The organism is Dactylosporangium sp. NPDC049525 (assembly GCF_040676755.1).
Classification (GTDB): Bacteria; Actinomycetota; Actinomycetes; order Mycobacteriales; family Micromonosporaceae; genus Dactylosporangium.
In genome coordinates this window covers 1-56,737 of the sequence record NZ_JBFAPO010000057.1, presented here as the reverse complement: position 1 = coordinate 56,737, position 56,737 = coordinate 1, and the positions used below count along the sequence as shown (strand labels likewise).

53 protein-coding genes and 5 pseudogenes (1 of these 58 cut by a window edge) are annotated in these 56,737 nt (G+C 68.1%); 22 read left to right on the top strand and 36 right to left on the bottom strand.

Annotation, left to right across the window (positions count from 1 at the left end; all coding sequences use genetic code 11):
- Positions 1–735, top strand: partial view of a glycosyl hydrolase family 28-related protein gene (locus AB0K00_RS46310; protein ID WP_363535675.1) — the 3' portion only. Its footprint begins 669 nt before the window's first position; the window shows 735 of its 1,404 coding nt (coding positions 670–1,404); its start codon lies beyond the left edge, outside the window; it ends in the stop codon at positions 733–735.
- Positions 736–760: 25 nt separating this feature from the next.
- Complete coding sequence (locus tag AB0K00_RS46305) at positions 761–1,867, top strand: acyltransferase (RefSeq protein WP_363535672.1); 1,107 nt, start codon at positions 761–763, stop codon at positions 1,865–1,867.
- Here the strand turns inward: AB0K00_RS46305 and AB0K00_RS46300 are convergent.
- Positions 1,854–2,747: an LCP family protein gene (locus AB0K00_RS46300; protein ID WP_363535669.1), complete on the bottom strand. Its 894-nt coding sequence runs from the start codon at positions 2,745–2,747 to the stop codon at positions 1,854–1,856. The two genes, AB0K00_RS46305 and AB0K00_RS46300, sit on opposite strands and share 14 nt — an antisense overlap.
- A 547-nt stretch (positions 2,748–3,294) precedes the next feature.
- Between AB0K00_RS46300 and AB0K00_RS46295 the strand changes: the two genes are divergently transcribed.
- Positions 3,295–4,815, top strand: a complete 1,521-nt coding sequence (locus AB0K00_RS46295; protein ID WP_363535666.1) for a sugar transferase — start codon at positions 3,295–3,297, stop codon at positions 4,813–4,815.
- Positions 4,816–4,848: 33 nt separating this feature from the next.
- Positions 4,849–6,672, top strand: coding sequence for a hypothetical protein (locus tag AB0K00_RS46290; protein WP_363535664.1), 1,824 nt, complete (start codon positions 4,849–4,851; stop codon positions 6,670–6,672).
- A gap of 102 nt (positions 6,673–6,774) precedes the next feature.
- Here AB0K00_RS46290 and AB0K00_RS46285 read toward each other — a convergent pair.
- The 4 genes and pseudogenes from AB0K00_RS46285 to AB0K00_RS46270 form a co-directional block, all read right to left on the bottom strand.
- Positions 6,775–6,900: pseudogene (locus AB0K00_RS46285) on the bottom strand (RICIN domain-containing protein); the annotation flags it as partial.
- A gap of 362 nt (positions 6,901–7,262) precedes the next feature.
- The gene (locus AB0K00_RS46280) at positions 7,263–7,487 is read right to left on the bottom strand and encodes a hypothetical protein (protein WP_363535661.1); all 225 of its coding nucleotides are present in this window, start codon (positions 7,485–7,487) and stop codon (positions 7,263–7,265) included.
- 71 nt (positions 7,488–7,558) lie between these two features.
- A complete protein-coding gene (locus tag AB0K00_RS46275; protein WP_363535659.1) occupies positions 7,559–7,972 on the bottom strand; it encodes a hypothetical protein in 414 nt (137 codons plus the stop codon).
- On the bottom strand, positions 7,969–9,048 hold the full coding sequence (locus AB0K00_RS46270) for a hypothetical protein (RefSeq protein ID WP_363535656.1): 1,080 nt from the start codon (positions 9,046–9,048) through the stop codon (positions 7,969–7,971). The genes AB0K00_RS46275 and AB0K00_RS46270 overlap by 4 nt, the downstream gene beginning before the upstream one ends.
- Positions 9,049–10,035: 987 nt before the next feature.
- On the opposite strand from AB0K00_RS46270, the gene AB0K00_RS46265 reads away from it, so the two are divergent.
- Both AB0K00_RS46265 and AB0K00_RS46260 read left to right on the top strand, forming a co-directional pair.
- Positions 10,036–11,502, top strand: a complete 1,467-nt coding sequence (locus AB0K00_RS46265) for an FAD-dependent oxidoreductase (protein ID WP_363535653.1) — start codon at positions 10,036–10,038, stop codon at positions 11,500–11,502.
- Between the two features lie 304 nt (positions 11,503–11,806).
- Positions 11,807–12,361: a YetF domain-containing protein gene (locus tag AB0K00_RS46260; protein WP_363535650.1), complete on the top strand. Its 555-nt coding sequence runs from the start codon at positions 11,807–11,809 to the stop codon at positions 12,359–12,361.
- 83 nt (positions 12,362–12,444) lie between these two features.
- Here the strand turns inward: AB0K00_RS46260 and AB0K00_RS46255 are convergent.
- Together AB0K00_RS46255 and AB0K00_RS46250 are read right to left on the bottom strand one after the other, a co-directional pair.
- A pseudogene (locus tag AB0K00_RS46255) lies at positions 12,445–14,800 on the bottom strand (glycosyl hydrolase family 65 protein).
- A pseudogene (locus AB0K00_RS46250) lies at positions 14,742–15,104 on the bottom strand (HAD-IA family hydrolase); the annotation flags it as partial. The pseudogenes AB0K00_RS46250 and AB0K00_RS46255, both read right to left, overlap by 59 nt.
- Positions 15,105–15,319: 215 nt before the next feature.
- On the opposite strand from AB0K00_RS46250, the gene pgl reads away from it, so the two are divergent.
- The 5 genes and pseudogenes from pgl to AB0K00_RS46225 all read left to right on the top strand — a co-directional run bounded on the left by pgl (position 15,320) and on the right by AB0K00_RS46225 (position 18,458).
- Positions 15,320–15,979, top strand: a complete 660-nt coding sequence (pgl, locus tag AB0K00_RS46245; protein WP_363535647.1) for a 6-phosphogluconolactonase — start codon at positions 15,320–15,322, stop codon at positions 15,977–15,979.
- A 183-nt stretch (positions 15,980–16,162) separates the two neighbouring features.
- Positions 16,163–16,747, top strand: a pseudogene (locus AB0K00_RS46240) (hypothetical protein); the annotation flags it as partial.
- Positions 16,748–16,811: 64 nt separating this feature from the next.
- Positions 16,812–17,117, top strand: a pseudogene (locus tag AB0K00_RS46235) (glucose-6-phosphate dehydrogenase); the annotation flags it as partial.
- Between the two features lie 58 nt (positions 17,118–17,175).
- The gene (locus AB0K00_RS46230) at positions 17,176–17,652 is read left to right on the top strand and encodes a hypothetical protein (RefSeq protein ID WP_363535754.1); all 477 of its coding nucleotides are present in this window, start codon (positions 17,176–17,178) and stop codon (positions 17,650–17,652) included.
- A complete protein-coding gene (locus tag AB0K00_RS46225) occupies positions 17,649–18,458 on the top strand; it encodes a Cof-type HAD-IIB family hydrolase (protein WP_363535751.1) in 810 nt (269 codons plus the stop codon). Before AB0K00_RS46230 ends, AB0K00_RS46225 begins: the two co-directional genes overlap by 4 nt.
- Positions 18,459–18,574: 116 nt before the next feature.
- Here AB0K00_RS46225 and AB0K00_RS46220 read toward each other — a convergent pair whose 3' ends face one another.
- Both AB0K00_RS46220 and AB0K00_RS46215 read right to left on the bottom strand, forming a co-directional pair.
- The gene (locus AB0K00_RS46220; protein WP_363535644.1) at positions 18,575–18,862 is read right to left on the bottom strand and encodes a hypothetical protein; all 288 of its coding nucleotides are present in this window, start codon (positions 18,860–18,862) and stop codon (positions 18,575–18,577) included.
- 41 nt (positions 18,863–18,903) lie between these two features.
- A complete protein-coding gene (locus AB0K00_RS46215; protein ID WP_363535641.1) occupies positions 18,904–19,791 on the bottom strand; it encodes a fructose bisphosphate aldolase in 888 nt (295 codons plus the stop codon).
- Positions 19,792–20,539: 748 nt separating this feature from the next.
- Between AB0K00_RS46215 and AB0K00_RS46210 the strand changes: the two genes are divergently transcribed.
- Positions 20,540–22,360 (top strand): glycoside hydrolase family 15 protein, encoded by a 1,821-nt coding sequence (locus AB0K00_RS46210; protein WP_363535638.1) that lies wholly within the window; start codon positions 20,540–20,542, stop codon positions 22,358–22,360.
- A gap of 45 nt (positions 22,361–22,405) precedes the next feature.
- On the opposite strand, the gene AB0K00_RS46205 is transcribed toward AB0K00_RS46210, so the two are convergent.
- From AB0K00_RS46205 to tkt, 8 genes are all read right to left on the bottom strand, one after another.
- Positions 22,406–22,801 carry a DUF1622 domain-containing protein gene (locus tag AB0K00_RS46205; RefSeq protein WP_363535635.1) on the bottom strand — a complete coding sequence of 132 codons (396 nt, stop codon included), beginning with the start codon at positions 22,799–22,801 and terminating at the stop codon, positions 22,406–22,408.
- 39 nt (positions 22,802–22,840) lie between these two features.
- Positions 22,841–23,491 carry a ribose 5-phosphate isomerase A gene (gene rpiA, locus AB0K00_RS46200; protein ID WP_363535632.1) on the bottom strand — a complete coding sequence of 217 codons (651 nt, stop codon included), beginning with the start codon at positions 23,489–23,491 and terminating at the stop codon, positions 22,841–22,843.
- Positions 23,492–23,662: 171 nt separating this feature from the next.
- The gene (locus AB0K00_RS46195) at positions 23,663–24,277 is read right to left on the bottom strand and encodes a hypothetical protein (RefSeq protein WP_363535630.1); all 615 of its coding nucleotides are present in this window, start codon (positions 24,275–24,277) and stop codon (positions 23,663–23,665) included.
- Entirely contained in the window at positions 24,277–24,675 is a 399-nt protein-coding gene (locus AB0K00_RS46190) for an NAD(P)-binding domain-containing protein (protein WP_363535627.1), read from the bottom strand. The genes AB0K00_RS46195 and AB0K00_RS46190 overlap by 1 nt, the downstream gene beginning before the upstream one ends.
- Positions 24,676–24,761: 86 nt before the next feature.
- Complete coding sequence (gene pgi / locus AB0K00_RS46185) at positions 24,762–26,171, bottom strand: glucose-6-phosphate isomerase (RefSeq protein ID WP_363535748.1); 1,410 nt, start codon at positions 26,169–26,171, stop codon at positions 24,762–24,764.
- A 9-nt stretch (positions 26,172–26,180) separates the two neighbouring features.
- On the bottom strand, positions 26,181–26,390 hold the full coding sequence (locus tag AB0K00_RS46180; RefSeq protein WP_363535624.1) for a hypothetical protein: 210 nt from the start codon (positions 26,388–26,390) through the stop codon (positions 26,181–26,183).
- A 77-nt stretch (positions 26,391–26,467) separates the two neighbouring features.
- Positions 26,468–27,541 carry a transaldolase gene (tal, locus tag AB0K00_RS46175; protein ID WP_363535621.1) on the bottom strand — a complete coding sequence of 358 codons (1,074 nt, stop codon included), beginning with the start codon at positions 27,539–27,541 and terminating at the stop codon, positions 26,468–26,470.
- Positions 27,542–27,575: 34 nt separating this feature from the next.
- Complete coding sequence (gene tkt, locus AB0K00_RS46170; RefSeq protein ID WP_363535618.1) at positions 27,576–29,639, bottom strand: transketolase; 2,064 nt, start codon at positions 29,637–29,639, stop codon at positions 27,576–27,578.
- Between the two features lie 10 nt (positions 29,640–29,649).
- Here tkt and AB0K00_RS46165 point away from each other — a divergent pair, with 10 nt between their 5' ends.
- Positions 29,650–30,060 (top strand): hypothetical protein, encoded by a 411-nt coding sequence (locus tag AB0K00_RS46165; RefSeq protein WP_363535615.1) that lies wholly within the window; start codon positions 29,650–29,652, stop codon positions 30,058–30,060.
- A gap of 406 nt (positions 30,061–30,466) precedes the next feature.
- Complete coding sequence (locus tag AB0K00_RS46160) at positions 30,467–31,021, top strand: hypothetical protein (RefSeq protein WP_363535613.1); 555 nt, start codon at positions 30,467–30,469, stop codon at positions 31,019–31,021.
- On the opposite strand, the gene AB0K00_RS46155 is transcribed toward AB0K00_RS46160, so the two are convergent.
- The 4 genes from AB0K00_RS46155 to AB0K00_RS46140 form a co-directional block, all read right to left on the bottom strand.
- On the bottom strand, positions 31,015–31,458 hold the full coding sequence (locus tag AB0K00_RS46155) for a tyrosine-type recombinase/integrase (RefSeq protein ID WP_363535745.1): 444 nt from the start codon (positions 31,456–31,458) through the stop codon (positions 31,015–31,017). The two genes, AB0K00_RS46160 and AB0K00_RS46155, sit on opposite strands and share 7 nt — an antisense overlap.
- Before the next feature lie 48 nt (positions 31,459–31,506).
- Positions 31,507–32,151 (bottom strand): hypothetical protein, encoded by a 645-nt coding sequence (locus tag AB0K00_RS46150; RefSeq protein ID WP_363535610.1) that lies wholly within the window; start codon positions 32,149–32,151, stop codon positions 31,507–31,509.
- Between the two features lie 128 nt (positions 32,152–32,279).
- On the bottom strand, positions 32,280–32,510 hold the full coding sequence (locus AB0K00_RS46145) for a hypothetical protein (protein WP_363535607.1): 231 nt from the start codon (positions 32,508–32,510) through the stop codon (positions 32,280–32,282).
- Between the two features lie 134 nt (positions 32,511–32,644).
- Complete coding sequence (locus AB0K00_RS46140; RefSeq protein ID WP_363535604.1) at positions 32,645–33,073, bottom strand: MarR family transcriptional regulator; 429 nt, start codon at positions 33,071–33,073, stop codon at positions 32,645–32,647.
- A gap of 602 nt (positions 33,074–33,675) precedes the next feature.
- On the opposite strand from AB0K00_RS46140, the gene AB0K00_RS46135 reads away from it, so the two are divergent.
- The 4 genes from AB0K00_RS46135 to AB0K00_RS46120 all read left to right on the top strand — a co-directional run bounded on the left by AB0K00_RS46135 (position 33,676) and on the right by AB0K00_RS46120 (position 36,260).
- Positions 33,676–34,650 carry a zinc-binding alcohol dehydrogenase family protein gene (locus tag AB0K00_RS46135; RefSeq protein ID WP_363535601.1) on the top strand — a complete coding sequence of 325 codons (975 nt, stop codon included), beginning with the start codon at positions 33,676–33,678 and terminating at the stop codon, positions 34,648–34,650.
- Between the two features lie 130 nt (positions 34,651–34,780).
- On the top strand, positions 34,781–35,455 hold the full coding sequence (locus tag AB0K00_RS46130; RefSeq protein WP_363535598.1) for an aquaporin: 675 nt from the start codon (positions 34,781–34,783) through the stop codon (positions 35,453–35,455).
- Positions 35,452–35,832 (top strand): YciI family protein, encoded by a 381-nt coding sequence (locus AB0K00_RS46125; RefSeq protein WP_363535595.1) that lies wholly within the window; start codon positions 35,452–35,454, stop codon positions 35,830–35,832. Before AB0K00_RS46130 ends, AB0K00_RS46125 begins: the two co-directional genes overlap by 4 nt.
- A 29-nt stretch (positions 35,833–35,861) precedes the next feature.
- Positions 35,862–36,260 carry a hypothetical protein gene (locus tag AB0K00_RS46120; RefSeq protein ID WP_363535592.1) on the top strand — a complete coding sequence of 133 codons (399 nt, stop codon included), beginning with the start codon at positions 35,862–35,864 and terminating at the stop codon, positions 36,258–36,260.
- A gap of 2 nt (positions 36,261–36,262) precedes the next feature.
- Here AB0K00_RS46120 and AB0K00_RS46115 read toward each other — a convergent pair whose 3' ends face one another.
- Positions 36,263–36,646 (bottom strand): integrase core domain-containing protein, encoded by a 384-nt coding sequence (locus tag AB0K00_RS46115; protein WP_363535589.1) that lies wholly within the window; start codon positions 36,644–36,646, stop codon positions 36,263–36,265.
- 239 nt (positions 36,647–36,885) lie between these two features.
- On the opposite strand from AB0K00_RS46115, the gene cofC reads away from it, so the two are divergent.
- Both cofC and AB0K00_RS46105 read left to right on the top strand, forming a co-directional pair.
- Complete coding sequence (gene cofC / locus AB0K00_RS46110; RefSeq protein WP_363535581.1) at positions 36,886–37,503, top strand: 2-phospho-L-lactate guanylyltransferase; 618 nt, start codon at positions 36,886–36,888, stop codon at positions 37,501–37,503.
- 17 nt (positions 37,504–37,520) lie between these two features.
- Positions 37,521–40,004: a bifunctional FO biosynthesis protein CofGH gene (locus tag AB0K00_RS46105; protein WP_363535578.1), complete on the top strand. Its 2,484-nt coding sequence runs from the start codon at positions 37,521–37,523 to the stop codon at positions 40,002–40,004.
- A 56-nt stretch (positions 40,005–40,060) separates the two neighbouring features.
- On the opposite strand, the gene AB0K00_RS46100 is transcribed toward AB0K00_RS46105, so the two are convergent.
- The 6 genes from AB0K00_RS46100 to AB0K00_RS46075 all read right to left on the bottom strand — a co-directional run bounded on the left by AB0K00_RS46100 (position 40,061) and on the right by AB0K00_RS46075 (position 45,548).
- Positions 40,061–41,107 carry a pyridoxamine 5'-phosphate oxidase family protein gene (locus AB0K00_RS46100; protein WP_363535575.1) on the bottom strand — a complete coding sequence of 349 codons (1,047 nt, stop codon included), beginning with the start codon at positions 41,105–41,107 and terminating at the stop codon, positions 40,061–40,063.
- 164 nt (positions 41,108–41,271) lie between these two features.
- On the bottom strand, positions 41,272–42,147 hold the full coding sequence (locus AB0K00_RS46095) for a fumarylacetoacetate hydrolase family protein (protein ID WP_363535573.1): 876 nt from the start codon (positions 42,145–42,147) through the stop codon (positions 41,272–41,274).
- A gap of 174 nt (positions 42,148–42,321) precedes the next feature.
- Positions 42,322–43,113, bottom strand: a complete 792-nt coding sequence (locus AB0K00_RS46090) for an IclR family transcriptional regulator (RefSeq protein WP_363535570.1) — start codon at positions 43,111–43,113, stop codon at positions 42,322–42,324.
- A gap of 30 nt (positions 43,114–43,143) precedes the next feature.
- On the bottom strand, positions 43,144–44,127 hold the full coding sequence (locus AB0K00_RS46085) for a TAXI family TRAP transporter solute-binding subunit (protein WP_363535567.1): 984 nt from the start codon (positions 44,125–44,127) through the stop codon (positions 43,144–43,146).
- Between the two features lie 74 nt (positions 44,128–44,201).
- Complete coding sequence (locus AB0K00_RS46080; protein ID WP_363535564.1) at positions 44,202–45,005, bottom strand: IclR family transcriptional regulator; 804 nt, start codon at positions 45,003–45,005, stop codon at positions 44,202–44,204.
- Between the two features lie 57 nt (positions 45,006–45,062).
- On the bottom strand, positions 45,063–45,548 hold the full coding sequence (locus AB0K00_RS46075; protein ID WP_363535561.1) for a VOC family protein: 486 nt from the start codon (positions 45,546–45,548) through the stop codon (positions 45,063–45,065).
- 38 nt (positions 45,549–45,586) lie between these two features.
- On the opposite strand from AB0K00_RS46075, the gene AB0K00_RS46070 reads away from it, so the two are divergent.
- Positions 45,587–46,648 carry a VOC family protein gene (locus tag AB0K00_RS46070; RefSeq protein WP_363535558.1) on the top strand — a complete coding sequence of 354 codons (1,062 nt, stop codon included), beginning with the start codon at positions 45,587–45,589 and terminating at the stop codon, positions 46,646–46,648.
- Between the two features lie 51 nt (positions 46,649–46,699).
- Here AB0K00_RS46070 and AB0K00_RS46065 read toward each other — a convergent pair whose 3' ends face one another.
- From AB0K00_RS46065 to AB0K00_RS46030, 8 genes are all read right to left on the bottom strand, one after another.
- Entirely contained in the window at positions 46,700–47,515 is an 816-nt protein-coding gene (locus AB0K00_RS46065) for a fumarylacetoacetate hydrolase family protein (RefSeq protein WP_363535555.1), read from the bottom strand.
- A 96-nt stretch (positions 47,516–47,611) separates the two neighbouring features.
- Entirely contained in the window at positions 47,612–49,204 is a 1,593-nt protein-coding gene (locus AB0K00_RS46060) for a bifunctional 3-(3-hydroxy-phenyl)propionate/3-hydroxycinnamic acid hydroxylase (protein ID WP_363535552.1), read from the bottom strand.
- The gene (locus tag AB0K00_RS46055; protein ID WP_363535549.1) at positions 49,201–50,817 is read right to left on the bottom strand and encodes an FAD-dependent monooxygenase; all 1,617 of its coding nucleotides are present in this window, start codon (positions 50,815–50,817) and stop codon (positions 49,201–49,203) included. The genes AB0K00_RS46060 and AB0K00_RS46055 overlap by 4 nt, the downstream gene beginning before the upstream one ends.
- Complete coding sequence (locus AB0K00_RS46050; protein WP_363535546.1) at positions 50,814–51,914, bottom strand: alcohol dehydrogenase catalytic domain-containing protein; 1,101 nt, start codon at positions 51,912–51,914, stop codon at positions 50,814–50,816. The genes AB0K00_RS46055 and AB0K00_RS46050 overlap by 4 nt, the downstream gene beginning before the upstream one ends.
- Positions 51,911–52,903, bottom strand: coding sequence for a hypothetical protein (locus AB0K00_RS46045; RefSeq protein WP_363535543.1), 993 nt, complete (start codon positions 52,901–52,903; stop codon positions 51,911–51,913). Before AB0K00_RS46045 ends, AB0K00_RS46050 begins: the two co-directional genes overlap by 4 nt.
- Before the next feature lie 46 nt (positions 52,904–52,949).
- Positions 52,950–53,711, bottom strand: coding sequence for a dienelactone hydrolase family protein (locus tag AB0K00_RS46040; RefSeq protein WP_363535540.1), 762 nt, complete (start codon positions 53,709–53,711; stop codon positions 52,950–52,952).
- A gap of 95 nt (positions 53,712–53,806) precedes the next feature.
- Positions 53,807–54,541: a class II aldolase/adducin family protein gene (locus AB0K00_RS46035; RefSeq protein ID WP_363535536.1), complete on the bottom strand. Its 735-nt coding sequence runs from the start codon at positions 54,539–54,541 to the stop codon at positions 53,807–53,809.
- A gap of 93 nt (positions 54,542–54,634) precedes the next feature.
- Entirely contained in the window at positions 54,635–55,624 is a 990-nt protein-coding gene (locus AB0K00_RS46030; RefSeq protein WP_363535533.1) for a hypothetical protein, read from the bottom strand.
- A gap of 163 nt (positions 55,625–55,787) precedes the next feature.
- Between AB0K00_RS46030 and AB0K00_RS46025 the strand changes: the two genes are divergently transcribed.
- On the top strand, positions 55,788–56,444 hold the full coding sequence (locus tag AB0K00_RS46025; protein ID WP_363535530.1) for a TetR/AcrR family transcriptional regulator: 657 nt from the start codon (positions 55,788–55,790) through the stop codon (positions 56,442–56,444).
- Positions 56,445–56,737: the final 293 nt, after the last annotated feature.

Here is a 56,737-nt window from a genome sequence, read left to right as displayed (position 1 = left end):
ACCGCGCTGCGCACCCATGACAACGACGGGCACGGCGTCAACTTCAACGGCCCGCACGACTCGATGTTCCTCAACTGCGTGTCGTCGCAGAACAACGTGACCGGGTTCCGGCTCGCGGGCGAGAGCACCGGCACGTCGATGGTCAACTGCCACGCCTGGGGCATGGAGCAGAACGTCGCGTTCGAGCTCGCGGCCGGTGCGATCAACTGCATGAACTGCTACGCCGACTTCAACGGCGGCATCGGCGTGCGGGTCTCGCGCAGCGACTGCCGCTGGGTCGGCGGCCTGATCGCCGGCTACAACCATCCGCAGGAGGTCGGCCTGCAGCTGCTCGCCGGTCCGAAGCCGACCGAGCCCGCCGGCATCCTCGTTGACACGAAGATCATGAACTGCGGGACCGCCGCCGTCGACTTCGGCGCCGATCGGGGGCTGTCCAGCATCCGCGCCCTGCTCAGCCAGCCGGGCGCGGTGTCCGACGGCGGCGGCACCACTCCGGGCACCGGCCTGGGGTGGATCGGCAAGCCGGCCCCGTCGACCCAGGTGGAGCTCGTCTCCGGCGTCGGCGACACGACGAAGAACCTGGTCGTGCGCCCGGCGTTCGACCTGCGCGCGCAGGAGACACCGCCACCGCCGGACGCGGGCGCGGTGCGGCTGTTCGTGCGGACCGTCGGCGGCCAGACCCAGCTGTGCGCGCGTTTTCCGGGCGGGGCGATCAAAGTGCTCGCCGACGGCTGACCGGTCGGCACACGGGGGAGAAGACATGCAGACGCAGCAGGCGCTGCCGACGGCGGCGGTCGACCGCACCAGGCGGATCACGTTTCTCGAAGGGGCCCGCGGGGTCGCCGCGTTCATGGTGCTCGCGCAGCACCTGATCGCCGACCAGTACCCGGGATACCGGGCGTGGAGCCACGACTGGGTCGACCTCGGCCGCGTCGGTGTCGTGGCGTTCTTCCTGGTCAGCGGATACGTGATCCCGTTGAGCCTGGCGGGGCAGAGTCTCCGGGCGTTCGCGGTGCGCCGCTTCTTCCGCCTCTACCCGGTGTACTGGCTGGCGTTCGCCCTCTATCTGCTGGCCGACCCCGGGGCGCTCGGCGGTGCGGGCGCGCCGGTCGTGCTGCTCAACGTGGCGATGCTGCACGGCCTGGTCGGCGCGTTGAGCATCCTGCCGCCGGCCTGGACGCTCAGCATCGAGCTGCTGTTCTACGTGCAGTCCGCGGCCGCCAAGGCGATCCGGCTGCTCGACACCGCCGTCTACGCGGGGTACGGCTGGCTCGCGCTGTACCTGCTGCTGTGCGTCGGCGAGATGACCACCGGCCGCGACCTGCCCACGACCCTGCCGATGCTGCTGTTCGTGGCGGCGCTGGGACACGCGCTGCACCTGCGCGACGCCCGCGGCCACCGGGCCTGGCAGGGGTTGCTGGCGGCGGGCGCCGTCGCGGTGCCGGCCGGGGCCTACGTCGGCGTCGACGGCGGGGGCGAGTGGCCGCCGTTCACCTACTCGGCCTCGTTCCTCGCCGGGCTCGCGCTGTTCGGCGGCTTCTACGTCGCTCGCCGGCACCGGTTCGGCCGGACGCTGGTGCTGCTCGGCGCGATCAGCTACGCGGTGTACCTGATCCATCCCATCGTGATGGCTGTCACGGAGCGGCTGACGTGGCTGCCGGACGGATGGGCTGTCGTCGCCGTCGACGTGGCGGCAACGACCGGGATCGGTTGGCTGGTTCACCGGTTGCTGGAGCTGCCCTCGATCGGTGTGGGCCGCCGGCTCAGTCGCACGCGGCGGTCAGGCGAACCTGCCGCGACGCCCGCCGCGACGCCCGCCGCGGCGGCGCCCGTCGCGCCGGCCGCGGGGAACGTCAGCTCGGTGTGACGGCCGGCGCCGCCGGAGCTCCGGGCAATGGCAGGTCCTGACGTACCGCGTCGAACAGCGCCTTACTGGCTGGCAGGTCGGGCAGGACCACGCTCTCGCTGCCGATCATGCCGGTGCCCTTGCTCGGGTTCGTGAGGAACGTGAGGTTCTCGCCGCGCAGGTGCCGCAGGTCGTTGGCCACGGAGAACATGTCCAGGTCCTTGTCGACCGTGACGGCGTCGGCGGTGGCCTTCAGGAACGCGTTGAGCCGGCCCGGATCGGTGAGCAGCCCGCCGGAGACGGCCTTGTTCAGGATGGCCTTGATCACCTGCTGCTGGTGGCGGATGCGGGCGAAGTCACCGTCGGCGAACGCGTAGCGCTCGCGGGCGTAGTCGAGCGCCGCCGCACCGTCCATGGTCTGCGGGCCCTTGGTGAAGTGCCGGATGCTGTCCTTGTTCAGCGAGTGCGTGGAGGTGAAGGTCGATTCGACGTCGATCTCCACACCGCCGAGCGCGTCGACGATCTCCTTGAACCCGGCGAAGTCGATGATCGCCACGTGGTCGATCCGCACCCCGGTGAACGCCTCGACGGTCTGCACGGTCAGCGGCACGCCACCCCACGCGTAGGCCGCGTTGATCTTCGCGTCGGTGTTGCCGAACTTGCCATTCGCGGACTTCGGCACGTGCACCCACGTGTCGCGGGGGATCGAGATCAGGTCCGCTGCGGAGTGGTCTTTGGTCAGGTGCATCAGGATGATCGTGTCGCTGCGCGAGCCGCCTGGGGTGTTCGGATCGCGGGTGTCACTGCCGAGCACCAGGAAGTTCATCGCGTTCTTCGCGGCCTCGACCTTCGGCGGACGGTCGTCCTCGGGCACCTGATCGAACGCTTCGACCCGCTTCACCCGATTTTCGACCGAATTGACGTATATCGCGCCACCTGTAGCGAGTAAACCGATCACGACAACCAGCGAAGCCAGGCAGATCAAAAGGATTCGCTTGCCACGCCGCATAGGCGGTCGCCTGGTTTTCGGTTCGGTCTCCGGCCCGGTCTCCGTCGCGGTTTTCGTCCTGGCTTTCATGCGTTGCCGGGAACTGGAGCTGCGCTCCGGAGGGTCGAAGTCCAGGTTCAGTGCGTCGTCCGGAGCCGGCTCGGAGCGCTGCCGTGGGACGGTCCGAGCGTCCACCTCTCTCGTGGCGTCAGGGTCGATGAACGGCTCCCGTGCTGGCATAACCGCCATGCTACTGATCCCCTGCATGCTGCGGCGTCCTGTATCGGGCCGGGTTGCATTTCCGAAATTGCCTGTTTTGAAGATAAAGGCGAATTGTCCCGTGACGGCACTGTTACGGCCGCATTTCGCGCCGTCTCGCGGGCTGCGGGAATGTCTGGGAAGCCACTAGCATGCTGTTCGTCCGCGGTGGCAGACAGTCGCCCGGCATTCGGGGGAGAACGTGTCATATCCGCGGCAGCCGACCGCCGACGTCAAACCCAAGGCGGGCGTGGACGTAGAGGCCGGGCCATTCCAGTGGTGGGTGCCCGAGCAGCGCACAGCTGACTCCGGCTCCGGCTCACGTCAGCATGACTACATCGACGGCCCCACTGTCGTGCAGCCCTACCTCGGCTCCAAGTTCGCCCGGTCGACCCGGTCGCTGCGGGCCTGGATGATCTCCGTCCCGATCGACCTGCTCGCGTTTCTCGTGCCGTTGCTGTGGAGCCTGCAGCACTGGAAGGGTCTCGGCGTCGCGGCCCTGTTCAGCGTTCTGCTGTTCGCCTTCGGCGGGCTCTACCGTGGCCGGCGGCACCTGAGCTTCCTCGACCTGGCGCCCGCACTGTTCGGGCGCACGCTGATCGCCTGTGCCATGGTCGGGATCGTCTTCGCCGAGCGGCACGGGCCCCAGGCGTACCTCGCCGGGCTCTTCCGGGAGATGGGCATCTCGGTGCTCGCGGTGCTCATCGGCCGTGCCGTCACCACCAACGCCGTGATCTTCGCGCGGCGCAGACGCTGGGTCGAGCACGGTGTGGTCATCATCGGCGGCGGCCCGGTCGCGGTCGAACTGGCCCGTCTGCTGCGCCGTTACCCGCAATACGGACTGCGGCTGGTCGGCTTCGTCGACGAGGACCCCGGCACGCACGACCGCCGCGACATCATGCCGTTCATCGGCACGCTCGACGAGATCGAGACGCTGTTCGGCACCACCGAGTGCGACGTCGTGATCATCGCCGACCCTTCCTGCGCGGAGGGCCGCCTCATCGAGATCGCCCGTTCGCCCGCCATGCGGCGGTGCGACCTGTGGATCGTGCCACGGATGCACGAGTTCCCGTCCGATGGCGGCGTGCCCGACCACGTCGGCGCGATCCCACTGGTCCGGGTGCACCGCCCGACGCTGTCCGTCACGCGCCGCGCCGTCAAGCGCGCCTTCGACGTGATCTTCGCCTCCGTGGCCTTGACCATCCTGAGTCCGGTGCTGCTGCTCGCCGCGATCGCGACCTTCGTCGAGGGCGGCCGCGGCATCTTCTTCCGCCAGCAGCGCATCGGCTTCCAGGGCAAGCCGTTCGAGGTGCTCAAGTTCCGCTCGATCCGGCCCAGTTCGGAGACGGAGTCGCAGACCAAGTGGTCGGTGGCCAACGACTCCCGGATCGGCCCGGTCGGTCGGTTCATGCGGCGCACATCCATCGACGAGCTGCCCCAGCTCTGGAACATCCTGCGGGGTGACATGACCGTCGTCGGCCCGCGCCCGGAGCGGCCGTACTTCGTCGACCGTTTCACCGCCAACTACCCCGACTACGCGATGCGCCACCGCGTCCCGGTCGGGCTCACCGGCCTGGCCCAGGTCAGTGGCCTGCGTGGGGACACCCCGATCTCCGACCGCGCCCGGTTCGACAACTACTACATCGAGAACTGGTCGATCTGGCTCGACGTCAAGGTGCTGCTGCGGACCGTCGGCGAGGTGCTGCGTGGCGGCGGCCGATAGCCTCGCACCGCAAATCCATCGAATAGGATGAACATGTCAGATCGGTCGGAAGCCGGCGTTCAGTTCGCGCAGGACGAGCCCGACGGGCCCGACGCGGCCGAGGCGCACCCACCCCGCCCCGCCGGGATCCTGCGCTCCGCCGGCCGGCTCCTGTCGCACGAGTGGACCCTCGCGGCGCTGTGCTCGATCCTGCTGTCGGTGGCGATGACGTGGCCGACGATGCGCGACCCGTTGCACACGCTGCCCGGCGACACGTGGGACCCTTCGCTGCAGGCGTGGGAGATGTCGTGGGGCGGCTGGGCGGTCCTGCACGACCCGGGCAGGCTGTGGCAGAGCAACACATCCCTCGGTGAGCAGTATGCCTTCGCGTTCTCCGACACCCTGCTCGGTTACCTGCCGGCCAGCCTGATCGGGTCCGGACCACAGGCCGCGATCCTGCGGTACAACATCATGTATGAGCTGGCCTTCGCGCTGGCCTTCTTCGGCGCTTATGTGCTGGCCCGTCAGCTCGGTTCGCGCGTTGCCGGCGCAGCCGTGGCGGGCGGGGCCTTCGCATACGCCCCGTGGCGATGGGTGCAGATGTTCCACCTGCACGTGCTGTCGACTGGCGGCATCGCGCTGGCCCTGGCCATGCTGGCCCGCGGCCACGGTTACTCGCTGCGACACGGCTACCGCCCGGAGACCGCCCGGCCGCGCTGGGTCCTGGCCGGCTGGTCGGTCGCCGCGTGGCAGATGACCCTCGGCTTCGGCATCGGCCTGCCCTTCGGTTACGCCCTCGCGGTGCTCGGTGTGTTCGCGCTCGCGTACTGGTTGCGCCGCCGGCCACGCTTCGACAAGCGGTTGCTGCGCCTCAACGTCGTTGGTGGGCTGATCTTCGTCGCGGTCAGCGGCGCCATGGCCGTGCCGTACCTCAAAATGATCGAGATCTACCCGTACGGCCGCCGCACCCTCACCGACGTGCTGTTCTACTCGCCGCCGATCGAGGGATTCCTCACCGCGTCACCTGACGACTGGCTGTGGGGCGACGCCCACCAGGGGTTGCGCGCGCAACTGGAGGGGCGCGGCGGCTGGGAGGCGATCCTGCTGCCGGGATATGCCCTGATCATTCTCGCGGCGATCGGACTGCTGCTGTCGACGTGGTCCTGGCGCCGGCGGCTGTGGCTGGTGGTCGCGCTGGCCGGGGCGGTCACGCTCGCCATGGGCCTGCGAGCACCGGTCAGCATCTTCTACCGCATGGCGTTCGAGTACCTGCCCGGCTGGGATGCGATCCGCACGCCGGGCCGGCTGGTCGTGTGGGTGACGCTGCTCCTGGCGATGCTGGCGGCGGGCGCGGTGACAGCCGCCGGTGAACGTCTGGGCCCGTGGCTGCGCACCCTGCGACCGGCGTCAGCCCGGGCGCTGCTGGCGCTCGGGGTGCTGCTGCCGGTGTCGCTGGTCCTGCTTGAGGGCGTTCAGACGGCGCAGTACCCGACGGTGCCCAAGGCGCCCGCCGCGTTCGCCAGCCTCGAGGGGCCGATCCTGGTCCTGCCGACGGACTGGATGGACGACGAGCTGTACATGTTGTGGTCGACGACCAACTTCGTGCAGCTGGCCAACGGCTCGAGCAGCTTCGCCCCGGTCGGACTGGAGAAGACCCGGCAGGTCACCCGCAACTTCCCGGACGAGGCCAGTGTGACCTACCTGCGCTCAATCGGCGTGCGCACCGTGGTCGTGCTCCGAGAGCCGCACGCCGGCCTTCGGCAGAACCCGCCGGAGGGCGCGGTCCTCTCGCAGCACGCGCTGACCGCCACTGGCGAGGGTCTGGGAATCACCCGCGAGGAGCAGCCCGACGCAATCATCTTCCATCTGCATCCATGACCTGCATCCATGACGATTCTGCGCCGCGTTGATCCGCGCCACCGCGGTGCCGGGACTGCGACGGGGACCCGCGGGCCGCGGATCCCCGTCGCGATGGTCGGGTCAGGGCAGGAACCACTCCTGGGCCTGGTTGCCGTAGCAGTCGTAGATCTGCAGTTGTGTTCCGTTCACGGTGCTGGTGCTCGGCACGGCCAGGCACAGCCCTGACACAGGGTTGCGCAGGGAGTGGTTCGGCCCCGCACCGCGGGGATCCGGGCAACGCCGCGGCCGCCACGCAGAACTCCCTGAACGCGCATCTCAACCTGCCGTGACCAGATCTCCCATGTCGGTGGTGACGGCGGCCCTAGCCGTGCTCGCCGGGTCGGTCGCCTGCACCGGCCCGGTGGGACCACCCAACCAGGCTCCGGTGGCGTCATCGGACGCGAGTGCTCCGAGCAACGAGCAACTGATCGGCACCTGGGACTCGGCCACCGCCGGTCTCCTCCCCGCCCGGGTCTCCATCCCGGGCGGGCGGCTGGTCAGGCTGCGGATGCGATGCTCAGGCGCCGGCAAGATGACGGTGCGCGTCCACTCGGCAACCTTCGAGACCGTCAACGGGGGTGGGGCGTGCCGGTCCGCACGGCCAGTCGGGCGTTGTACACGCCCGGCTGGCCGCCGGCGGAAGCGGTCAGCGTGACCGTCACCGTCCGGCTCCTGCCGGCTCCGAGGGTGAACGCCGCCGGGGTCGCCGACAGCCACGGCAAGTCCGTGGGCTCGTACAGTTCGACAGTCGCCGCGGCGGAGCCGGTGTTGGTCACCGTCACCGTGGTCGTCATCGTCGGCAGTGAGGGGCTGTGTTGTGTCGACGGGGCCGGAGAACAGCTGGTAGAAGCCGTTCGCTTCGTCGCTACGCGGGTTTGCGGGTGATGCGGTATTCGAGGGTCAGGAACGGCAACCCGAACAGTGCGAACGCGTGGTCGGCGCGCAGCTCGCCGTCCTGGAGGTACACGTCGAGGGTCTCGGCGAAACCGGGCACGCCGAGGGTGGACAGGTCCCGGCTGCCCGCGTCGATGAAGCTCAGGTAGTGGCCGGTGTGCCCGTCCGACCCGCGGCTGGTGAGGCGCAACCCGCCGCCGTCGCGCTGCTGCGGTGCGAGGGTGGCGGTGAAGTTCGCCTGGGGGAGTGGGAACCCGACGCTGACGTAGCCGCGGCCTTCGTGGCGGTACGTGGTGTAGATGCCGACGTAGATGGGCTCGCCGGTGTTTGTGGAGTGCCACGAAGTACCCCACCGACGATGGCAGGTAGTGGGTGGTTGGGTCAAGTCATCAGCGCGGGTGCGCCTCTGTGGCTACGCGGCCTTGCGGGTGATGTGGTACTCGAGGGTGATGAACGGTAGGCCGAACAGGGTGAAGGCGTGGTCGGCGCGCAGTTCGCCGTCTTCGAGGTAGACGTCGAGGGTTTCGGTGAAGCCGTGGACGGCGAGGGTGGACAGGTTGCGGGTGTCGGCGTCGATGTAGCTGAGGTAGTGGCCGGTCTGGTCGTTTGTGCCGCGGCTGGTGAGGCGCAGCCCGCCGTCGTTGCGGTGTTGTGGTGTGAGGGTGGCGGTGAAGTTTGCTTGGGGGAGTGGGAACCCGACGCTGACGTAGCCGCGGTTGTTGTGGGGCGTAGCCAGGTTCGCCAGTGGGGGACGATGTCGAGGGTGAACCGGGTGGTGTGTTCGTAGAACTCCCGCACGAGCGGGTCGACGCGGGCCGGGTCGAACTCCGGTCCGGCGAGGACGTCGAGGTCGGCGAGGATGCCGACGTCGGGTGCGGATTCTTGGTAGGTGCCGCCGGTTGCTTCGGCGAGCGCGCGGACGTAGCCGGTGCCGACGTACCGGGTCCGCGCTTCGAGGGGCACGACGAACGGCAGCCGTTCGGCCGGTGCCTTGTCCGCGACGAGGGTGACCTGTGGCTGCCGGAACAGCAGTTGTGACAGGGTGCGGAACGCGACGACGGTTGCCGCGGCGACCTGCGCGGGCGGCCGTCCGCGCATCGCCGCTCCGACGGTGAGCCCGACAACTGGGCCGAGCGCGACTTTATGCGGGCGTACGCCCAGTGCCCCCGCGATCGTTCCGCTGGCGATGCCGACAGTGAGGGGGCTCGCGCCTGCCTTGCCGGCGGCCCAGCCGGCCGGCGCGGCGATGGCCCCGCTGGCGGCAATCCTGGACCAGACGGCGGGGATCTGGTTCGGCTGCTGCACTGCTCTGGCGGCGGCGTCGACGGCCGCCAGGACGCCGGCGCCGAGCAGTGCGCCCTTGACGGCGCGGCGTGGGCCGCGGTGGGCGGTGAGGGCCGCGCCGGCTGCAGCGCCGATCGCGGCGGAGAATCCGATGCCCTGTGCCCGTTTCGCGTCCATGGCCTCTGTTGTACATGGCGGGCTCGCCGACTCCGCTCGTGCGGTGGGTCCAGGATGGCTCAGCCGTGTGTGGCTGGACCATGCTGAAGCCGGGCCTATCGCAGCTCGCACCGGGGTCCGTGGCGGTCCGGCTCGCCCCCACCCGCACGATCAGACCTCGCGATCAGCGTGACGCTATGTAGCCACAGGCCACACTCCTTGCCATTATCACGTATCCACAGAAGCCGATGGCGCGCACGCCATCTTGCGAATTACTGTGTGTGCGACGCTAGCGTCGCGCCGCTGGGCGAACCTGTGCTCTTGCGGCATTCGGGACGAGAACATCGACCCGCTCGCCGAGGTTTGGTCGAAATCGAACGCTACGACAGCGCATCTGCCCATGCCGTCATCGACCGTGATCATAGTAGTTTATCCAGAGGATAGTTCGGTGGGTGCTGCTCTGGTTCAGAGCTCAACGCCTCCAAAGGAGCAATTACGGGAACAACCTTTAGTGTCGTGTGATTCTGGTGGGTCTACTTGGCGTTGTTGTCCACGAGTTTCTTGCTGTTGGTCTGGACGAGTTGAACATTGGCGAGGATCTTGTCGCGGTGGCGGTCCAGGTGAACGGCTCGGAATTGGTGTTCCAGCGTTCGATGTACACGTGGACCTGGCTGATGAGGACCTTGATCGCGCCAAGGTGCTGCGGCGGATGGCCTGGCGGGTGATGGTGCCGAACCATGTTTTCGAACTGGTTGATCCAGCTCGACCCGACCGGCGTGAAATGGAAGATGACCTGCTGATTCTCCGTCAGCTAGGTCATCACCCGCGTTATAGCGTGGGACGCATCGCAGTTCAACCGACACAAACAGGAGACCGCGATGTCCGAGTGCCATTCACTCCCCACTGGACGCTGGCGGTACCTGACCGACAACCGTGTTGGGGCGGCGGTGCGACAGCCCGCCTGACATGTGTGCGCCACGGCAGCTCTCGGCGAACGGAGGATGCGACATGACGACTATCGAGCTGTACCCCGACGACGTTCACAACCAGCGGACGATCCGCCAGGGCCACCCACCTGACTGGGTCAACCGCGATGGTGGTGACTACGACCTGGTGGTGCTCGGCGGCGGACCGGGCGGTCTCACCGCCGCCATGACTGCTGCTGCGGGCGGGTACCGCGTCGCGATGACGGAGCAGCGGCTGACCGGGGGCACCTGTGTCAACTTCGGCTGCACGCCGAGCAAGGCGCTGATTCGCTGCGCACGCGCGGTACACGATGCGAGCCGCGGCGCCGAGTTCGGATTTCGGCTCGACGCACCACCCCGAACTGATTTCGGCGCGGTCATGGATCGGGTCCGCAGGATCCGTTCCATGAGCAGCTCAGGCGATGCGGTCGAGGTGGCCGAGCAAGCGGGGGTGGAGGTCTACCTCGGGCACACGCGCTTCACCGCACCGAATGCCGTGGAGGTCGACGGCCGGACGCTGCGATTCCGCAAGGCTGTGATCGCCACCGGCTCGGACCCCGTGGTGCCCCCTGTCGAGGGGCTGCGGACCGGCGAGTACCTGACCAACGAGACCGTCTTCTCACTGACCGAGCTGCCAGCCAGGCTGGTCGTCATCGGCACCGGTCCGCTGGGATGCGAGCTGGCCCAGGCCTTCCGCCGTCTCGGCAGCGAGGTGGACCTGGTCGGCCGCCCCAGCACCCTGCTGCCTCATGATGAGCCCGAGGTCGCTGAGCTGATCCGTCGCCGGTTCGAGCAGGAGGGGATCAGGCTCCATCTGGGGTTCACGGCAGTACGGGCGGGCGCCGGCCGTTTGCTGGTGCTGGGCCCCGACGGGACACGCGAGCTGCCCTATGACGCGCTGCTGCTCGGCACCGGTCGCAAGGCGAACGTGGAACACCTCGACCTGAACACGGCAGGGGTACACGTCGTCAGAGACGGCGTGGAGGTTGACGAATACCTGCGCACCAGCAACCCCGACATCTACGCCGCCGGCGATGCAACCTTCCCGCAGAAGTTCACGCATGCGGCCATTGCCACAGCGCGGCTCTGTGTCTCGAACGCGCTGGACGGAGCGCATCACCGCGCACGGGAGCTCGTCATTCCGCACTGCACCTACACGGACCCCGAGGTGGCCGAGGTGGGCCTGACACCGCGCCGGGCCCGCACCGAAGGTGTCGCCATCGACGCTTACCGGCTCGACCTGGCCAAGGTGGAGCGGGCGTTCATCGACGGCGAGGAGGACGGATTCGGGGTGATCTACACGCGCAGCGGCAGCGGCGAGATCGCAGGAGCGATGCTTGTGGCGGCGCACGCCGGTGAGATGATCAGCGAGCTTACGCTGGCCATCACGAACGGGCTGCCATTGGAGGCGCTGGCCGACACGGTTCACTGCTACCCGACACAGGCCGAGGTCTTCCAGCGGATCGCACTGCAGCACTCCGGACCGCAGAAGGTCGCTGTGGCCCACTGAGCGCCTGACCGAAGTTGTGTCCCTAACTCGCCCGGATTGGTAGGGGTCGCAATGAGTTGGCCTCGTCGGGTTTAGATTCGGTTACCACACCAGGAACCAGACCACGACGAGGTCAACGCCAGCATGCGCCCTGCGCACGTGTACGCCAACGTGTCCGGCGAGCAGCACACCAGCTCGTCGACGCCTTGCACCGGCAATGGCGGGTCGCCGCCCGCGCGGTAATCTCCCCCACCTTGACCTCCTCGCCCAAGCAAGCCCCGCGGGCTGACGATGCCCTGGCCGGTTAGCAGACGAGCTATTTACCGTGGCCCGTGCGGCGTTTGTCCCGGGCTCGGATCGGGTAGCGGCGCACGTGTCGATAGTGTTCGGATCTGCCCACGACGTGTGGTGGGTCGCGGTGAAGGCCTTGCTGCTCTATGCCACCGCCGTGGCCTGTTTCCGCATTGGAGAACGTCGGACCTTGGCCGAGATGTCGGCGTTCGACTTCGTCGCGGCCGTCGCCGCCGGAGCCGTCGTCGGTCGGGTGCCCAACGCACATGACGCGGGTTACCTGGCCGGCGCGGCAACCCTGATCACGATCTTGCTCGCCCACCGGCTCACCGCCAGGCTGCGCTACCGGCCGCTGTTCGCCAAGCTGATCGACCACCCGCCGCGACTGCTGGTCGCCGACGGCGAGGTAATCGACGACGAGCTTCGCCGCAGCGGCCTGACCCGCCGGGACCTGTACGGCCTGTTGCGAGAGCAGGGCGTCGACGAGCTCGCCTCGATACGGTTCGTGGTGTTCGAACAACGAGGCCAGGTGTCGATTGTGCGGCACAGCGCCACCACCGACACCGAACTCCTGCGTGACCTGTCATGAATCGCATGGGGCACCGGCGCGCCGGCTTCAACGAGCGATGCGCTCGCCGCCGACGGCAACATGACGATCCCGGTTGCGCCCCTCTACGCGCAGCCGGGCCGGCGTCGGACGGGTTCACGACCGGGCGCTTGGCTCGGTCGTGGACCGGGTTCGGCCGGTGGGATGGGCCGTGTGACCGGCTGGCCGGCCGTCAACCGGAAGGTCTCACCGTGGTGTGCCAGCTCGACTGGGTCGCCGCCCTCCAGCGAGTACGTCGCTTCGGTGCGGGTGACGTTCACGCACAGCCGCTGCCCGTGCCACAGCACACTGAAGGTGAGCCGGGCAAGTGGCACGGGCAGGCGCGGGGCGAACGTCAGCGACCCGCCGCTGTCGCGCATGCCGCCGAAGCCGGCCACGAGCGCGATCCAGGCGCCGGCCAGCGATGCGATGTGCAGCCCGTCACGCGTGTTGTGTTCGAGGTCGTCAAGGTCCATCCGGGCGGCTTCGCCGAGGTAGTCGTAGGCGAGGTCGAGATGGCCGACCTCGGCGGCGATCACCGCCTGGATGCTGGCCGACAGCGACGAGCCGCGGACGGTCAGCGGCTCGTAGTACGCGAAGTCGCGGGCCTTCGCCTCGGCGGTGAACGCGTCGCCGCGCTTGTACAGCGCCATCACCAGGTCGGCCTGCTTGACGACCTGTTGGCGATACAGCTGCAGTATGGGAAGTGCAGCAGCAGCGGGTACTGGTCGGGGCGGGTACTGGCGAAGTCCCACACCGCGAGGTCGGTGAACTGCTCTGCCTGTGGATGTACGCCGAGCTTGTCGTCGTAGGGCACGAACATCGCGTCGGCGGCCCGGGCCCATGCGGCGATCTCGTCGTCGGTCACTCGCAGACCGACCGCCTCGTCCGGGTGGCGCTTCGCGGCCTCGGCCGCGCCACGCAGGTTCCGCTGCGCCATCAGGTTCGTGTAGACGTTGTTGTTGGCGAGGGCGCTGTACTCGTCGGGGCCGGTGACCCCGTCGATCCGGAAAGCGCCGTCCGGGTGGTGGCAGCCGAGCGAGGCCCACAGCCGGGCGGTCTCCACGAGCAGCGGCAATCCGGCCTCCCGCTCGAACGCCTCGTCGCCGGTCGCCTGCACCAGGCGGATCGCCGCGTCGGCGATGTCGGCGTTGATGTGCAGCGCGGCGGTTCCGGCCGGCCATTAGCCGGAGCTTTCGTCGCCGTTGATCGTGCGCCACGCGAAGGTCGCTCCCTCGAGGGTGAGCTGCCGAGATTGGTGCCGAGCGGCGGGCATCGTCAGGTGCCGCCATCGCAGCGCGTCGGCGGCGGCATGCGGGGTGGTGTAGGTCAGCGTCGGCAGCACGTACGACTCGGTGTCCCAGAACGCGTGGCCGTCATACCCGGGCCCGGTCAGCCCCTTGGCGGGGATCGGCCGGCGCTCGGCCCGGGCGCTGGCCTGCAGGACCTGGAACAGGGCGAACCGGACGGCCTGCTGTACCTCCGGGTCACCGTCGAGGTCGACGTCGGCGCGGGCCCAGTAGTCGTCGAGGTATTGCCGCTGTTCACTCAGCAGGCCCTCCCAGCCGCTCTCCCGCGCCAGCGTCAGCGCCGCCTCCACTTGGGCCGAGATCGCCGGGACCGACCGCAGACTGGACCAGCCGTACGACAGGAACTTCACCACCCGCAGCGGCTGCGCTTGCGCCAGCCGGGCGGTGAGCGTCAACCGGGCGGTGTCCGGCCAGCACTCGATGCCCGTCCTCACGTCCGCCGGGCACTCCACCACGTGGTCCATCGCCGCGCCGACCCGGCGCCCGCTGACCCGGGTGCTGTGCACCAGTCGTGCGTGCGCGTCGTGCGAGCTGTGCTGCTCGGATCGCAGCGGCGCCTTGAGGGCGGCCGCCGCCCGCGGGTCGGCCGACATCGCCGGCAACTGTTCGTTGGCCACGAGCTCGGACTGCGGCACGATGTGCAGCGGCGCGTCGACCGGCCGTACCTCGTGTGCGATCGCGGCGGTCGCTCGCTGGGTGAACGACACCAGCCGGGCCGAGGAGATCTGTATGCGGTGGCCCGCCGGAGAGACCCAGTCGGCGGTTCGCCGCAGCACCCCGTCGCGCAGCGACAGTACCCGCTCGTGCGAGCGCAGCTCGCCGTACCGTACGTCGAATGGTTCGTCCTCGACGAGCAGCCGGATCGGCTTGCCGTTGGTGACGTCGATGACGGTCTGGCCCGTTTCGGGATAGCCGTAGCCGGCCTCGGCGTACGGCAACGGCCGGAACTCGAACACCGAGTTCAGATAGGTCCCGGAAGCCCGTGCGGCTCGCCCTCATCGAGGTTGCCACGCAGCCCGACATGGCCGTTGGACAGCGCGAACACCGACTCCGACTGCGCCAGCACCTCCAGGTCAAGATTGGTTTCGCGGATGTTCCACGGCTCGGGTGGAAACGCCGGATGAGTAATCATCGCTCGTCTCCGATCCTGGTCGGTCCAACAGTTCGGCGAGATCCTGCATCACGGTGTCGGCGTCGTGCGCACGTAGCTCGTCGGCCTGGCCGGCCCGGTCCACGCGCACGATGTACCCGACCCCGCCGGCCCGGCCGGCGGCGACGCCGGCCAGCGCGTCCTCGAATACGGCCGCCGCTTCCGGCTCGACAGCGAGCACGCGGGCCGCGCATAGGAACGTGTCGGGGGCCGGCTTGCCGCACAGCCCCTCCCGCTCGACCCCGACTCCGACCCCGACTCCGACGAGGTCGTCGATGCCGGCTGAGCACCTATCTCAGGCTACCTGTGATGATCCGGCGGCAACCAGGCTGAATGGATGCCCACGTGGCTCGGTGGATCGCTGGCTACCGGTAGATCTGGTTCGAATGGGGAACCGGGATTCGAATGGGGAACCGGAACATGTGCCGGACCCCTCCGATGCAACTTGGGGGAAACCATGATGACAACGCAGAGGCCGATGGAAGGGCAGGGCTGACGACGATGCGCCACGAGATCGAGATCCTGCCGACCCCGGAGGCGGTGGCCCGCAGCGCGGCGGGGTACGTGGCCGAGTGGGCGCGGGCGGCCGTAACCAGGCACGGCCGGTTCACCTTCGCGGTAAGCGGCGGGCATACCCCGTGGGCGATGTTCGGCCGGCTCGCCGAGGAGGACATGCCATGGGAACGGGTGGTGCTGTACCAGGTGGATGAGCGCATCGCGCCAGCCGGGGACCCCGACCGCAATCTCAGGCACCTGCGGGAGAGCCTCGGCGAGGCGTCGGCCGAGGTGATCGAGATGCCGGTCAGCGACCCCGACCCAACCGGCGCCGCGGCGCGATATGGTGCTCGGCTGCCGGAGCGCTTCGATCTGGTTCATCTCGGCCTCGGCCCCGATGGGCACACCGCGTCCCTGGTACCCGGCGATCCGGTGCTGGACGTGACCGATCACCTCGTCGCGATCACCGGGACGTACCAGGGCCGCCAGCGTATGACGCTCACCTATTCGGCCCTCGCCCGCGCCGACCAGATCCTCTGGCTGGTCACCGGCGCCGACAAGAAGGCGCCGCTGGCCAAGCTCCTCGCCGGTGACCGGTCGATACCGGCGGGGCGGGTCCAGGCGCCACATTCGCTGATACTTGCCGACGGCGCGGCGTCCGTCTGAGCCGATCGGCTCGGGCCCGCGGCCACGTTCAGCGGGCTGCGCTGTGCAGCACGCGGCGCTCGGCCTCGTCGTCGTGCCCGATCAGGACAACCGCCACCAGTTCGGGCGCGTGTTCGGTGTACTACCCGCCGAGCCGGGTAGCGGACGCCGGATAACACCGCGACGGCCGGAGCGACGAGACTCATGAACGTACGGCATGGAGCACCCGGCTCCGCTACCACAGAATTCGCTACACCGCGGCAGGCGACCAGCGTGCCCCGCGACGACCACGTGATCGTGCTGTTCGGCGCGACCGGGGATCTCGCCAGACGCATGTTGCTCCCAGGGCTGTTCCGCCTGGCAAGGGCGGGCCTGCTGCCGGCCAGGTACCGGATCATCGGCTCGGCGAGATCCGCGCTGACCGACGACGAGTTCCGTCAGCACGCCAGGAGCGCTGTGGTCGAGTTCGGGAAGGTGGAGCCTACCGGCGAGGAATGGCGTGCGTTCGCCGACTCGCTGTCCTACGGCGCCGCGACGCCGGCGCAACCGCAACCGCTGCTCGACGCGGTGGCCGCGGCCGAGAAGACGCTCGGCGGTCACCCGAGCCGGCTGTACCACCTGGCCGTACCGCCGCCCGCCTTCGCGTCCACGATCGGCATGCTCGCTGACACGGATCTCGCCAGAAACGCCCGGATCATCGTCGAAAAGCCGTTCGGCACGGATCTGGCGTCGGCCCGCGCGCTCAACGACACCGTCCACGCCACCTTCGACGAGTCTCAGGTGTTCCGCATCGACCACTTTCCTCGGCAAGGAGTCGGTCGCCAACATTCTCGCCCTGCGGTTCGCCAACGGGTTGTTCGAGCCGATCTGGAACCGCGACCACATCAGCTATGTGCAGATCGATGTGCCGGAGACGCTCGGGATCGAGGGCCGCGCCGGGTTCTTCGAACAGACCGGCACGTTCCGCGACATGATCGTCACGGACCTGTTCCAGGTGCTGGGGTTCGTGGCGATGGAGCCGCCTACCTCCCTGGCGGCCAAACAGTTGCGAGACGAGAAGACCAAGGTCTTCGAGGCGATGCCGCCGCTGGACGCCACCCGGGTTGTGCGCGGCCAGTACCGCGGGTACCGCGACGAGCCGGGCGTCGACCCTCACTCGCAGACCGAGACGTTCGTCGCCGCGTGCGTCGAGGTCGACAACTGGCGTTGGTCGGGGGGTGCCGTTCTATCTGCGCTCGGGCAAGGCACTCGGGCAGAAGCGACGGATGGTGACGCTCGGGTTCAAAGAGCCGCCCCTGCGAATGTTCCCATTGGATCGAGACACCCCGAACGCGACACCCAGCAACCAGCTGACGATCGACTTCGACGACCCGGGCTGGATCGCGGCCCGCTTTCTGGCCAAGGAGCCCGGCGCCGCCATGCGCCTCGGCGATGCGACCATGACGTTCCGGTACGCCGACTCGTTCTGCACCAAGTACGCCCTGGCGGGGTACGAACGACTCATTCTCGACGCGATGCTCGGCGACCAGTCGCTGTTCACCCGCGCCGACGGCATCGAGCGACTCTGGGACGTGTCCGCTCCGCTGCTGGACAATCCACCACCCGTAGAGCCGTACGCGCCGGGATCTTGGGGCCCGGACTCCATCGACCGGCTCATCTCGCCGCACCACTGGTACCTGCCGGACAGCCCATGACACCACCCATCCGCATGATGCTCGCTGACGTCGACGGAACCCTGGTGACCCGCGACAAGGTGCTCACCCACCGTGCCATCGAAGCAGTACGCGCGTTGCACGCCGCCGGGATCCTGTTCGCGATCACCAGTGGCCGGCCGCCACGCGGCATGTCCATGCTGATCCAGCCGCTGCGCCTGAGCACCCCGATCGCCGCGTTCAACGGCGGCCTCTACGTCAACCCCGACATGTCCGTGATCGAGCAGCACGTCATCCCGCGTCCGGTGGTCGCTCCGGCGATCGCGCTGCTGGAGTCGTTCAAGCTGGACGTCTGGCTGTACCGCGGCGCCGACTGGTTCGTCCGCGACCTGCACGGGCCGCACGTGGACCGCGAAGCGTGGACCGTACAGTTCCGGCCGACCGTGGTGAACGACTACGACGACCTCACCGAGGACATCGCCAAAATCGTCGGCGTGAGCGACGACCACGACACGGTGGCAGCGGCCTCCTCGGCCGCGCACCAGCAGTTCGGAGACCACGTCTCGGCCGCTCGCTCCCAGCCGTACTACCTGGACATCACCCATCCTCATGCCAACAAGGGCACCGTCGTGGCGTACCTGGCGTCCAGGTATCGCGTTCCGGCCGAACAGATCGCCACGATCGGCGACATGCCCAACGACGTGCTCATGTTCGCCCGCTCGGAGCTGAGCATCGTGATGGGCAACGCCAGCATGGAAGTACAGCGTGCCGCGCGTCGGGTCACCACCAGCAACGACGACGAGGGCTTCGCCAACGCGGTCCAGCGGTACGTGCTGCCCCGCCGTTGAGCTGGACGATCGCCGGAGCACGCCCGAGCCCCGCAGGGGCCTTGGAGTCGGCGGCCCACAGACCGCGATCCCGGGGTGAGCTGTGGCGAAGCCGGTCAGATGATCGGCTCGACGTTTCAGCGGTTGGCGCTCGCCGGTTGCGCGTTGGCGGTGTAGTAATGCCGGGCGAAGTCGAGGTAGCGATCGCGGACGTGCCGGGACGTCGCTTCGTCGTCGAGCCTGTCTTCACGCTCCGGATCCGTCGCCGGAAAATTCTCAATGGACTCGTCAACGACTGTGCCCAGGCAGCGTAGCCAAGCCGAATTTCCGAGCGGTACAGGCTCCGGCAGGCTTACGGACGGTGGGATGGATGCACTGATCGCCCGCGCGCTCGCGTTGCGATGAGCGCGCGCCCGATCGTGCACGATCGGTGGGGTGGCCGGATACGCTGGTCGGTCCCGGTCCCTCATGTGGTCGAGGCGCGTTCGATGGCGGCGATGGAGGTGTCGAGCCTCCGGTTGAACTCGTCGTCGGTTTGCCGGTGCCGAAGATCCTCCGTCAGCGCTCGCGAGAAGCTGGCGATCAGGCCATGGTTGCGAGCCAGCCGGGCGTCGGCATCGTGCTGGGAATAGCCGCCGGACAGGGCGACCACCCGCACGATCTTCGGGTGCTCGATCAGCTCGGCGTAGAAGTCGTCCTGCGTCGGAATGGACAGCTTGAGCATCACCTGTCGCCCGTCCGGCAGTCCCGACAGACGGTCGAGGATGCCCTGCCGCAGCAGTTCCTCGGCCGACTGCTTCTCCTCGCTGTGGATGTCGACCTCCGGCTCGATGATCGGCATGAGGTCGGCGTCGAGGATCCGCTCGGCGTAGGCGAACTGTTGATCGAGCACGGCGGCGACACCCGCCGAGTTGGACCGGGCGATGAACGAGCGCATCTTGGTGCCGAACACACGGCGGCGGGTGGCCCGCGCGAGCACGTCGTCCAGCTTGGTGAACGGCTTCATCAGCCGTACGCCATCCGTCTCGTCGGCGAGTCCCTCGTCCACCTTGACGAACGGGACGACCTGTTTCCGGTCCCACAGGTACGCGGGGGTGGCCGTGCCGGCCACGTCGCGGTCCATGGTCTGCTCGAACAGGATCGCGCCGAGGATCCGGTCGCCGTTGAAGGCCGGCGCGGTGATGATCCGCGACCGGAAAGCGTGCATGCGGTCGAACATCTCGTCCTCGGTCGCGTAGCCCGACTCCGGCACCCCGTACTGCGCCAGCGCCTTCGGAGTGCTGCCACCACTCTGGTCCAGCGCGGCGAGGAAACCGCGGCCGTACCCGATCTTTGACGCTTGCTCCTGGTTCATGCCCCGATCCTGGCACCAACGCCGGCCTGCCGTAGACGAATGGCGACGAGCTCACCACTACCACGTACCGCCGCACCGGCCAACCCCACCGCGCTAGCCGCCGGCTGCCGCGTACCGGCTGCGCGACTTCAGTCGGATTCGACGAAGCAGTGGGGACTGTCTTCCCCGCACTGCTGCGCGTTTCCCCGGGCTGCGCATGGCCGTCGACGTGAACGACATCGAAGTCCTCCGACCACCGGCTCGCCGGCGGGGTGGGCCGCATCAACGTCACCTGGTGAACCCACCCGCCGGGCCAACCATCACAGCAAGGACGACAACCATGCGTATGGAACTGGACGTACCGAAGTGTGGCCTCCAAGCAGTGCGTGATGGCGGCCCCCGACGTGTTCGACCAGCGTGACGCGGACGGCTTCGCCGCCCTGCTCGACGAGCACCCGCGCTGCACCGTAGGCCGTCGGCGAAGTGCTTGCCGCCGCGCTGTCGGCGTCCACCGAACACTCCATTGTGGACCATGCGAAGCCACGGATCCGGGCTGTGCCCGCCATCACGCCGCCTCGAGTGCCTCGCCGAAGTCGCGGATGAGCCGGTTGTGGTGTGCACGGTCACGGTCACCGGGCCGCCGGGCACCGGCCGTTCGACCCGGGCGGCCGAGCGGCCGAACGCACATCGATGCCCGACTCCCGACCTGAGGCCGAAGCTTCGGCCCGGCGCTCGTTTGCCGGGCACTGAAGCGGGGAAGGGCACACGCATGGGTGGCAGGCAACAGCTCGCGACACGAGGCTATCTGCCCATCGCCGAGCACGGACTGATCGGCGACCTGCGTACCGTGGCCTTGGTAGGCACCGACGGCACCATCGACTGGTACTGCTGTCCGTGCTTCGACGCCCCGAGCGTGTTCGCCTCGATCCTCGACGCCGACCGAGGTGGGTCATTCGAGTTGGCCGCCGACGCGCCGGCGAAGACGAAGCAGTTCTACTTCCCTGACACCAACGTGCTCATCACCCGGTTCTTCACCGAGGACGGTGTGGGTGAGATACAGGACTTCATGCCGATCACCGGCGACCTCAGCGAGTCCGGCCGCAACCGGCTGATCCGGCGTGTAGTGTGTGTGCGCGGCTCGATCCCGTTCCGGGCACGGGTGGCTCCCCGCTTTGACTACGCCAGACAGCCGCACATCGTCCGGTGGCATGCCGGCCAGACACTCTTCGAGTCCGCGGACCTCGCGCTCGCATTGACCGCCACGGTGCCGGTCGAACACCACGCCCAGGACGCGACCGCGTCGTTCAAGCTCCTCGAGGGCGAGTCTGCGGTGTTCGCGCTCGACCGGGTAGGCGACGACATCGCGCCCCGTGGGTGTGCGCACGCCGAGGCCGACCACGAGTTCGCCGCCACGGTGGCGTTCTGGCGACGGTGGCTGTCCGCCTCCCGGTACCGCGGCCGGTGGCGCGAGACGGTGCACCGCTCCGCGCTGACCCTCAAGTTGCTCACCTACGCGCCGACCGGCGCGATCGTGGCCGCGCCGACGACCAGCTTGCCGGAGCGGATCGGCGGTGAGCGAAACTGGGACTACCGGTATGTGTGGATCCGCGACGCTGCCTTCTGCGCCTACGCCTTGCTGCGACTGGGCTTCAGCGGCGAGGCGGAAGCCTTCATGAACTTCCTGGCCGATCGCACCACCCGGCACGACAGTCAGTCGGGGCCCCTGCAGATCATGTACGGCATTGACGGCCGCACCGACCTGCCCGAACTTGAGCTGAACCACCTGGACGGATACCAGGGCTCCTCCCCGGTACGCATCGGCAACGCCGCCGCCGACCAACTGCAACTCGACATCTACGGAGCGCTCATCGACTCGGTCTATCTCTACGACAAGTGGGGACAGCCCATCTCCAGCGACCACTGGGACGCGATCTCCCGCTTGGTGGACTGGGTCTGCGGCCACTGGAACCAGCCTGACGAAGGCATCTGGGAAACCCGCGGCGGGCGCAAGAACTTCCTGTACTCGAGGCTCATGTGCTGGGTGGCGATCGAACGCGCCATGCGTATGGCCAACCACCGCGGCCTGCCGGCGAACATCCCGCACTGGCGGCGGACCCGCGACGCGATCTACCGGCACATCATGCGCCACGGCTGGTCGCCCACCCGGCGGGCGTTCGTCCAGCAGGAGGACAACGACGTCCTCGACGCCGCGGTCCTGATGATGCCCCTGACCAAGTTCATCGCCCCCACCGACCCGAAATGGCTCGCCACCCTCGACGCACTCACCGCGGAGCTGGTGTCCGACTCGCTGGTGTACCGCTACGACCCCACCGCCAGCCCGGACGGCCTCCGCGGGGAGGAAGGCACCTTCTCGATCTGCTCGTTCTGGTACGTCGAGGCGCTCACCCGGGCCGGGCGACTCGAGGAGGCCCGGCTGGCCTTCGAGAAGATGCTCACCTACGCCAACCACCTCGGCCTGTACGCGGAGCAGATCGCCCGCACCGGTGAACAACAGGGCAACTTCCCGCAGGCCTTCACCCACTTCGCGCTCATCAGCGCCGCGTTCAACCTCGACCGCGCCCTAGGCTGACGAGCCGGGCTGCGGTTCATACGGCCAAGCGGCCAAGTAACCGGCCTAGGTTGGTCTCGTTTCGGCCGCCCGAGCAGGCGCGCGGCCGAGCGGCATGACGTCGCTCATCCGCCCGGCGACGAACCGTCTCGGTCTGACTCGCCGCCTCCAGCCTCCACGTCCGGCCCCGGCTTCCGGATGGGCCCGCCCCGTGGGTGTCCGCGCCGCCTGAACCACCGTCGTGGCCCCGCTGGTCACGACGCGCTGCCACGGCGGCGCCCCACCGATTTCGATCTGGAGGGAGAAGCTCAGGAAGGTCCTGATCAAGACGATCAGCCCGAGGACGGTCACGCTCTGCAGCGTCGGCGAGACCGCCGCCGTGCGGATCAGGTCGGCGGCGACCAGGATCTCCAAGCACAGCAACAGCACCACCGAACGTCGCACGCAATGCCTGGTGTCCACGGCGGCCTCCCGCGGTGCGGCCCGGGCCCGCGGCCACGTTCAGCGGGCTGCGCTGCGCAGCACGCGGCGCTCGACCTCGTCGTCGTGCCCGATCAGGACAATCGCCACCAGTTCGGGCGGAAACAAGCCATGGTCCACCAGCCCCGGGGTCGCAGAAAGGCGAGCCGCAAGCCGGGCCGGATCGCCCACCGCGCCCTGGTAGCCGGCGATGACGCCGCCGTCCGGGCTCCTAGGGACGTCCCGCAGCGCCACCGGATGCAGCCGGCACAGCGTGGCGGACAGGCCGAACGCGAGCAACTCCAGGGGTATCGGCGGGCGAAGCGCCCCGACCGGCTTGGTGGAGTCCGCGATGACCACGAACTGGCCGGCGGCGGCGACGATCTTTTCCCGGGTATGCGCCGCGCCTCCGCCCTTGATCAGCCAACCATCAGGGGCGATCTGGTCGGCGCCGTCGATGGTCACATCGAGCTGGCTGACTGTGCCAAAGGGCTCGACGGACAGGCCCAACTCCCGGGCAGCATGTTCGGTACGGGGTGACGACGCGACGCACCGGATCGCAAGCCGACGACGGGCAAGTGCCGGCAACAGGTACGCCACGGTCGAGCCGGTACCAAGACCGACCGTCATACCGTCGACCAAGTACTCCGCAGCCGCCTCAGCCACGGCCCGCTTCTCTCGCTCGACGTTCACAGCCACATGGTCTCCCAAAGACGGCAACCTCTAGGCTCGCGAGGCCGCTACTGTCGCAGACTGGCGAGCGCCCGGGTCCGGAGATGATGGACTACCCACTAAACCCGCGGATAGTTCTCACCTGCCCGGAGCCGCGGACGCCGTGCCCAACTCCCGCACGTCGGACTCGCGTCAGCGGTGCTTTTCCGCGTGGCCACCGAACTCGCTGCGCATCGCGGAGAGCACCTTGTCGGTGAAATCGCCGAGCCTGCGCGACTCGAACCGGTCCATGAGGGCCGTGCTGATCACCGGGGCGGGCACGCTCTCGTCGATCGCGGCCTGGACGGTCCAGCGGCCCTCGCCGGAGTCCGAGACCCGCCCGGTGAAGTCGTCCAGCTGGGGTGAGCGGGCCAACGCGTCGGCAGTGAGGTCGACCAGCCACGATCCGACGACGGAACCGCGCCGCCATACCTCGGCGACCTCGGCGACGTCGATGTCGAACTGGTAGGCCTCCGGGTCGCGCAGCGGCGTGGTCTCGGCGTCGACGATGCGGGTGGTCTTGCCCGCGTTGGCGTGTCTGATGATCGAGAGCCCTTCGGCGATGGCGGCCATCATTCCGTACTCGACGCCGTTGTGGACCATCTTCACGAAGTGGCCGGCGCCGCTGGGACCGCAGTGCAGGTACCCGTCGGCGGCGGTCCCGTCACGGTTCCGGCTCGGCGTGAGCTCCGCGCTGCCGCGGCCCGGGGCGATGGTCTTGAAGATCGGGTCGAGCCGCCGGACCGGCGCGTCCTCGCCGCCGATCATCAGGCAGTAACCGCGTTCCAGACCCCACACACCCCGCCCGACGTGCCGCAGTCCAGATAGTGGATCCGGTGCTCGGCGAGCTGCCGGGCGCGGGCGATGTCGTCGCGGTAGTACGAGTTCCCGCCGTCGATCACCATGTCGTCGGGGTCGAGCAGGGGGATCAGCTGGTCGAGCGTCGACTGCACCGCCGCAGCCGGCAGCATCAGCCAGACCACGCGCGGCCTGTCGAGCTTGGCCACCAGATCCGCAAGCGAGGTCGCGCCGACCATACCCTCACCGGCCATCTGCTGCACGGTTCTCGCACTGAGGGCGTAACCTACGCAACGGTGGCCGTCGCGAATGAGCCGGCGGACCAGGTTCGCGCCCATCCGCCCCAGGCCGACGATGCCGACCTGCATGGGTGTCTGCGTACTCATGATGATTCCACCCTCAAGCGACGCCTTACATGTCCTTGAGCGCATGTTCCCCGTTCGAACATGCACGCTCAGCTTTTCAGACTGCGGTACTGGCGAATCAGCGCGTTGGTGGACGAGTCGTGGCTGAGTTCGGGTTCGATGTCGCTGATCAGCTCGGGCACGATCTGCACGGCGAGTGCCTTGCCGAGCTCGACTCCCCACTGGTCGAAGGAGTCGATCCCCCAAATTGTCCCCTGCGTGAACACGCTGTGTTCGTAGAGTGCGACCAGCGCGCCGAGCAGCCGGGGAGTGAGTTTCTCGGCCAGGAGCACGTTGGTGGGCCGGTTGCCCTCCATCACCCGGTGGGGCACCACGTCCGGTGCGGTGCCCTCGGCCCGTACCTGTTCTTCGGTCTTGCCGAACGCCAACGCCTGAGCCTGGGCGAACACGTTGGAGGACAGGATGTCGTGGTGCTCGCCCAGCGGGTTGAGCGTCTTGCCGAATCCGATCAGGTCGACCGGGATGAGTCGGGTGCCCTGGTGGATGAGCTGGTAGAAGCTGTGCTGACCGTTCGTGCCGGGCTCCCCCCAGTACACCGGGCCGGTGTCGTAGTCCACGCGATCCCCGTCGCGAGTGACGTGTTTGCCGTTGGACTCCATGGTGAGCTGCTGCAGGTACGCCGGGAACCGTTTCAGGTACTGCTCGTACGGCATCACACCGACGCTCTGTGCGCCGAAGAAGTTCACATACCACACGGTGAGCAGACCCATCAGGGCCGGAAGGTTCGCCGGAAGCGGGGCGGTGCGGAAGTGCTCGTCCATCTCGTGGAAACCGGCCAGCATCTCGGCGAACTGCTCCGGGCCGATCGCCAGCATGGTGGACAGACCGATGGCGGAGTCCATCGAGTACCGACCGCCGACCCAGTCCCAGAACCCGAACATGTTCGCGGTGTCGATGCCGAACTTCGCGACCCGGTCGGCGTTGGTGGATACCGCGACGAAGTGTTTGGCGATCGCGGACTCGTCGCCGAGTTGACTGATCACCCAGTCCCGCGCGGAGTGCGCGTTGGTGAGCGTCTCCAGGGTGCCGAAGGTCTTGGACGAGATGATGAACAGGGTCTCGTCCGCGGACAGGTCGCGGGTGGCTTCGACGAAGTCGGTGGAGTCGACGTTGGACACGAACCGGAAGGTCAGGTCACGCCGGGTGTAGTGGCGCAGCGCCTCGTACGCCATCACCGGGCCGAGGTCGGATCCGCCGATGCCGACGTTGATAATGTTGCGGATCGGCTTGCCGGTGTGGCCATTCCACTGGCCGGAACGGATTCGCTGTGCGAAGCTCGCCATCCGGTCGAGAACCTCATGGACCTGGGCGACCACGTCGACGCCGTCGACGACGAGGGAACGTTCCTTCGGCATCCGTAGCGCCACGTGCAGCACCGACCGGTGTTCGGAGGTGTTGATGGGCTCGCCGGCGAACATCATGTCTCGGCGCTGTTCCAGCTGGCACTCCTAGGCGAGCCGGGTCAGCAGCTGGAGTGTCCGGTCGGTGATGCGGTTCTTCGAGTAGTCGAGGTACAGCCCGGCAGCCTCGGCGCACAGTCGCTCCCCGCGTTGCGGGTCCTCAGCGAACAGGTCCCGCAGGTGCCGTCCGCCGATCTCGGCGTAGTGGCTTTCCAGCGCCTGCCACGAAGAGCACTTCCGCAGCGGCATAGCCGTCATCGAACCGTCCTCCAGTCGGAGTGATAACCGGGTCGTCGTGGTCGGGAGTTCGTTTTCCTCGGCGGGTTGTCCACGCATCAGGTGACCGCGGCGCGTTGTGCGGAGATCCGTTCGATCAGGTCGTTCCAGGCCGCGACGAACGACTTCGCTCCGTCGGCTTGCAGCTTTGCGGCGAGCTCGGCCACGTCGACGCCGGCGTTGCGGAAGCGGGCCAGCATCGCGTCGCAGTCGTCGCCGTCGGCGGGCATCGGCTCCCCGACCTCGCCGTGGTCGTAGAAGGCCTGCAACGTCGCGTCGGGCATGGTGTTGATCGTGAACGGGGCGGCGAGCCCGTGCACGTAGAGCGTGTCGGAGGCCGCGGGGTCCTTGGTCTTGGTGCTGGCCCACAGCAGCCGTTGGGCGCGCCCGCCGGAGTTCTGCACGCGCTGCACCCGGTCGGAGTCCAAGAGCCGGCGGTACGCCCGGTAGGTGGCGAGCCCGACCGCGAGGCCGAGCTGTTCCTTGAGTTCCTCGGGCACGCGGGTGGCGACGGCGACGTCCCACCGGGACATGAAGACCGAGGCGACCGACCCGACCGCGGGATCGAGTTGCTGCTCGAGCCGACGTTCGACGCCGATCAGGTAGGCGTTCGCGGCAGCCTCGTACTGTTCGGGCGAGAACAGCAGGGTGACGTTCACGGGGACGCCGGACGCGACGCATTCGGTGATCGCGGGCAGGCCCTCCGTCGTGCCGGGGATCTTGATGAGCAGGTTGGGTCGTGCGGCCCGTGCGTGCAACGCTTTGGCGGCGGCGATGGTCGCGGCCGTGTCGTAGGCCAGGAGCGGCGAGACCTCCAGCGACACCCAGCCGTCCACGCCGTCGGTGCGTGCGTGTACGGGCAGGAACTCGTCCGCGGCCCGCCGCAGGTCCTCGATGGCCAGGTCGAAGAACAGCTCCTCGGCGGAGAGCCCGGCGCCGCTCTTCTCGCGGATCGCGTCATCGTAGTTACCGGACTCGATGGCCTTGTCGAAGATCGACGGGTTCGAGGTGAGCCCGGTGACCGCATACCTGTCGATGTAATGCTGGATCTTGCCGGAGTCGAGCATGCCGCGGGTGATGTTGTCGAGCCACAGGCTCTGTCCGTGCTCGTGCAGGGTCTGAGTCGCCTTCACTTCGCCTCCTCGTCTGGTCTGCGGGCCGCCGCGGTCAGGTGCTGGCGGCCACTTGTTCCCGTGCTGCCTGCGATACGTGTTCGGGCGTGAACCCGAACTTCCCCAAGAGCTGTTTGAGGGGTGCGGAGGCGCCGAAGGTGTGCATGCCGACGACCGCGCCGGCGTTCCCGACGTACCGCTCCCAGCCGAGCGTGGACGCCTGCTCGATCGCGACCCGGGCCTGTACCGCCGGGGACAGCACCTCGTCGCGGTATCGGCGTGGCTGCCGGTCGAACAGCTCCCAGCACGGCATGCTCACCACCCGGGCCGCGATGCCGCCGCCGGCGAGGTCGTCGCGGGCCGCGAGTGCGAGCGCCACCTCCGAGCCGGTGGCCAGCAGGATCACGTCCGGATCACCGGACGGCGCGTCGGCCAGCACGTACCCGCCCATGGCGACCCCGGACGCGGCGGCGAGCCGGCTGCGGTCCAGCGTGGGCAGCGGCTGCCGGGAAAGCACCAGCGCCGCGGGCTCGCGCCGCAGCCCGGCGACGACCCGCCAGGTCTCCACGACCTCGTTCGCGTCGGCCGGCCGGAAGACCAGCAGCCCCGGCATGGCTCGCAGCGAGGCGAGCTGCTCGACGGGCTGATGGGTGGGTCCGTCCTCGCCGACCCCGATCGAGTCGTGGGTGAAGATGTGCACCGTGGGGATCTCCATCAGCGCCGAGAGCCGGATCGCCGGCCGGGCGTAGTCGGAGAAGATCAGGAAGGTCGACCAGTACGGGCGGAGCTTGGTCAGCGCCATCCCGTTGGCGATCGCCGCTGCGGAGTGCTCGCGGATCCCGAGGTGGAAGTTGCGTCCCGACCGGTCCTCGGGCTGGAAGTCGCCGGTGCCGGGGAACGTGAGCCGCGTCTTGGTCGACGGGGCGAGGTCGGCCGCGCCTCCCAACATCCATGGCACCGCCTGTGCGAGCGCGTTGAGCACCTGGCCGGAGGAGTCACGGGTGGCGAGCCCCTTCGCGTCGGCCGGGAACGTCGGCAGCGCGTCCTGCCAGCCGTCCGGAAGTTCTCGCCGCTGCATCCGCTCGATCTCGTCGGCCAACTGCGGATACTTGCTGCGGTACGCCGCGAAGCTCGACCGCCACGCGTCGCGCGCCGCGCTGCCGCGCGCACGGATACCGCGGGCGAACCAGTCGGACACCTCGTCCGGCACGTGGAAGTCGACGTCCTCAGGCAGACCGAGGAATCGCTTGGTCTCCCGTACGGCCTGCGCGCCGAGCGGTTCGCCGTGCGCTTTCGCGGTGCCTTCCACCGGAGAGCCGTACCCGATGTGACTGTGCACGACGATCAGCGTCGGGCGCTCGTTTTCGGCCCGGAAGGTGTACAGCGCCCGTTCCACAGCGTCGAGGTCGTTGGCGTCAGCGACGGTCGTCACGTTCCAGCCGTACGCCAGGAACCGCTCCGCCACGTCCTCGGTGAACGCGATGTCGGTGTGCCCCTCGATGGTCGTGCGGTTCGAGTCGTAGATCCAGCACAGGTTCGACAACCGCTGGTGACCGGCGAACGATGCCGCCTCCGAGGAGATACCCTCCATCATGTCGCCGTCCCCGGCGATGGCGTACACATCGAAGTCGAAGAGCCGGAAGCCGTCGCGGTTGTACCGGGCGGCCAGCCACTGGCCGGCCACCGCCATCCCCACCGAGGTCGCGACGCCCTGACCGAGCGGCCCGGTCGTCGTCTCGACCCCGCTCGTCCACCGGTACTCGGGATGACCCGGACAGCGCGAGTCCAGCTGCCGGAACGTCTTGAGGTCCTCGAGGGTGACCGAGGGACGGCCGAGCACCTCGTAATCCGGATCGACTGCTCGCACCTCGCTCAGGCACAATAGCGACCAGAGCAACGCCGAGGCATGGCCCTCGGACAGCACGAACCGGTCCCGGTTCGGCCAGATCGGATCAGCGGGGTCGAAGCGCAGGAACCGCTGCCACAGCGCATATGCCACCGGCGCGATCCCCATCGGCGTACCCGGATGCCCGGACTGCGCCTGCTGGACGGCGTCCATGCACAGGCCACGGATGGTGTTGATCGACAGCGTGTCCAGATCGATGGTCGTAGTGGTCAAGCTGACCTCCGTGGATCTTGATGTGCGCGTCAGCGCCCCAAGCCGTGGTCGCAAGCCCTTCTGCACCAACCAAATCTCCGCAAGGTCCCGACAGACACACCCGGACCGAGCGAATGTGCCGCTGTCCACGGCACGCGCAGCTGCTGCGCAGACTCTGGTCATCCGTCGTCGACGATCCGCCGGCTTCAGCAACCAGTTCGAGGTCCACCCGTACTTCACCCGGCGCGACGTGCAGGCATTCGGCACCGGGCGCAGCATCCTCACCCAGGTGTGGTGGCCGATCGGCGGCATCACCTTCTACCGCGACAGCACCCACTCCAAGGCCTTGCAAGACAAGGTGATCGGAGCAATCGCGAAAGCACCGACAAGACCGCCGCACAAGCGATGCTGCGCTGGCACCTGCAGCAAGACCGATCGGTGATCCGAAGTCGACCAACCCGCAGCGCATTGCGGAGAATTCGATGTCTTCGACTTCGAGCTCACCGCAGGGCAGATCGCGGCGATCGACGGGCTGGACACCGGCAAGCGCGACGGACTGGACCCCGGCGGTCGTCATGCTCGAGACCTTCGGCCGGCCGATCCCAGAAGCCTGAGCCGTCATAGGCCCTCAACACGGACAAGGATCCCGGGCCGGCTGGTTCTGCACGTCAGCAAGAGCCAGTCGGCCGCGGTCTCCCACCGGCGAGTCCGATCAACAGCACGGCCGCTGTCCAGATCGCAACACAGAGAACACGGGAGCAGTACACGCTGCCCATTCCGACAAGTCTGCGTCGGTGTCGGGATCAATCATGCTGACATGGCCGGTACGAGAGCGGATGGAGGCGGCAGTGGATGGCGAGATGCTGTTCTGGGAGCTGGCGGAGGCGTTGCTGGCCGATGCGGCGGTGAGCCGGTCGACGATGATGGGTCTGCCGTTCCTGCGGTACGAGAGCCGGTTCTTCGCGTCCTTGGACCGGCGCAGCGGGGCGTTGCTGGTCAAGCTGGCCCAGCCGCGGGTGGCTGAGCTGATCGGTGCGGGGACGGGCGAGCCGTTCGCGCCGGCGGGCCGGACGTTCCGAGAGTGGCTGGCCGTGCCCGCGCCGGACCGGTCCGGTTGGCGGGCGCTGCTGGCGGAGGCGCTGGCATTCGCCGGTGGGTCGGCAGACCTCGCGGCGGGCCGGGCGCCGCACGCTGGTGGTTTTTGCGGTTCGGTGTGGAGGGCTTCGCCGTTCTGGCGGGGATCGAACGCGACAATTCGGCGGCGTTCGCCGATGCGCACCGCGCGATACTGCGGCGGGCGCTGGTGGAGCCGTCGAAGGCGCTGGTGGTGGCGCTCGGCGTGCTGCTGGCCGAGCGGGTCGCGCCGAGTGTGCGGGCCGAGTGTGCGGGTCGGCTCTCACTGAACTTGCTCGTTCACGCTGGTCAAACGCTTGCGCCCATTCCTCCTTCTCGATGGGTCGAATGCGATGATCTTGGCATCTGGGCCTCTGGTAGCAAGATCGGTAGCGAAACCCTCGAAAACCCCATCGGCCACTGTCTCTATTTTCTCAACAGCGGCAGTTGTGGCCGCAACCAGTGGCGCTGGGGCCGGCGGCGTTTGTTCGACCGGTTCTTCCGGGCCATACAGAAAGTCACCAACGCGTTTGGATGCCTCCACCCGCAGCTCGTTGATGACGTGCTGGTACCGCTGGACCATGCGCCGGTCCGACCAGCCCATGACGGCCATGACCGTCTGCTCGTCGATGCCCAGGAGCAGCAGGATCGTCGCTGCGGTGTGCCGGCCGTCGTGGACGCGGGCGTCCCGTACTCCGGCCTCCCGGCAGATGGCCTTCCAATCCAGCCAGTCGCTCTTGGCGTCGTAGGGCTGGCACCAGACCAGGCCGAACTCTTACCAGGTGTCCCCGGTGTCGAGGCGCTCCTGGCCCTGGACCTGTTTGTGGGCGATGAGCAGGTCGAGCATCCGCGGGTCCAGCGCGATGCGGCGTTTCCCGGCGTTGCTCTTCGGGTCGGTGAAGACCACAACTCCACCGGTGCGTTGCGGGCACCGGTGCCCGTGTTTAGTGCAGCCCGGCTCGCAGACTTCGATACACGACTCCTTCCGTTTGTGGCAGGGGCAGCCCTCGCTGACCTTGCGCCGGGGACAGCGGTCGACCCGATGCTTCGTGCATTCGCTGGGAGGCTTGTCGCACCCGTGCTGCCACCGGGCCGGACAGGGTGTGGTCCGGCAGAAATGCTCGGCGCACGCGACCGGATCGTCGCAGCCGTGCTCCCAGAGACGGCTTCCGGCCTGCCGCCGCACCACCAGCCAGCCGCCGAGGTCGAGACCGGTCGGTTTGTCGCGGGTGGATGTCGGCGCCCTCATCCACGGCAGGCCGAGCGCTTCACTCTGCCGCAGGCCCAGCGGCATCCCGATCGTCCACCGGGTGCCGTTACGCCGGTGCTCGCAGACCTTCAGGATGGCCTTGACCTCGGAGACGAAAAACGGAGTGACCTCCTCCTCTTCCAACTTCGGCACCCGAGTCATCAACTCCACCGGGCTCTCCGTGGAATGATCTTCTGCTTCACCGCCCAGTTGCAGGCGGCGCGCAGCGTCCGGAAGACCAGATGCACTCCGCCCGCGTTGAGGCCGGGTCCCTTGTCGCGGGTCTTCTTCTCACCGGTTCAGAGTCCCTGGTCATGGGGTTCGGGCTTGCGGCGGATCTTAAAGAATGTTTCTAGCGCCTTGGGCTGCTCCAGGAGTTTGTCGAGGCGCCATTCGCCGAGACCCGGGACCAGCCAGTTGTCTACGGCCCAGCCGTAGGAGTTGTGCTTCGTCTTGTAACTCCATTCGTCCTCGTGGGCATCGACCCAGTCGTTGAGCAGCTTGCTGAGTTTCGGTGGCATGTCAGCCATCAGCCTGCCCGGACCCATGGTGCAGCCGGAGCGGGCGTAAGCGGCAGGGAAGCGGCGTGGCGGCGTTCCCGACCGTCGCGTCGCCGCGCGGCCCGCTCGCGTACTGAACGTCCAGATGCCGCACGCAGTGGCGGCTATGCCGCCGGCGCTGGGCGGGTCGCGGCGATGACCGTGGCGAGGACGGCGATGAGGTGCTCCATCTCCTCCATCGGCATTCCGAACTGGTCGCGCACGGCCGAGGGAATGGACGCGGCTCGGGCGCGCAAAGCGTTGCCCTCGACGGTGACGGTGACGGTGACAATGACGCTGCGCTCGTCGGCTGTGTCGCGTTCGCGACGCACGTATCCGCAAGCTTCGAGTCTTTTGAGTAGAGGCGAGAGCGTGCCCGAGTCGAGCTCCAGCACCTGGCCTAGGCCGTGGACGGACAGGGGACCGTGCTGCCACAGCGCGAGCATGGCCAGATATTGCGTTGGGGTGAGGTTCACCGTCGCCAGAAGGGGACGGTAGATCGCCACGACGTTGCGGGTGGCGACCGACAGCACGAAGTGCAGTTGCTGATCCAAGGCGAGAGGGTCGGTGTCGGGCATCGGGGTGTTCACAAGGCACCCTCACGTTAGCGAGAACTTGCAGGAAAGCCGAGCCTTCCTCGGCTGGCATCGCGTCGACGAACGGCACCAACTGCGCGCACCGCACCGGATCCGTGCCGGCGTCGTCGATTGCGAGCGCGGCAACGTCGCGGAACGCCTGGTAGACCTCATTCGGTGACACCGTGGCCGGCAGTGGCCATTGTCGGACCTGTGGTTGCGGGTGAACGGTCCGGATGACGCCGCCGTCGGGCAGCAGGTCTCTCAGCAATTGTCGCCCGATGGCAGAATGGTCCCGCAGGATCCGTCGCAGCGCCCGTTGCCGCAGCCCGCTTCAGGAGCGCGGCGCCGACGATACCGAGCAGTGCGTCGGTGTCCACGGCGCGGTAGCCGCGCCAGCCACGTGTCGACCTGCGTCTGTGTCGAGCATCCTACCGATTGCTGTGGAAGCAGGCGCTCGCTGTTCATGCCGGGAAGCCTCGCGCCGGATCCGGTCAGTTTCTGACCGGAGCGGGTGCGGTTACCGCCGCAACGAGGGGTAGAGCGACAAAGTAAGCATCCCAGCTTGGATTGGTGCCGCCATGCGCGCTCTGCGTTTGGACCGCTTCGGCGATCCCCAGGTCCTGCGCCTCGCCCAGATGCCCGACCCCGTGGCGGGGGACGGCGAGGTCGTGATAGCCGTCAAGTCCTCCTCGGTGAACCCGTCGGACCTTATGGACGTCGCGGGCCAGATGGAGCAGACGACCCTTCCCCGTACCACCGGGCGCGACTTCGCCGGCGTCGTTGTCGACGGGCCCCGGGACTGGGTCGGCGTGGAGGTCTGGGGCACCGGAGGAGATGTCGGGTTCACCCGCGACGGCGCACACGCGGAGAGGCTCGTCGTTCCGGCGGCGGCACTGGCACACAAGCCCGAGCGGCTGAGCTTCGAGGAGGCATCGGCTGCGGGGGTCAACTTCATCACCGGCTGGCTCGGCACCGTCGAGGCCGCTCAGCTGGCCAGGGGAGAGACCATCGCCGTGTTCGGTGTCTCCGGTGGGGTGGGTGGCGCCGTCGCTCAGATCGCCCACGCCCTCGGCGCCGATGTGATCGGCGTCGACCGGGTTCGCCCCGCCGACGGTACTCCCGCCGCGTCGATCATCAAGGACTTCGTCGCGTTCGGCGGCGACCCGCAGGACGTTTCGGCAGAGATTTGGCGGGTCACCGGCGGCAACGGCGCGGATGTCGTCTACGACGCCGTCGGTGGCGTCACGACGCCGGCGGCGCTGGGCTCGCTGGCTGTCCGGGGCCGGCTCGTGGTGATCAGTGCGGTCGGCACCCGGACGGTGGAGATCGACCTGCGTGACCTGTACCGCAACGAAACCCGGATATTCGGCTGCAACAGCCTGAACTACGACGTCGTCGAGTCGGGCGCGCGGCTGCGACGGCTCGCGCCGTTCTTCGACTCCGGGCAGTTTCGCCCCCTCCCCGTCGTCGACCGGTACAGCCTCGACAACGGCAAGGACGCCTTCGTCGCGGTGGCGAACCGGGCGCGTGGCCGGGTCGTCATCTGCCCCTGAACCAGCGCCGCACATCATGGTCCAGGCTGCCGCACCCTACGGTCGACCGGAAGCGGGTCCGGCCCCGGCCGGGCCGGCCACCTGGCAGACGGTGGCCCGAGGCAGCGCCCTGGAGGGCCTACTGGCAATCGTGCTGCTCTTCGGCGTCGTCACGGTCGTTCGCTGGGTCGCGGGACCCTCACCCGTGTCGGCGGCCGTCCCTCAGGTACACGGGGAACTGTTCCTCATCGGCGCGTGCGTGGGACTGCTGCTTGCCGGGCTCATCCTCAGCCCTGCGGGGAAAGCGTCGGGCGGGCACATCAATCCGGCCATCTCGATCGCCATGTGGCGCTTCGGGCTCTTCCCCGGCGTCGCGGTCGCGCCCTACATCGCCGCCCAGCTCCTCGGATCCCTGCTCGGCACGCTCGCGGGTCGCGCGATTTGGGGGCCGGTCGTAGCGAGCCCGCCGGTCAACGACGCCTCGTTGCAACCCGGACTCGGCTGGACCGCCGGGACACTGTTCGCCGCCGAGACTGTCTCGATGGGGGTCATCGTGCTCCTCGTCGGACTGTTCCTGGCGGCGCCGAGACTGGTGCGGCTGGTCCCATGGCTCGTCGGACTCCTGATCGGTACGGCGATCGCTTTGCTGGGGACCACGACCGGCGGTTCGGTCAATCCCGCCCGCCAGTTCGGACCGGCGATCGCCGCGGGCCGACTGGACTTCCTCTGGGTCTACCTGCTGGCCCCGATGGTCGGCGCAGTCCTGGCGGCCTCGCTCCGCAACACACTCCTCAAGCGGCCCTCGACATCGGAGGAACGGCCATGACCACTTCGCAACACGACGTCGAGCAGCTCCTCGCCCCCATGATCAAAAAGCGGCTGTACGCGGCCATCAACCGCAAAGTCGCCGCGGACGACGCCATCACGCCGTACGTCGCAGACCACCTGCACTATATGAACGACCTGGAGAAGCGCGGACTGTTGTGGGCCTCCGGACCGTTCATCGAGCCCGGCGTGCTGGTTGGCGACGGTCTGACCATCCTCAACACCGAATCCGCTGACGAAGCCCTCGAACTGCTGAGAAACGAGCCCCTGGCCCGGCGGGGACTGCGCACCTTCGACGGGCCCTTCCTGTGGGAGCTACGCGAAGGACGCATCCCGATCAACCTGAACGCCTCCACATCCACCTTCCAGATCCGGTGATAGAGATGGCTGGTGGAAAGGCGGAGTCTGTGGATCGGGTCCTGATCGGTGCTGTGGAGATCACGCGGGTGGTAGAGCTGGAAGAATTGAGCCTAACGGTGGATGAGGTCTTCCCTGATACACCGGCGGGGACCTGGGACGCGAACACCTCATGGCTCGCACCGGACTTCTGGCGTCCGGACACCCGCGCCTACCGGGCGTTCGTGCAAACCCGGGTGCTGCACTACCCGAACCGGACGGTTCTGGTGGACACCGGCGTCGGCAACGACCGTGACCGACCACAATTCCCGCAGTTCACCAACCTGCGCACAGACTTCCTCGATCGGCTAGCCGCCGCTGGTGTACGTCCAGACGACGTCGACATCGTCGTGAACACCCTGTGCCGTGCCAATTCTCCGCGTAGGCCCTTGAGCTGGTCGTTTCGGTGAGGTCAAGCTGCTCGGCTGTACTCGTTGATCAGCCCGTGGAGGACTCGTTGCTTGCGTATCGCACGGTCGAGCGGGATCACGACGTTCGGGTCGTGGCGGGGCGGGTGCTGGTCGAGGCTCTGATGTGGACGGTGCTCGTTGAAGTGTCGGGCATAGGCGTCGAGGATCGTGCGGGCGTGCCGTTCGTTGTAGATCAGGATGTGATCGGTGTACTCGCGGCGGACGCTGCCGATGAACCGTTCGGCGTAACAGTTCGCGCGAGGTGTCCGCGGCGGGATCCGGACCACCTCGATGCCCTCGGCGGCGAAGACCGCGTCGAACGAGGTGGTGAACTTAGCATCGCGGTATGACAGGCAGTAGCGCAGGTACAGCCGGACCGTGACCACGATTACGGAGGAAACCGGGACCCGGCAAACGCTGACTGCGGCGACGGCGGTCTACGGCTTGGAGACTTCACTGCTCAAGCCTGCCTCGACCATACCAACAACGAATGCAGCAGAGCCGGCGCCAATTGTCCAAATCCTGCTAAACGGGATCACTATCCTGCTATGCAAAACAAGGGTAGGCTGATCTTCACTTTCCAGCGCGGACGAGGGAGCTGTCAGCGATGCCGGATAGTCGCGTCGTGACCGACTACGCGGTGGTCGTCCCCATCAAACCCTTGAACGAGGCGAAGACGCGTCTCGCCATAGCCCTTCGCAACCCGAAGGAAAGAGAGGCACTCGCGCTGGCATTCGCGCTCGACACAGTGTCCGCGGCGAAACGGGCCGTCGGTGTCCGAACCGTTGTCGCCGTCACCGCAGACGCCCGGATCATCTCCGCTCTGGACCGGATAGGTGTGGTGTCCGTACCGGAACCGAGCCGTCCCGGGATGAACGCCGCCGTCCAGCACGGCGCGGATCGCCTAGGCACAGACATCGCCGTGCTGACGGCGGATCTGCCGGCCCTCAAGAGCACCGAGCTGACCGCTGCTCTCGAACGCGGCGCCGGCGATCGCGCGTTTTGCAGAGACCGACATGGCACGGGGACCACGATGCTGCTGGCGCCATCAGCGAACGACCTCGACCCGAAGTTCGGATTCGAGTCGGCCGCCGCACACCTCAGGAGTGGTGCCACTCCGCTGCACGGCAGGTGGCCGTCACTGCGATGCGATGTCGACACGGTCGAGGACCTGAGAGTTGCCACGTCGATCGGCCTCGGGCCGCACACTCGCGATGCGCTCAGCGCATTGCTGCTGCGCTAATAGGATGGAGTAAACCGGTGTCGACCGATGCAAGTATCCGCCGTGCGCTGCGGCGTGCCACTGATGGCAAGGCTTTGGACGCGGGGGAGGCCGCCACGTTGCTGGCCGTGCAAGGTGAGCGCCTCGACGACCTGCTGGGGATCGCGGCTCAGATCCGGGATGCGGGGCTGCGTGAGGCTGGGCGGCCGGGCGTCGTGACGTACTCGAAAAAAGTCTTCATCCCGCTGACCCGGTTGTGCCAGGATCGCTGCCACTACTGCACCTTCGCCACGGTGCCGCATCTCCTGCCGGCTGCGTTCCTCGAACGCGAAGAGGTCCTCGAGATTGCCCGGGCGGGCGCTGCGCAGGGCTGCAAGGAGGCGCTGTTCACCCTCGGCGATCGGCCGGAGAAACGCTGGCCCTCGGCCCGGCAGTGGCTGGGCGAGCGCGGCTACGACTCCACCGTCGACTATGTCCGCTCCTGCGCGATCGCCGTGCTCGAGGAGACCGGCCTACTGCCGCACCTCAACCCCGGCGTGATGAGCTGGGCCGAGCTGCAGCGGCTCAAGCCGGTCGCGCCGAGCATGGGCATGATGCTGGAGTCCACCGCGACCCGGCTCTGGTCCGAGCGCGGCGGCCCGCACTTCGGCTCGCCCGACAAGGAACCCGCGGTCCGCCTCCGCGTGTTGGACGACGCCGGCCGGGTGGGGGTGCCGTTCACCACCGGCATCCTGATCGGCATCGGGGAGACCCGGGCCGAGCGGGTCGATGCGCTGTTCGCGATGCGCCGCTCGCTGCGCGAGTACGGGCATCTGCAGGAGTTCATCATCCAGAACTTCCGCGCCAAGCCCGGCACGGCGATGCGCGGGATGCCCGACGCCGAGCTGCACGAGCTGGCCGCGACCGTGGCGGTGGCCCGGATTGTGCTCGGCCCCCGCGCCCGTCTCCAGGCCCCGCCGAATCTGATCGACGCCGAGTTCGACTTGCTGCTGCGGGCCGGCATCGACGACTGGGGCGGTGTGTCGCCGGTGACCTGCGACCACGTGAACCCGGAACGCCCCTGGCCGCAGATCGAACTGTTGCGGCAAAAATCCTTCGACGCCGGATTTGTCCTCAGGGAGCGCCTCGCGATCTATCCCGAGTACGTGAAGCGGGCGTCCGAGGGCTGGCTCGACCCGCGCCTGGCCGCCCACGTGGCCGCACTCGCGGGCGAGGACGGCCTGGCCAGCGAAGACGCGATCCCAACGGGAAGGCCGTGGCAAGAGCCCGACGACGCGTTCGGCAGCGGACGCACCGACCTGTTCACCACGATCGACTCCACCGGCCGCACCACCGACCGCCGCTCCGACTTCGACAACGTCTACGGCGACTGGCAGGAAGTGGCCGCGCACATCAAAGGCGACTCGGGTACCAGCACCCCCACGGATCTGCTGACCGGACTCAGACTCGCCGCGGAGAACCCGGCCGCGCTGCTGCTGCCCAAGCATGAGGACAAGGCCATGGCCCTGTTCCATGCCGACGGCGCCGCGTTGGACGACCTCGCCCGGATCGCCGATGACCTCCGCGAGCAGGTTAACGGCGACGGCATCACCTACGTCGTCAACCGCAACATTAACTTCTCGAACGTCTGCTACGTCGGCTGCCGCTTCTGCGCCTTCGCCCAGCGCGAGTCCGACGCCGACGCCTACCGCCTGTCCGTCGAGCAGGTCGCCGACCGCGCCGAACAAGCCTGGCAGAACGGGGCGTCCGAGGTGTGCATGCAGGGCGGCATCGACCCGAAGATGCCCGTCACTGCATACGCCGACCTCGTCCGCGCCGTGAAGCAGCGAGTCCCAGACATGCACGTCCACGCCTACTCCCCGATGGAGATCGTCACCGCCGCCGCTAAGGCCGGTGTCCCGATCCGCGACTGGCTGACCCAGCTCAAAGAGGCCGGTCTGGACACCATCCCCGGCACCGCCGCCGAGATCCTCGACGACGACGTCCGCTGGGTGCTCACCAAGGGCAAACTGCCCGCCTCCACCTGGATCGAGGTCGTCACCACCGCCCACCAGGCCGGCATCCGGTCCAGTTCCACCATGATGTATGGCCACGTCGACCACCCCCGCCAGTGGCTCGGCCACCTCCGCGTGCTGGCCGGTATTCAGGACCAGACGGGCGGGTTCACCGAGTTTGTCGCGCTGCCGTTCATCCACACCAACGCCCCGATCTACCTCGCCGGGATCGCCCGCCCGGGACCCACCTGGCGCGAGAACCGTGTCGTGCACGCCATGGCCCGCATCCTGCTCCACGGCCGCATCGACAACGTCCAGTGCTCCTGGGTGAAACTCGGCGACGAGGGCACCAGGGAAATGCTCAACGGCGGCTGCAACGACCTCGGCGGAACCCTCATGGAAGAAACCATCTCCCGCATGGCTGGCTCCGAACACGGCTCTGCCCGCACCGTCACTGAACTCAAAGAACTCGCCGCAGCCGCTGGACGCCCGGCTGTGGAACGGACCACCGTCTACGGCAGACGCTGAAGAGCCGGGAACCTCGAACGAGGTTCCCGGCTCCCGCCACCTATGCGAGTCGTACGTCAGGGCCGCGCGCCGCGCTCAGTTCCCTGAACCGCGAACTCGGGGAACTTGGACGCGTACGCCATGAACGTGGGCCGCATGAGCCCGGAACGCGTGACGACGCTGACCGGGGGCCACGGCGGTGTGGGCAGCAGATCCTCGGGCGTGGTAACGGCCTTCTCGAGGTGATCGAGGTGGATTTGCATGGAGGCGGCCAGCTGGTGGATGCCGTGCTCCGGCCCGAACGGACCCGACCGTACCTTCAGAACGCCGTCCTCGAAGGTGTAGCCGATGGTGAATTCCGGCGGCAGGAGAGGGTTGTTCGTGGTCCACCGGAAGGCGAACGCGCGCGGCGGCTCCAGGACCGTGACCTTGCCGAGAGCGAACGCCCTGGCCTGCGGGTTGAGCTGGGCGAAGATCGTCGCGCCGAGCCGCAGGTCCGGAAGGTACTCGACCGGGTGCTGCCAGATCGCCAGGCGCCGGGGCTCGGTCAGTGCGGCCCAGACGGCCTCGGGCGCGTGAGCGAGCCGGCGCTCGAACTCGATCCAGCGACCCTCCTCGTCCTCGAGCAGCGTACCGCTCGGGACGATGTCCTGCTCCGGGGTCTCGCCAGCGGCAGGAGGCTTCGAGCCTGGGCGCTGCGTGGTCGCCGGGCCCATCCGCGAGGGGTCGAACTCGTGGTAGCTGACCTTCGTCGGTGTCACGCGGATCTGTACGACGGTGATGCCGGCGCGGATCGTGCCCGCTTCCTCGGGAAGACCGTACTTCTCGGCGTGCTCCTTGAAGCGCTGGCCCAGTGCTTGGCCGCCGCCCTCCTGGAGAGTCGCCGTGCCCCGCACCTCGACGTAACGCATCGGTGAATCGGGGTCGATGGCGATCACGTTGATGCGTGGGTTGGCCCGCAGATTCGCCAGCCGCTTGGCCGCGGGACCGGTGTGGGAGACGATTTGATCCCCGTCGAGCATGACCCCGGCCACGACCGAGTGCGGGCTGCCATCGGGCAGCAGGGTGGTGATGACGCCGGTCACACGCTTGCTGAGCAGAGCAACAGCTTCGGGAGGGAACATACGCGGATCCTTAACGGGAGGACGCGGAGCGGAGGACAACCGCGTGATCGGCGAAGTCCGGCGGCGACTCGATGTCTGTTACGCCGACGCAGACTCGGGCTGTCTTACAAGTTCGGACGCTAGTCCTGATTTTCAAGTCATGCAACTACTGGATGCCTGGGAAATCACAGGTTGTAGGGTGCCCGCGGGTCGGTCGAGCCGTTCGGCGACGATTCGGCGATGCAGACGTTGCGGAGTTCGCCTATGCCTTCGATGGTCGTGACCAGTTGCTGGCCCGGCTGGAGGTAGAGCTTGGGATCACGTCCGTCGCCAACACCTCCGGGGGTGCCGGTGGCGATCAGGTCCCCCGGAAGCAGCGTGATGATGTCGCTGACGTAGGACACGATGTCGGCGACCCCGAACAGCAGATCTGAGGTTCGTGAACACTGCATCTGCTGGCCGTCGACGCTGCAGCTCAGCTCCAGATCGGGTTCCGCGGCGCCGAACTCGTCGGCCGTCACCAGCACGGGCCCTACCGGAGTGGTGTGCTCGAAGGTTTTCCCCGACAGGAACTCACGGGTGCGGCGTTGCCAGTCCCGCACGGTCACGTCGTTGACCACCGTGTATCCGCCGACGAAGTCGAGTGCTCGGCTCTTGGGCACATGCCGTGCGGGCCGGCCAATGACGACGCCGAGCTCGGCCTCCCAGTCCACGCAATCGCTGACCCGGGGCAGCACGACGGGGTCGTACGGTCCGATCAGGGCGCCGTCGTACTTGGCGAAGAGTGTGGGGTACTCCGGGGTGTCCCTGCCCATCTCCTTGATGTGGGTGGCGTAGTTCAGTCCGAGGCAGATGATCTTGTTGGGATGCGGGAGCAACGCCGCGAGATCCACATCCTGCACCGATACGCGTTTCCCGTGCGCCGCGGACGCCCGTCGGCTCCAGTCCCGCCCCGAGGCGAGCAGCGCGCCCACATCTGCATGCTCGAGCAGAACGTACTCGTCCCCGTCCAGCCGTGCAGCCTTGGTGCCGGTGGAAGTCCGCAGGGTGGCCAGCTTCATCGCGCCTCCTTCATCGACCGGCCCGGGGGCTGTTCCACCCGAGCTATCTGTCGCATAGTACGGGACCCTGATCCTGTATAACAGGACATCGCATGATGAGGATCCCGTCCATGCTCAGGAGCAGGGCACGCCAAGGAAGCGGCGCAACCCCTGGCGCGCCGCCGGTCGCCGTGGTCAGGCGGTGATCTGGAGCAGGCTGGCCGAGATGCCGTCCGCAGCGCCGCGCACGGCGTCGATCAAGTCGCTGGCGTCGTCGGCCGAGATCCGGTGCGACGGTGCCGCAATGCTGACGGCGGCGACGATCTCGTCGCCCCGACCGCGGATCGGAGCGGCGATCCCGAGGACGTCGGCGTCGAGCTCGCCGCGGGTCAGCGCGAAACCGTCCTTGCGGATCTTGCGCAGGCGGGTCCGGAGGCGCTCGGGGTCGGTGATGGTGCGCGGGGTGAACCGTTCCAGGGTCACCGACGAGAGGAGCGCGGCCAGGTCCTCCTCCGGGAGCCAGGCGAGCAGTACCAGCGCGGCCGCGCCGGCGTTGACGGGCAGCACCTGCCCGCGTTCGTAGGAGATGCGCACCGGGTGGCTGCTGACCTCGATGTCGAGGCACACGACGGCGCCGCCTGAGCGCCGTGTGAGCAGGACCGTTTCTTTGGTGGTTGCGGCGAGGTCCAGCATGACGGGTCTGGCGATGTCGGACAGGCCGATCCCCTTGCGCGCCAGGCGGGCGAGTTCGAGGATCTGCGGTCCCAGCCGGAACCCGCCAGCGCACTCCTCCACGAATCCGCCGTCGACCAGACCTTTGAGGTAGCGGTAGCCGGTCGAGCGCGCGACCCCGAACCGTTCGGAGATCTCCGCTCCGGACCAGACGAGCTTGTCGTCCGTGAACAGCTGCAGGACGTCGAGCGCCCGCTCGGCGGTGGAGTTGCGGTCGCGATAGGTGCTCGCGTCACGGGCGGTCTGTCCTGGCATGCAGGACAGTCTACCAACGCGGACGAAGGACTAGGCGACCGATGCGGAGCGATAGATCTCCGCGGCGGCGGGGTGGAGCGGAATCGTGGTCGATGCGGCGTGCGACACGGCGATCGGGTAGGTCAGCGGGCTGCGTTCGACGGGAAGGTGGCGGTACTGCATCTCGAACGGCCCGGGGGCCTCGACGACCGCGCGCGCCAGGAGGGCAGCCACCTCGTCCGGCAGTTCGGCCGTGGTCACGATGAGCCAGTCGGCATAGTCGAGAGTGGTGACATCTGAGGTCATGCCGGGCAGGTATCCCGCGGGGACGGTGACGCTGCCCAGGCCCCATTCGGTCTCGATGCGCCGCAGCTCGTGCGGCTCGAGTCCGACGAAGGTGACCGGCACGTCGTGGCAGAGGTTCTGCCAGTTCTGGGTCATGATCGCCTCGGAGATGATCACGTCGGCGGCGCCGGTGTGCAGATCGTCGATGCATCCGAACGGCTCCTCGTGGTGGCGCACATCGCCGCCCCACTTCCTGATGTCGTCCAATGTGATGCCGGCGGATCCGAGCACGATCTGGGCGCCGAGGCCCATGAACCCGTCGGGATCGTCGGTGCCGATCGACAACCGCAGGGCCGGACGCTCGGCCGCCAGTTGGGTGAGGCTGCGGATGCCGAGTTCGGCGCGCCCGGTGAAGAGCATCGCGTCACGGTGCGGCAGGCGAGCTATCGCACGCAACTGAGGCATCGGATGCTCTCTGAACGGGCCACGACCCTCGACGGCAAGCTGGGCGAAACAGGCCGGTGTGACGACCGCGACGTCCACTTCACCGTCGGCCAGGGCGCGCAGGTTGTCGCCCATGCCGCGGCCGGTGTGAATGACGCTGAGACGGTGGTCGGCGGTCTGCGCCCACACCCAGTTGGCCAGCCAACCGCACGCCCGGGTGAGGTTGACCGCCCCCCAGTCACCCCGGAAGCGCAGTTTGGACGTCGGCCTGACGTCGATGCGATCGGATTCATCAGTCGCGGACATGGCGACCCACCTCTCGGAACCACAGGCGATCATGTGCTGTAATTCAAGATGAGATTCCTGCTAAGTGCAACAGTTTAGGGTTGCACGCCCGCCTCGGCGAGCTGAGCGGACAACGCCGCGGCGCTCCTCACGACGTCACGGGCCAGGGCGGCGGCCTGCCGCTCGTCGACCCGATGCGAGAGCGCGGCGATGCTCAGTGCGCCGACGACCGTGTCGCCGGCCCCGGTCAGGGGTGCGCCGATGCCGACGATGTCCCGGTCCAGCTCTCCACGGCCGATGACGTAGCCGAGTTCCCGGATGCCGGCGAGGCGGGACCGCAGGGCCTCGGGGTCGGTCGAGGTGGCCTCGGTAAATTGGCTCAGGGGCTCTCGAAGGATCTGGTCCAGTTCGGCCAGCGGAGTCCAAGCGAGCACCGCAAGGGCCGCAGCCCCGGCGTTGACCGGCAAGACCTGACCCCGCTCGTAGGAGAGGCGGAGCGGACGGCCGCCGTCCTCACGCTCGAGGCAGACGATGGAGCGTCCCATCCGGCGGGTCAGGAGCACCGAGCAGGCGGTGCGCCGGGCGAGTTCCCGCATGACGGGCCAGGCGATGCCTGAGAAGTCCACGCTCCTGCGCGCCAGGTGTGCGATGTCGAAGATCCGGGGACCGAGCCGGAATCCGTCGTCGCCCTCCTGCAGGAAGCCGCTCGTCTTCAGGCTCAGCAGGTACCGATAGGCGCTGGACCGAGCGACGCCCAGATGCGTGGCCACGTCGGCCGCCGTGACCATCAGACGGTCGTCGCCGAACATCGACAGAATTTCCAGCGCACGGTCGGCCGTAGCGTTACGGCCGCGATAGGACGACGTAGCTCCTGGCTTTTGGGGCGCACTTCCTGACATGCAGGAAATCTAGCAGCCGATGGTGACTGCAGGGCAGTCATGACCGGCTGGCCTGCGTCAGGACACCGGTTGGTACGCCTCGCCGCCCTCGGCCAACAGCCGCTCCGCCTCGGCCCAGATCTCGTCGGGCGGCAGACCGAAGTCGATGGACTTGCGGAACGGCTGGCGCACGTCGCGCTCGATGCGCAGGTACACCTCGTTGCGGTTGCCCTCGGGGTCGAAGAAGTAGATGCCGAAGGCGTTGCCGTGGGTGACCTCCTGCTGCACCGTGATGTCGGACCTGACGAAGATGTCGTGGTACGCCCGGATGTCGTCGAGACTCTCCACTCGCCATGAGATCTGGTGCTGCTGCTTGTCGCCGATGGCCGCCGTCCGGCCCCTCTGCAGGACGAACTCGTGGTGCTCCTCGTCGGGTCGAGAGCTGAAGAAGACGATGCCGAGATCGGCGTCCTCGTCGGTGACCGTCAGACCGAGAACTCGCTCGTAGAAGTCTCGCATCGTTGGCAGGTCGTAGACCCACAGTCCAGTGTGACCAAGTTTCATGATGGGCATGCGCTTGCTCCAAGACTCGATTAACAGGATTGTCGTCCTGCATTGCGAGTTATGGTATCGCGGCCTACGCTGGCAAGGAACAGGAAAATAGACCTGCATTTCAGGACGACAAGCGGCGATTCGGTCGACGTGCCGGACGGGCGCCACCGGTCTCCGCGTCAGGAGGAACCGTGACTCTGCATCGCCTCAGTTCCATCACGCTCGGCGTGCCACGGCTGGCCGAGACCATGGACTACTACCGCGAGTTCGGTCTTCGCGACGACGGCGACGGCTGGTTCGCCAGCCGCGAAGGCGGGCGCCAGCTCAAACTCTCCCCAGCCCCGTTCCGCAGGCTCGTCGAGATGAGGATCGGTGTGGACGACCACGACGACCTGGACCGGGCTGAGGCCGGACTGCGCCGACTCGGCCTGACCTCAGTTCGCGGCGACGGCAGTCTCACGGCGACCGAGCGGGTGACTGGCGTACGGGCGGTCCTGCAGGTGGAGCCTCATCTCGATCAGCCGGTGTGCGCGGCCACGCCGTACAACGGGCCGGGACGCTACGAGCGGCCGGGCAGCCGCGCTCCGGGCGTGCTCCGGATGGGCCCGGTGAAACCACGCAAACTCGGGCACGTCGTTCTGGGCAGCACGGAACACGAAACGACCCTGGCGTTCTTCCGCGACGGCCTCGGATTCAAGGCCAGCGACTACGTCAAGGACGCCGCCGCGTTCCTGCGCTGCTCCACCGACCACCACAACGTTCTGATCATGAAGTCGCCGGTCGTGTTCCCGCACCATTCATCGTGGCAGGTCGATGACATCGACGAGATCGGACGAGGTGCGACCGCGATGCTCGAGGGCCGGCCAGAGCGGCACGTGTGGGGTCTCGGCCGTCATCACGCGGGCTCGAACTTCTTCTGGTACCTGCGCGATCCCGCCGGAACATTCAGCGAGTACTACTCCGACATGGACTACATCCCGGACGCGCAGCTCTGGCACCCGGAGACGTTCGAGGGCGCGCGCGGCCTGTTCAACTGGGGTCCGCCGCCACCACCGTCGTTCCTTCACCCAGAGGATCTCGCGGCGTACATGACCGGCGCGCACAGCGCCTGACGCCATGAATCGAGCCGCCGGCGCCGACCACGGCACCGGCGGCTCGATTCATCACGCCTCGGCGACGATGCGGTGCCTGAGTTCGCCGATACCCTCGATGCGGCTCATGAGCTCGTTTCCGGGACGCAGGAACCTGGGTGGGCGACGGCCCAGGCCGACTCCGGACGGGGTTCCGGTGAAGATGACGTCACCGGGCAGCAGCACCAAGCCGGCCGACAGTCGGCTGACGAGTTCGGGCACCGAGAAGATCAGATCCCGGGTCCGGCCCAACTGCACCTGCTCCCCGTCGACCGCGCAGCTCAGCTCGAGGTCGTTCGGATCCTTGAACTCGTCGAGGGTGACCAGCCAGGGCCCGATCGGGCCGAAGCCGGGGAACGACTTGCCCAGGCTGAACTGGGGTGGCACCGCGGCCATCTGGAGGCGGCGTTCGGAGATGTCCTGGCCCACGGCATACCCGGCAACGTACGACAGCGCCTTGTCGACGTCGACCCGATGAGCTCGCCGGCCGACGACGACGACGAGTTCGACCTCCCAGTCGGTGTCGCCGCCCGGCGGCAGAACGATTTCCCCGTACGGGCCGGCGATGCAGCTCGGGAACTTGGTGAATACCGGTGGCTCGGCTGCCGGCGCGGCGAAACCCGCCTCGGTGGCGTGCTCACGATAGTTCAGGCCGATGGCCAGGACCTGGCGTGGTGCCGGAACCGGCGACTGCAGCCAGCTGGCGTCGTATTCGACACCGTAAGGAAGCGTGGCCTCGTGCGCCCAGTCAACGAACTCGTCCCAGCGCTCGTAGACTGCCTGAGCGTTCGACCCGAACCTTCTATCACTGGCCTGGCTGACGTCGACCGCTCTGCTGCCGACGATCAAGGTGAGACGACCTGCCAGATTAGCGACTCGCACGACCGTTCCTTCCGTCCTGGATACGCTGATGGCTGCCGATTTCCTGCAGCTGGTTCCTGTCGGTCACGCGGCCGCTCTCCGGTCTTCCCGGGCCGTCGGGCGGCCGGGGCCAAGCTGCATGGCGAGCTCCCCGAGCACACCGTCGAGCCGTTCAATGGTGGTCGCCGCGTACACGTAGAAGTCCGGCCGAACGACGACGACCTCCGCGCCGAGCTCGGCGAACCAGGCGCTGTAGCGCCCGTCGACGTCGATCAGGTCCGGGGACTCGCAGCCGAGGCCCAGCAGCCGCATCTCGAGTGCGTCGACAAGCTCGGCGGCCGGATCGGACAGGCTTGCTCGGATGGCCTGAGAGTCGGCGGTGGTCAGGATCCGCCAGCCATAGCCGGCCACGTCGTCGAAGAGCGTTTTCACCCCGTTGACCAGAACCTCGGACTGGATCGACAGCAGGCCCGCGTTCTCGTCGCCGGCGGCGAAGACTCCCGCACCCAGGCGGGGCGGATCGGGTGCGGGCGGGGCGATCGACGGGTCGTTCAACGCCGCGATCATCCGGGTATCGCGCTCCTCGGCCTGCACCGCGTCCGGCACGCAGATGACCTGACCCAGGGAGATGGACATGTCGATGAAGTAGCGGACATGCGGAGTCCGCTCCGTGCCGTAGGTGTCGAGCAGGGCGTCGTCGGCCTGACCACGCAGCAGCAGGTCGAGCTTCCAATCCAGGCTGAAGACGTCACGCAGCCCTGCGCACATGCCCTGCCCGGCGAACGGTGGCATCAGATGGGCCGCGTCCCCCGCGATCAGGACGCGGCCCTTGCGCCAGCGATCGGCCCAGTGCGACTGAAATCGGTAGACCGTGTGACGTTCCAGCTGCGCGTTGTCCGGAGTGACGCCCCAGGGACGGAGCAGTTCCCAGGCGGTGTCGGCCTTGTTGAGCTCGTTGATGTCCTCGCCGGGGAGCGCCATGAACTCCCAGCGCCGGCGCCCCGGGCCACCGGGCACGATCGTCGTCGGCCGACGCGGATCGCACAGCTGCCAGGCTGGCGGGTCGAAGGTCAACGGATGATCCGGGATCATGTCCAGGATAAGCCAGTCGAAGAAGAACCCCAGGTCGGTGACCGGCAGTCCGAGGAGGTTACGGATAGTACTGTTCGCGCCGTCGCAACCGACCAGATAGCGGGCGCGGATCAAGTCGGGGGACGGATCGGTCGTGCGGAGAGGGGCCACCGTCAGCGTCACCCCGGACACGTCCTGTCCGACGGCTATCGCGCTCAGCCCGCGCCGTACCTCGACCGTGGGCAGGCGGCGTACCCGGGCGTCCAGTGCGCGCTCAAGGTCGGGTTGGGCGAAGAAGTTCGAGGTGTGCCACCAGGAGGGCCCGACGCCCCGCCAGTCGACTCGGAGCAGGGTTTGGCCCGCGGCGTTGCGCCACTCGTACCAGTTGTCGTAGGGCTCGATGATCGGTTCCTCGTCGGGTCGGATGCCGATCCGCTGCAGGATCCGGGCGACCTCGTGATCGAGGTGGACGGCTCGCGGCAGCGCGTAAATGTCCGTGTACCGCTCGACGACCACGACCCGGTGCCCACGGCTGCCCAGGAGAATCGCTAACAGCTGTCCGACCGGGCCGTAGCCGACGATCGCGACGTCGTGACTGTAATTCATGGTTGTGTGCCTTCGACTCGGGGCTGTCCCAGGAATTTGCGCATCGCTTCGGCGGCCGTGCGGATGTCCTTCGGGCCGAATACCGCGGCGATGTACCGGTCCGGCTTGACGAGGACGAACTGGCCCTGAGCACTGCCGAGCGCCTCCTGCAGACGGCCGTCGGCGTCGGCGACCGCCTGACGGCCCTCGGCGGGTCGCGGCAACCGGTCGCCGAGCCGTACGTCGATCCGTCCGCGCAGCCAGGCGGCGTTATCCCAGGGTTCGGCGTCGATGAGACGCCACCAGGCATCGCTCACATCGATGCCGAGAATGCTCAGTCCGTCGCCGAGGACCTCGTCGAGCGGACGCAGGTGGAGTCGGGGTGCGACGAGCACGCACGGCTGAGGAAGCTGGGTGCCGGTCAGTGGATGGTTGCCGAACACGAGCCCGGCGCTGTGCCTGGCAGCGGGCCGGAAGCGCATCTCGGCGAGGTAGCGGCGGCCCGGCCGTGTCGCGAGCGTCGCGCGGACGGCGAGGTCGCGAATGAACGCGCGTAGCCGGCTCGTCGTCATGACGACCGCGCCGAGCTGCTGTGAGAAGCCGACCATCGCCTTGGCGTTCGGTGCGCGTTCCGCCTCGTAGGTGTCCAGGAGGTCGTCGGTTGCGCGCCGGTGCCAGACCTCGCCGATCTTCCAGGCCAGGTTCGCGGCGTCGCGGATACCCGAGTTGAGCCCCTGACCGGCGAACGGGGGCATCATGTGCGCGGCGTCGCCCAGCAGCAGGCAGCGCCCCTTTCTCCAGCTGACGGCGACGACGGCGTTGAAGGTGTAGGTGACACACCGTTCCACCTGTTCGCGTGCCAACGGCCGGTACGGGGCAATGAGCTTGCTGACCAGCTCGAACGACGGTTGGTCGCCCTTGACCGCCTCGCCGTCATACAGCCGGAACTCGTACCGACAGCGTCCGTCGCGCCCCGGCACGATGACCGTGGGGCGCTCAGGGGTGCCGCGGTGCATGCCGTAGCGCTCGTCGTGCGGATCCTCGATGGTGTCGACCACGAGCCAAAGATCGTTGTGACTGACGCCGTTCATGGCGATGCCGCACAGTTCCCGGACGGTGGACCGCCCGCCGTCGCAGCCGAGCACCCACGCGGCAGGGAGGAATTCACGGCTCGGTCCCTCGGATCCCGCCGGCCGCAGCCCCACCTCGATCGTGTCGCCGTGGTCGAGCACCTCGACCAGCTCGGTGGCGAAGCGGACGTGTGCTTGCGGCCGTGACTTGAGAGCGTCCAACAGGACGCGCTCAAGCTCGGGCTGGGCGAACTGGTTCTTGAACGGGTAGCCGAGCCTGTTCTGCCGCGGCCCGCGGGCGTGGAAAAGAGGGCGGCCATGGCGGTCGTAGTATCGGGTCCCCGTTCCTGGAACGACCGTCGCCAGTACTGCCTCGGCCAGGTCGGCCGCCTCCAGCGTGCGAAGCGATTCGTCGTCCAGGCTGATCGCCTTCGCCTCGTCGCTGGTGCTCGCGTTGCGCTCCACCAGCACCACTGGGACGTCTCGCGCCGCCAGGAGATTGGCGACGGTGAGGCCAACTGGGCCGCCGCCCACGATGGCGATCGGAGGCCGGGCGGTGCTCACGGGTTCACGACCGCCATCCAGATGGGGTCAACGCGGTTCTGCACCGCGGCGACGGCCTCGGGCGCCTGGGCAAGCGGGAACCGGTGGGTGATCAGGTCCTCGACGTCGAGCGCCCCGCTGCCGAGCAGGTTCAGCACTTCCAGCGCGTCGTTGCGGGTGCAGGCACGGGTGCCGATGATGCGCCAGCAGTTCACCATCACCGCGATCATCGGAAGAGCCAGTGGCACCCGGTTGGCGCCCATGTGCACCAGCGACCCACCGGTGGTCAGCGCGGCCGCCGCCTGGCTGGTGGCGGCACCATCGGGGATGAAGTCGAGGACGGCGTCAGCGCCGTCCGGCGCGAACCGGCGAAGCCCTCGAGTCAGCCCCTGGGCGGCCGGCCAGTCGTCGTGCAGCTCCTCCAGGGCGATGGTCTCGGTGGGGGTGTGTCCCGCCAGACCCTTGACGGCCTCGAGACGTTCCGCGCTGCGACCGACCAGGATAAGGCGGGAGACGCCGAAGAATGGGGCGAGCTTCACGGCGGAAGTGCCCATGGTGCCGGTCGCCGCGGTGATCACGACGGTGGAGGCGGGCGGGAGAGCGGCGCATTTGAACGCCCGGACGGCATTCGCGAGGTCGTGCACCTTCGCCGCGACGTCGAGGGTGACTCCGTCGGGTACCGGATCGATGAGCCAGTGTGGAACCCGCACGTATTCGGCGAGCCCGCCGTCGTGATAGGCGGCGTATAGCGGCATGTCCACGACACCGAAGGCCGCGTGTCCGATCATGGCCTGCTGGGGACACATCATGTCCCGGTCGCTGCGGCAGTAGGCGCAGTCGCGACAGTTCAGGTTGGGATGGACGCGCACGCGCTGCCCGATGCTCCAGGCCGGTACGTCCGTGCCGATCGCTGCGATGACGCCGGCCGCCTCGTGCCCCAGTGTCGTGGGCAGGTGACGGAAGGCGCCCTGGGCAAGCAGCGCCATCATGCCTGGCGCCATCCCGGCCGCGGACACCTTGACGACGACGTCCAGGGGCCCGGGCTCCGGCATGGAGATCTTCGTGAGCTTCGGCGCGGTGGATCCCTGGTCGGCGCGCAGGGCCAGCATCTCGGTCATGCCTTTGTCCCTTCGACGGCGGCGAGCCGCTGCGGCGAGTACGGATCGGCGGTTCTGGTGGTCTGAGCGATCTGCGGCAGTTCGTGGTTGGCGAACAGGCTGATGTGCTCGCTCTCGGCCGGCGCAGCGCTCGCGTGGGCGACACCGAGGGGAATGCGGATGAAGTCGCCGGGGCCGAGCTCGACGATGCCACGCTGAGAGATGAGGGTGCGGTGGCCGCTGACCTGGTACTGGATCTCGTCGGCGTCGAGCGTGCGACGATAGATCCGCGGGCTCGAGACGGTCTGCCGTACAACGCCGAGCCGGAAAGAGTCCGAGCGATACAGCCAGGACACTTCGACGCCGGGCTTCGCCCGCAATACCTGCAGACGCGCTGTCTCCGACTTCACCTGCTCGAGCAGGAGCTTCTCGTCGATCGGCGACACGGTGATGTCATGCCCGGGCGTGCCGAGACACTGGGTCACGGCCTCGTTCAGCGCTCCCGGCTGCCAGCCCAGGAACGGCGGCATCACGGGCTCGGACGTGCGAACCGCGGGGGCGGTTTCGCCAACGGGTGCCGGCGTGTAGAAGAGCAAGTGGCTCTCCTTGCGGCCCCAGTTGTCGTGTGCGACACCCCGGGGCAGGCGCGAGAACTCGCCGCGGCGGTGCTCGACCACGCCCAGTTCGGTCATGAGCGTTCGCTCACCGTCGATCTGGTAAGAGATCTCGTCGACATCGCAGTTGCGGTGGTAGAACGGCTGCCGATTGTCCATCGTCTGCCACTCGACGCGGACGTGCGCGCTCTCATAGACGCCGCGCGGCGGAGCGAAGGGCTGGGCCTCGTACTGCTGGGGAAAGTGCACCACTGTGAGCGGAGGGTGATCGCGCCACAGCTTGATGGGCATCGGATTGGGGTGTGGCGGCGACAGGAGCTGCGCCTCATCGCGTGTGAGGATGCGAAGCGGCTCGTCATCGCCGAAGAGGGCGAGGACTTCCTGGACAGTTCCCATGCAGGTATCTCCTTCGTTCGGCGAGGTGGCGGGGGGCCGACGAACGTCAGACCACGGTCGGCAGAAGACGGTCGAGGAACGAGTAGGTGCGTTCCCAGGCGAGACGGGCCGGTCCGGAGCGGTACATGGAGGGCCGGGCGTCACAGGCGAACGCATGCCCCGCCGCGTCGTACAGGTAGCTTTCGTAGGCGATCCCCGACTTCGCGAGGGCGGCGTCGATCGCCTCCACCTGGGCCGGCGGGATCGTGGGATCCTCGCTGCCGACGTGCAGCATGAGCGGTGCGTCGAGGTCGGCGACGCGATCCAGCACGGCGTGCGGGCCGGCCGCGATGCCGGGCCCGTAGAACACGACCGTTGCCGCAAGGCCCTTCACGGCCGTGGCTGCCGTAAAAGCGGCCCGGCCGCCGAAGCAGAACCCGACGACTGCCGTACGCGCCGGGGGGATGTCCTCGGCACGCGCCAGGTGGTCCAGGACGGCCTGGACGTCCTCGACGATCGCATCCGGGCCGAGCGCGCCGATCAGCGCCATGGCCTCGCCGTGCTGGTCGTAGGCGAGCGTCCCCGTCCCGGTGCGGTGGAAGAGGTCCGGGGCGAAGGCGAGGTACCCGTGGTCGGCGAAACGGCGGGCGACGTCCTGGATGTGGTCATTGACGCCGAACGCCTCCTGGAGGACCACGACGGCGCGTCCTTCTGCACCCTGCCGCCGGCCGGGAGCCGGGCGAGCACAGTAGATCCACATCTCGCCGGAGGCGGTCGAGACGTTGATCCGCTCGGACTCTACGGGAATCGGTGTTTGCTGGTCGCTCATCATCAGATCCTTCGACGGCGGTCGCGGGGCACCATCACCGCGATTCATTTAGCAGGACCGTAATCCCTAATATCGCAACACGCAATGCGTGGCGGTCAGGAGGTCGCGGCAGTCTTGCGCAACAGGTACAACCAGCCTGCGGTCAGCTGACCGTCCGGCCAGCACTGGGCGCGCTTGGCCATCGCTTCCGCGGCGTCGGACCAGATCCGGGGTCCCCCCGCCGACGAGGCGGCGAGCTGTATCGCACACGCGCGCTCCAACAGGATGGCGCGCATCACCGCGACGGGAACCGTGGCGCCGGCAGTGACGAGCCCGTGCTTTGGCATCAGCGCGGCCGGCGCCGAGCCGAGCGCACGTGCGAGAGCGATACCGAGGACCGGGTCGCTGACCAGCGACCCGGTCTCCGCAAACCGGGGCACGTCGTCGCCACCGAACAGCGTCGCTTCATGGGAGATGGGGAGCAGCGGGACGCCGAGCGCGCCGAAGGCGACTGCGGCCACCGCATGGGTATGCACCGTGCACCGTACGGTGGGGTTGGTCCGCATGATCTCGAGATGGATGTGGCACTCCTTGTGCGGCGCACCCTCACCCAGGAGCACCTCGGCCTCGAAGGTGACCAGCTGAAGGCGCTCGACGGTCACCTCCTCGAGGCCCCACCCGGGCGCCTTGATCCAGACGCCCCGCCCCAAGGGATCTCGGACGCCGACATGACCCCAGATCATGTCGGTCTGGCCGGATGTCGCGAGGACGCGCGACGCCTGACAGGTCAGGATCCGTGCCTGTTCCACCGCTTTCTGGGCGCCAAACCCCGGACCGATTGACTCGTCCATCAACACTCCCCTTTCGCCGATGATCCTTTATACAGGAGTGCAGTCCTGATTTGCAGGACGGAATTCGCCCGGGCCGCGACCGATGGTTCAGGATCAGCGCGCCGGATCGAGTTCGGGTATCGCCGTCGGCGCGGGCACAGGCTTGTCGGCGCGAGCGCCGCGCACCGCGCCGACGATGCAGAGCACGCAGCCCGCGGCGAGCCACAGGAGTAGGACGGCAGCATGGGGCCAAGCGCCGTGACCGTCGAAGAACGCAGTCGAGCGCAGGAGCCAGCCTGAGGCGCTGGGCGGGAGCAGTTGGCCGACGTTGCCTAACCAGCCGGGGAGCATCTCGGGTGCGCTGGACGTGCCGGCCAGAGGGTTGCCGACCAGCATCATCAGGGCGGCGCCGATCGCGAAGCCCGTCGAGCCGATCACGGACTGCAGTCCGAGGATAAACAGCGAGGTCGCGGCGATGGACAGTCCGATCGCGCCCGAGTTGGCCCAGTAGTCGCCGCCGAGCGAGCCGAACCAGAACTGCAGGATCGCGCCCAGGGCCAACGCTCCGGTGACGGCGAACCCGACCGCGCCGACCACCCGCTGCAGAAGACCCCGGACCATCCTCGCCAGCAGGAAGGCGGCGAGGATGCCGCCGATGACCAGCGGCAACGAACCGGCCGCGAGCCCCGCGCCACGGGGGTCGTCGGCTGGCAGCGGCGCAACGTCGAGCAGGGCCAGGTGGGCTGCCCCCGCCGAACCGGACGCCTGGAGCAGTCCCGAGGCGGAAGCCTGCAACGCCTGCCCGACGACGGCACTGGCGCCCGATGCCACAATGACCCGCGGCGTGCCGGTCGTGACGTCAATCGCGCCGTAGGCCTGCCGGTCGCGGACCGCCGTCTCGGCCGCCGCAGTGCTCTCGACGCGCGTGACAACGTAGGCGCCCGGCTGGTGCTGCTCGAGCGCGGAGACGACGCGCTCGACCGCGTCCGGCTGCCCGGCCACGACGATCGGGACGTCGTGCAGCGAGGCTCGCACCGACGGCCAGGCGAAGGCGACGAGCAGAACGCCGATCATCGCCGTAAGCAGAGCAATGGTCGCGGCCACCTTCGACCACGGTGGCCGGTCCGCCTCGGCGGGGCGGCGGGAAGCGGGAGCGTCGGCACTCATCATCGACCTCCGGTAAGAGAGCGGTCATTCGCTTTTTTTTGGACGCTAGGTCGCTGCTCATCTGCTTGTCAAGAATGAGCGTTCGCTTTAGAGTCCGAATGTGCCACGAGTCACCGCCGAGTACCGCGCTAGCCGCCGAGCCGAGCTCATCGCCGCCGCCACGAGCCTCTTCGCGCGCGAGGGCTTCCATTCCACGTCGATGGCCGACATCACTAGCGAGTCGGGCTGGTCTTCCGGCGCCGTCTATCGCTACTTCCGGAGCAAGGAGGAGCTGATCGGCGCCGTCGCCGACACCGTTCTCTCCGGCGCGGACGAGGTCTTCACGCGCCTGCTCGCTGATGGGGCCGCGCCATCGCCAGCGCGCACTGTCACCGCGATGGTGAACGGCATCGTCGACCAGAAGCTCCGTGCCCTGTCGCCTGGGCTCGATCCGACCCGCCTGGCCGTGCAGGTGTGGAGCGAGGCGCTGAGGAATCCCGAGCTGTCCGAACGGACCGATCAGGCCTACCGGCGCCTTCGCGCGCACTGCGCCGAGGTCGCGCGGCGCTGGCAGGCGGCCGGCCGGTTGCCAGCCAACGCTCAGCCGGAGCACGTCGGAGCGGTGATGCTCGGGGTCGTGCAGGGCTTTCTCCTACAGCATCTCCTCGTCCGTGACACCACAACTGCCGGGTACCTCGGAGGAGTTGACGCACTGTTTCCCTCCGACACACCGGCCTCAGTAGCGCATTTGCTGAACGGCAGCACCACCGGGCACTGATCTGCGAAGGTCGCCCCCGCCGCGCCACTCACGAAATCGTCAGCCCTGCCGCCTGCTCATCAACCTGAACACCAACCTGGCTATGTACGACGCGAAGCGACGAGTTCCCGGGTCCGCGTACTCGTGCTACGCCGAAGGGGTGACCGACGAGGCCGCCGACTCGCCCGAGCCGCAGGTCGTGGGGGGGGGGGGGGGCGGGCCCCGCGCGCCCCGCCCTCGCCCGGTCCGCCGAGCCCCCGGGCGCCGCGGGGCGGGCGGGGAGGGGGGACGGCGGGCCCGAGCCGGGGCGCCCG

What these genes read in the sequence shown, in the direction of transcription:
- AB0K00_RS46305 (WP_363535672.1), top strand. Translation starts at nt 761, where the DNA reads ATGCAGACGCAGCAGGCGCTGCCGACGGCGGCGGTCGACCGCACCAGG.
- AB0K00_RS46290 (WP_363535664.1), top strand. Translation starts at nt 4,849, where the DNA reads ATGTCAGATCGGTCGGAAGCCGGCGTTCAGTTCGCGCAGGACGAGCCC.
- AB0K00_RS46280 (WP_363535661.1), bottom strand. Translation starts at nt 7,487, where the DNA reads ATGACGACCACGGTGACGGTGACCAACACCGGCTCCGCCGCGGCGACT.
- AB0K00_RS46270 (WP_363535656.1), bottom strand. Translation starts at nt 9,048, where the DNA reads ATGGACGCGAAACGGGCACAGGGCATCGGATTCTCCGCCGCGATCGGC.
- AB0K00_RS46265 (WP_363535653.1), top strand. Translation starts at nt 10,036, where the DNA reads ATGACGACTATCGAGCTGTACCCCGACGACGTTCACAACCAGCGGACG.
- pgl (WP_363535647.1), top strand. Translation starts at nt 15,320, where the DNA reads ATGCGCCACGAGATCGAGATCCTGCCGACCCCGGAGGCGGTGGCCCGC.
- AB0K00_RS46225 (WP_363535751.1), top strand. Translation starts at nt 17,649, where the DNA reads ATGACACCACCCATCCGCATGATGCTCGCTGACGTCGACGGAACCCTG.
- AB0K00_RS46215 (WP_363535641.1), bottom strand. Translation starts at nt 19,791, where the DNA reads ATGAACCAGGAGCAAGCGTCAAAGATCGGGTACGGCCGCGGTTTCCTC.
- AB0K00_RS46210 (WP_363535638.1), top strand. Translation starts at nt 20,540, where the DNA reads ATGGGTGGCAGGCAACAGCTCGCGACACGAGGCTATCTGCCCATCGCC.
- AB0K00_RS46195 (WP_363535630.1), bottom strand. Translation starts at nt 24,277, where the DNA reads ATGATCGGCGGCGAGGACGCGCCGGTCCGGCGGCTCGACCCGATCTTC.
- AB0K00_RS46190 (WP_363535627.1), bottom strand. Translation starts at nt 24,675, where the DNA reads ATGCAGGTCGGCATCGTCGGCCTGGGGCGGATGGGCGCGAACCTGGTC.
- AB0K00_RS46180 (WP_363535624.1), bottom strand. Translation starts at nt 26,390, where the DNA reads ATGACGGCTATGCCGCTGCGGAAGTGCTCTTCGTGGCAGGCGCTGGAA.
- AB0K00_RS46145 (WP_363535607.1), bottom strand. Translation starts at nt 32,510, where the DNA reads ATGGCTGACATGCCACCGAAACTCAGCAAGCTGCTCAACGACTGGGTC.
- AB0K00_RS46135 (WP_363535601.1), top strand. Translation starts at nt 33,676, where the DNA reads ATGCGCGCTCTGCGTTTGGACCGCTTCGGCGATCCCCAGGTCCTGCGC.
- AB0K00_RS46125 (WP_363535595.1), top strand. Translation starts at nt 35,452, where the DNA reads ATGACCACTTCGCAACACGACGTCGAGCAGCTCCTCGCCCCCATGATC.
- AB0K00_RS46100 (WP_363535575.1), bottom strand. Translation starts at nt 41,107, where the DNA reads ATGTTCCCTCCCGAAGCTGTTGCTCTGCTCAGCAAGCGTGTGACCGGC.
- AB0K00_RS46095 (WP_363535573.1), bottom strand. Translation starts at nt 42,147, where the DNA reads ATGAAGCTGGCCACCCTGCGGACTTCCACCGGCACCAAGGCTGCACGG.
- AB0K00_RS46090 (WP_363535570.1), bottom strand. Translation starts at nt 43,113, where the DNA reads ATGCCAGGACAGACCGCCCGTGACGCGAGCACCTATCGCGACCGCAAC.
- AB0K00_RS46085 (WP_363535567.1), bottom strand. Translation starts at nt 44,127, where the DNA reads ATGTCCGCGACTGATGAATCCGATCGCATCGACGTCAGGCCGACGTCC.
- AB0K00_RS46080 (WP_363535564.1), bottom strand. Translation starts at nt 45,005, where the DNA reads ATGTCAGGAAGTGCGCCCCAAAAGCCAGGAGCTACGTCGTCCTATCGC.
- AB0K00_RS46075 (WP_363535561.1), bottom strand. Translation starts at nt 45,548, where the DNA reads ATGAAACTTGGTCACACTGGACTGTGGGTCTACGACCTGCCAACGATG.
- AB0K00_RS46060 (WP_363535552.1), bottom strand. Translation starts at nt 49,204, where the DNA reads ATGAATTACAGTCACGACGTCGCGATCGTCGGCTACGGCCCGGTCGGA.
- AB0K00_RS46050 (WP_363535546.1), bottom strand. Translation starts at nt 51,914, where the DNA reads ATGACCGAGATGCTGGCCCTGCGCGCCGACCAGGGATCCACCGCGCCG.
- AB0K00_RS46045 (WP_363535543.1), bottom strand. Translation starts at nt 52,903, where the DNA reads ATGGGAACTGTCCAGGAAGTCCTCGCCCTCTTCGGCGATGACGAGCCG.
- AB0K00_RS46040 (WP_363535540.1), bottom strand. Translation starts at nt 53,711, where the DNA reads ATGAGCGACCAGCAAACACCGATTCCCGTAGAGTCCGAGCGGATCAAC.
- AB0K00_RS46035 (WP_363535536.1), bottom strand. Translation starts at nt 54,541, where the DNA reads ATGGACGAGTCAATCGGTCCGGGGTTTGGCGCCCAGAAAGCGGTGGAA.